At 73.9% G+C, this 57671-nt stretch carries 48 protein-coding genes and 1 tRNA gene (1 of these 49 cut by a window edge); 21 read left to right on the top strand and 28 right to left on the bottom strand.

Annotation, left to right across the window (positions count from 1 at the left end; all coding sequences use genetic code 11):
- The 4 genes from AS857_RS03555 to AS857_RS03540 form a co-directional block, all read left to right on the top strand.
- Positions 1–2616 carry the 3' portion of a condensation domain-containing protein gene (locus tag AS857_RS03555; protein WP_058041619.1) on the top strand. It extends 54 nt beyond the left edge of the window, so only the last 2616 of its 2670 coding nucleotides appear in the window; its start codon lies off the left edge, out of view; the stop codon is at positions 2614–2616.
- Between the two features lie 333 nt (positions 2617–2949).
- Positions 2950–3546, top strand: a complete 597-nt coding sequence (locus tag AS857_RS03550; protein WP_058041618.1) for a TetR/AcrR family transcriptional regulator — start codon at positions 2950–2952, stop codon at positions 3544–3546.
- A 120-nt stretch (positions 3547–3666) separates the two neighbouring features.
- The gene (locus tag AS857_RS03545) at positions 3667–4095 is read left to right on the top strand and encodes a hypothetical protein (protein WP_058041617.1); all 429 of its coding nucleotides are present in this window, start codon (positions 3667–3669) and stop codon (positions 4093–4095) included.
- Positions 4096–4183: 88 nt separating this feature from the next.
- Positions 4184–5524, top strand: coding sequence for a PP2C family protein-serine/threonine phosphatase (locus tag AS857_RS03540; RefSeq protein ID WP_245699569.1), 1341 nt, complete (start codon positions 4184–4186; stop codon positions 5522–5524).
- Positions 5525–5559: 35 nt separating this feature from the next.
- On the opposite strand, the gene AS857_RS03535 is transcribed toward AS857_RS03540, so the two are convergent.
- The 3 genes from AS857_RS03535 to AS857_RS03525 all read right to left on the bottom strand — a co-directional run bounded on the left by AS857_RS03535 (position 5560) and on the right by AS857_RS03525 (position 9977).
- Positions 5560–8955 (bottom strand): NACHT domain-containing protein, encoded by a 3396-nt coding sequence (locus AS857_RS03535; protein ID WP_245699568.1) that lies wholly within the window; start codon positions 8953–8955, stop codon positions 5560–5562.
- A gap of 16 nt (positions 8956–8971) precedes the next feature.
- Positions 8972–9769: an AfsR/SARP family transcriptional regulator gene (locus AS857_RS03530; RefSeq protein WP_063804150.1), complete on the bottom strand. Its 798-nt coding sequence runs from the start codon at positions 9767–9769 to the stop codon at positions 8972–8974.
- Between the two features lie 134 nt (positions 9770–9903).
- Positions 9904–9977: transfer RNA gene (locus AS857_RS03525), tRNA-Lys, on the bottom strand.
- Positions 9978–10147: 170 nt separating this feature from the next.
- On the opposite strand from AS857_RS03525, the gene AS857_RS03520 reads away from it, so the two are divergent.
- The 4 genes from AS857_RS03520 (at position 10148) to AS857_RS03505 (ending at position 12604) form a co-directional block, all read left to right on the top strand.
- Positions 10148–10570, top strand: a complete 423-nt coding sequence (locus tag AS857_RS03520; RefSeq protein ID WP_058041615.1) for a DUF7144 family membrane protein — start codon at positions 10148–10150, stop codon at positions 10568–10570.
- A gap of 120 nt (positions 10571–10690) precedes the next feature.
- Entirely contained in the window at positions 10691–11035 is a 345-nt protein-coding gene (locus AS857_RS03515; protein ID WP_144440707.1) for a hypothetical protein, read from the top strand.
- 153 nt (positions 11036–11188) lie between these two features.
- Positions 11189–11506 (top strand): hypothetical protein, encoded by a 318-nt coding sequence (locus tag AS857_RS03510; protein ID WP_058041613.1) that lies wholly within the window; start codon positions 11189–11191, stop codon positions 11504–11506.
- 132 nt (positions 11507–11638) lie between these two features.
- Complete coding sequence (locus AS857_RS03505; protein WP_245699567.1) at positions 11639–12604, top strand: MurR/RpiR family transcriptional regulator; 966 nt, start codon at positions 11639–11641, stop codon at positions 12602–12604.
- 312 nt (positions 12605–12916) lie between these two features.
- Here AS857_RS03505 and AS857_RS03500 read toward each other — a convergent pair whose 3' ends face one another.
- Positions 12917–13924 carry an Lrp/AsnC family transcriptional regulator gene (locus AS857_RS03500; protein ID WP_058041611.1) on the bottom strand — a complete coding sequence of 336 codons (1008 nt, stop codon included), beginning with the start codon at positions 13922–13924 and terminating at the stop codon, positions 12917–12919.
- A 126-nt stretch (positions 13925–14050) separates the two neighbouring features.
- Here AS857_RS03500 and AS857_RS03495 point away from each other — a divergent pair, with 126 nt between their 5' ends.
- From AS857_RS03495 to AS857_RS03485, 3 genes are all read left to right on the top strand, one after another.
- The gene (locus AS857_RS03495; RefSeq protein WP_058041610.1) at positions 14051–15595 is read left to right on the top strand and encodes an MFS transporter; all 1545 of its coding nucleotides are present in this window, start codon (positions 14051–14053) and stop codon (positions 15593–15595) included.
- Between the two features lie 74 nt (positions 15596–15669).
- A complete protein-coding gene (locus AS857_RS03490) occupies positions 15670–17007 on the top strand; it encodes a phosphatidylserine decarboxylase family protein (RefSeq protein ID WP_216823937.1) in 1338 nt (445 codons plus the stop codon).
- A 288-nt stretch (positions 17008–17295) separates the two neighbouring features.
- Positions 17296–18483 carry a hypothetical protein gene (locus AS857_RS03485; protein ID WP_058041609.1) on the top strand — a complete coding sequence of 396 codons (1188 nt, stop codon included), beginning with the start codon at positions 17296–17298 and terminating at the stop codon, positions 18481–18483.
- Here the strand turns inward: AS857_RS03485 and AS857_RS03480 are convergent.
- The gene (locus tag AS857_RS03480) at positions 18473–19159 is read right to left on the bottom strand and encodes an esterase/lipase family protein (protein ID WP_058041608.1); all 687 of its coding nucleotides are present in this window, start codon (positions 19157–19159) and stop codon (positions 18473–18475) included. The two genes, AS857_RS03485 and AS857_RS03480, sit on opposite strands and share 11 nt — an antisense overlap.
- Positions 19160–19321: 162 nt before the next feature.
- Between AS857_RS03480 and AS857_RS03475 the strand changes: the two genes are divergently transcribed.
- Positions 19322–21067, top strand: a complete 1746-nt coding sequence (locus AS857_RS03475; RefSeq protein ID WP_058041607.1) for a helix-turn-helix domain-containing protein — start codon at positions 19322–19324, stop codon at positions 21065–21067.
- Positions 21068–21085: 18 nt separating this feature from the next.
- Here the strand turns inward: AS857_RS03475 and AS857_RS03470 are convergent, their stop codons facing one another.
- Positions 21086–22369, bottom strand: a complete 1284-nt coding sequence (locus AS857_RS03470) for an alpha/beta hydrolase family protein (protein WP_058041606.1) — start codon at positions 22367–22369, stop codon at positions 21086–21088.
- 160 nt (positions 22370–22529) lie between these two features.
- Between AS857_RS03470 and AS857_RS03465 the strand changes: the two genes are divergently transcribed.
- Positions 22530–23516 carry a winged helix-turn-helix domain-containing protein gene (locus tag AS857_RS03465; protein WP_058041605.1) on the top strand — a complete coding sequence of 329 codons (987 nt, stop codon included), beginning with the start codon at positions 22530–22532 and terminating at the stop codon, positions 23514–23516.
- A gap of 75 nt (positions 23517–23591) precedes the next feature.
- On the opposite strand, the gene AS857_RS03460 is transcribed toward AS857_RS03465, so the two are convergent.
- Positions 23592–24881, bottom strand: coding sequence for an MFS transporter (locus AS857_RS03460; protein WP_058041604.1), 1290 nt, complete (start codon positions 24879–24881; stop codon positions 23592–23594).
- A gap of 170 nt (positions 24882–25051) precedes the next feature.
- Positions 25052–25621 (bottom strand): helix-turn-helix domain-containing protein, encoded by a 570-nt coding sequence (locus AS857_RS03455; RefSeq protein WP_058041603.1) that lies wholly within the window; start codon positions 25619–25621, stop codon positions 25052–25054.
- 117 nt (positions 25622–25738) lie between these two features.
- Here AS857_RS03455 and AS857_RS03450 point away from each other — a divergent pair, with 117 nt between their 5' ends.
- Both AS857_RS03450 and AS857_RS03445 read left to right on the top strand, forming a co-directional pair.
- Positions 25739–26587 (top strand): class I SAM-dependent methyltransferase, encoded by an 849-nt coding sequence (locus AS857_RS03450; RefSeq protein WP_058041602.1) that lies wholly within the window; start codon positions 25739–25741, stop codon positions 26585–26587.
- A gap of 140 nt (positions 26588–26727) precedes the next feature.
- On the top strand, positions 26728–27786 hold the full coding sequence (locus tag AS857_RS03445; protein ID WP_058041601.1) for a methyltransferase: 1059 nt from the start codon (positions 26728–26730) through the stop codon (positions 27784–27786).
- Here AS857_RS03445 and AS857_RS03440 read toward each other — a convergent pair.
- A complete protein-coding gene (locus AS857_RS03440; protein WP_058041600.1) occupies positions 27764–28573 on the bottom strand; it encodes an alpha/beta fold hydrolase in 810 nt (269 codons plus the stop codon). The two genes, AS857_RS03445 and AS857_RS03440, sit on opposite strands and share 23 nt — an antisense overlap.
- A 263-nt stretch (positions 28574–28836) precedes the next feature.
- Between AS857_RS03440 and AS857_RS03435 the strand changes: the two genes are divergently transcribed.
- The 3 genes from AS857_RS03435 (at position 28837) to AS857_RS03425 (ending at position 31948) form a co-directional block, all read left to right on the top strand.
- Complete coding sequence (locus AS857_RS03435) at positions 28837–29634, top strand: endonuclease/exonuclease/phosphatase family protein (protein ID WP_058041599.1); 798 nt, start codon at positions 28837–28839, stop codon at positions 29632–29634.
- Between the two features lie 178 nt (positions 29635–29812).
- Positions 29813–30517 carry a DUF4142 domain-containing protein gene (locus tag AS857_RS03430; RefSeq protein WP_079110033.1) on the top strand — a complete coding sequence of 235 codons (705 nt, stop codon included), beginning with the start codon at positions 29813–29815 and terminating at the stop codon, positions 30515–30517.
- Positions 30518–30523: 6 nt separating this feature from the next.
- Positions 30524–31948 (top strand): DUF1996 domain-containing protein, encoded by a 1425-nt coding sequence (locus AS857_RS03425; protein WP_058041597.1) that lies wholly within the window; start codon positions 30524–30526, stop codon positions 31946–31948.
- 196 nt (positions 31949–32144) lie between these two features.
- Here AS857_RS03425 and AS857_RS03420 read toward each other — a convergent pair whose 3' ends face one another.
- Complete coding sequence (locus AS857_RS03420; RefSeq protein ID WP_058041596.1) at positions 32145–33275, bottom strand: PucR family transcriptional regulator; 1131 nt, start codon at positions 33273–33275, stop codon at positions 32145–32147.
- A 346-nt stretch (positions 33276–33621) separates the two neighbouring features.
- On the opposite strand from AS857_RS03420, the gene AS857_RS03415 reads away from it, so the two are divergent.
- The 3 genes from AS857_RS03415 to AS857_RS03405 all read left to right on the top strand — a co-directional run bounded on the left by AS857_RS03415 (position 33622) and on the right by AS857_RS03405 (position 36941).
- On the top strand, positions 33622–34323 hold the full coding sequence (locus AS857_RS03415; RefSeq protein WP_245699566.1) for a hypothetical protein: 702 nt from the start codon (positions 33622–33624) through the stop codon (positions 34321–34323).
- Positions 34320–35822, top strand: a complete 1503-nt coding sequence (locus AS857_RS03410; RefSeq protein WP_420823905.1) for an NADH-ubiquinone oxidoreductase-F iron-sulfur binding region domain-containing protein — start codon at positions 34320–34322, stop codon at positions 35820–35822. The genes AS857_RS03415 and AS857_RS03410 overlap by 4 nt, the downstream gene beginning before the upstream one ends.
- 114 nt (positions 35823–35936) lie before the next feature.
- Positions 35937–36941, top strand: coding sequence for an SCO0930 family lipoprotein (locus tag AS857_RS03405; protein WP_058041594.1), 1005 nt, complete (start codon positions 35937–35939; stop codon positions 36939–36941).
- A gap of 59 nt (positions 36942–37000) precedes the next feature.
- Here AS857_RS03405 and AS857_RS39410 read toward each other — a convergent pair whose 3' ends face one another.
- The 18 genes from AS857_RS39410 to AS857_RS40940 form a co-directional block, all read right to left on the bottom strand.
- On the bottom strand, positions 37001–37180 hold the full coding sequence (locus AS857_RS39410; RefSeq protein ID WP_144440706.1) for a hypothetical protein: 180 nt from the start codon (positions 37178–37180) through the stop codon (positions 37001–37003).
- Between the two features lie 76 nt (positions 37181–37256).
- Positions 37257–37976 (bottom strand): hypothetical protein, encoded by a 720-nt coding sequence (locus AS857_RS03400; protein ID WP_058041593.1) that lies wholly within the window; start codon positions 37974–37976, stop codon positions 37257–37259.
- Positions 37973–38557: an RNA polymerase sigma factor gene (locus tag AS857_RS03395; RefSeq protein WP_058041592.1), complete on the bottom strand. Its 585-nt coding sequence runs from the start codon at positions 38555–38557 to the stop codon at positions 37973–37975. The genes AS857_RS03400 and AS857_RS03395 overlap by 4 nt, the downstream gene beginning before the upstream one ends.
- A 260-nt stretch (positions 38558–38817) precedes the next feature.
- Entirely contained in the window at positions 38818–39903 is a 1086-nt protein-coding gene (locus AS857_RS03390) for a polyprenyl synthetase family protein (RefSeq protein ID WP_058041591.1), read from the bottom strand.
- A gap of 177 nt (positions 39904–40080) precedes the next feature.
- The gene (locus tag AS857_RS03385) at positions 40081–41322 is read right to left on the bottom strand and encodes an ATP-grasp domain-containing protein (RefSeq protein WP_058041590.1); all 1242 of its coding nucleotides are present in this window, start codon (positions 41320–41322) and stop codon (positions 40081–40083) included.
- Between the two features lie 3 nt (positions 41323–41325).
- The gene (locus AS857_RS03380; protein ID WP_058041589.1) at positions 41326–41823 is read right to left on the bottom strand and encodes a flavin reductase family protein; all 498 of its coding nucleotides are present in this window, start codon (positions 41821–41823) and stop codon (positions 41326–41328) included.
- Positions 41820–43178, bottom strand: a complete 1359-nt coding sequence (locus AS857_RS03375; protein ID WP_338058241.1) for an LLM class flavin-dependent oxidoreductase — start codon at positions 43176–43178, stop codon at positions 41820–41822. Before AS857_RS03375 ends, AS857_RS03380 begins: the two co-directional genes overlap by 4 nt.
- A 96-nt stretch (positions 43179–43274) precedes the next feature.
- Entirely contained in the window at positions 43275–44234 is a 960-nt protein-coding gene (locus tag AS857_RS03370; protein ID WP_058041588.1) for a D-2-hydroxyacid dehydrogenase family protein, read from the bottom strand.
- 1 nt (position 44235) lies between these two features.
- Positions 44236–45324 carry a mandelate racemase/muconate lactonizing enzyme family protein gene (locus AS857_RS03365; RefSeq protein ID WP_058041587.1) on the bottom strand — a complete coding sequence of 363 codons (1089 nt, stop codon included), beginning with the start codon at positions 45322–45324 and terminating at the stop codon, positions 44236–44238.
- On the bottom strand, positions 45321–46721 hold the full coding sequence (locus AS857_RS03360; RefSeq protein WP_058041586.1) for a DUF6025 family protein: 1401 nt from the start codon (positions 46719–46721) through the stop codon (positions 45321–45323). Before AS857_RS03360 ends, AS857_RS03365 begins: the two co-directional genes overlap by 4 nt.
- Positions 46718–49297, bottom strand: a complete 2580-nt coding sequence (gene acnA / locus AS857_RS03355; RefSeq protein ID WP_058041585.1) for an aconitate hydratase AcnA — start codon at positions 49295–49297, stop codon at positions 46718–46720. Before acnA ends, AS857_RS03360 begins: the two co-directional genes overlap by 4 nt.
- The gene (locus AS857_RS03350; RefSeq protein ID WP_058041584.1) at positions 49294–50568 is read right to left on the bottom strand and encodes an MFS transporter; all 1275 of its coding nucleotides are present in this window, start codon (positions 50566–50568) and stop codon (positions 49294–49296) included. The genes acnA and AS857_RS03350 overlap by 4 nt, the downstream gene beginning before the upstream one ends.
- Entirely contained in the window at positions 50556–51746 is a 1191-nt protein-coding gene (locus AS857_RS03345; RefSeq protein ID WP_058041583.1) for an ATP-grasp domain-containing protein, read from the bottom strand. The genes AS857_RS03350 and AS857_RS03345 overlap by 13 nt, the downstream gene beginning before the upstream one ends.
- Positions 51743–53179 carry a citrate/2-methylcitrate synthase gene (locus tag AS857_RS03340; protein WP_058042076.1) on the bottom strand — a complete coding sequence of 479 codons (1437 nt, stop codon included), beginning with the start codon at positions 53177–53179 and terminating at the stop codon, positions 51743–51745. Before AS857_RS03340 ends, AS857_RS03345 begins: the two co-directional genes overlap by 4 nt.
- A gap of 59 nt (positions 53180–53238) precedes the next feature.
- The gene (locus tag AS857_RS03335) at positions 53239–54813 is read right to left on the bottom strand and encodes an amino acid adenylation domain-containing protein (protein ID WP_063804149.1); all 1575 of its coding nucleotides are present in this window, start codon (positions 54811–54813) and stop codon (positions 53239–53241) included.
- A gap of 523 nt (positions 54814–55336) precedes the next feature.
- Complete coding sequence (locus AS857_RS03330) at positions 55337–55543, bottom strand: hypothetical protein (RefSeq protein ID WP_216823936.1); 207 nt, start codon at positions 55541–55543, stop codon at positions 55337–55339.
- Between the two features lie 65 nt (positions 55544–55608).
- Positions 55609–56766 carry an HTTM domain-containing protein gene (locus AS857_RS03325; RefSeq protein WP_079110026.1) on the bottom strand — a complete coding sequence of 386 codons (1158 nt, stop codon included), beginning with the start codon at positions 56764–56766 and terminating at the stop codon, positions 55609–55611.
- Between the two features lie 62 nt (positions 56767–56828).
- Positions 56829–57371: a DUF5819 family protein gene (locus tag AS857_RS40940; protein ID WP_245699612.1), complete on the bottom strand. Its 543-nt coding sequence runs from the start codon at positions 57369–57371 to the stop codon at positions 56829–56831.
- Positions 57372–57671: the final 300 nt, after the last annotated feature.

The raw sequence follows: 57671 nt of genomic DNA, 5'->3' as shown, positions 1-57671 counted from the left end.
CGGCGCCGCAGCGCGGACGCCCGTGCGCGGCAGGAGCGCCCTGCGCCCGCACCGGCGGACGACGCCGGGGACGGCCGCGCGCCGCTGTCCCACGCGCAGCACCGGATGTGGCTCATGGAGCGCCTCGGCCAGGGCGGCGCCGTCTACAACGTGCCATTCGCGACCCGGGTGCGCGGTCCGTTCGACGCGGACGCCTTCGGCCGGGCCCTGACGGGCCTGGTGCGCCGTCACGAGGTGCTGCGCACCCGCTACGGGCAGGCCGGCGGCGAGCCGTACCAGGAGGTGACGGCGGCGCGGCAGGTGCCGGTGCGGACCGTGGACGCCGCCGGGGACGCCGCGCGGAGGCTCCTCGACACGGAGGCGGCCCGCCGGTTCGACCTGGCGGCCGGCCCGGTGCTGCGGGCCCTGCACGTCCGGCACGCTCCGGACGACCACACCGTCCTGCTGACGTTCCATCACATAGCCGTGGACGGCGGCTCCCTGGAGGTGATCGCCCGCGAGCTCGGCGAGCGCTACCGCGCGGAGCTGGAGGGGCGCGACGGGGAGCCGGAGCACCCCGCTCCGCGGTACGCGGACTTCGCCCGGCGGGAACGGGCCGGGTCGGACGCGCTCGACGCGGGCCTCGCGTACTGGGCGGAGCGGCTCGCGGACGCCCGCCCGGTGCTGCTCCCCCGGGCCGCGGCGGAGGCCGGCGGCCGGGGCGAGGCGCGCACCCTGTCCGCGGCGCTGGCGCCCGGGACCGTCGACGGCCTGCGGGCGGCGGGCCGCGCGCACCGCGCGACGCTGTTCACCGTCGTGCTCTCGGCGGCGTTCGCGGCACTGCTGGAGGCGACCGGCGAGGAGGACCTCGTCATCGGGTGCGCCAGCAGCCACCGGGACGCCGCCGGGGCCCGCGACCTGGTGGGCCTGTGCGTCAACACGCTCCCGATCCGGCCCCGCCTCGCCGGGGCCGGGGACGCCGGGGCGCTGCTGCCGCGGGTGAGGGACGCGCTGCTGGAAGCGCAGCGCCACCGCCACGTCCCGTTCGACCTCATGGTGGAGCGGCTCGGCGCGGCGGCCCGCGACAGCAGCGGCAACCCCCTGGTGGGCGTCACCGCGGACGTCCTGGGCCGGCCCGCGGCGCTGCACCTGGCCGGGGCGCGGTGCGAGCCGGTCGACATCGAGCTGGGCGGGGTCAAGTTCGGCCTCGGCCTCTACCTGGAAGAGGGCGCGGACGCCGCCGGAGCGCGCTGCCTGGTGCGCTTCGACCGCGGCCGGGTCGACGAGGGAGCGGCCCGGAAGCTGCTGGAGGGCTTCGCGGAGGTGCTGGACTCGCTGGCGGCGGGCCGGACTCGCCCGCTGTCGGCCGGCCCCCTCCCGGCTGCGACGAGCGCCGGGGCGCCGGAGACCCCGGAAGAACAGGAGACTCCGCAGGACCCGGAGAGTCCGCAGGGGCCGGGGCTCGGCGTCTCGGCGGAGGCCGTGGCTGCGGTCTTCGGCGAGCTGCTGGGCGAACGCCCCGGCCCCGACGGGGACTTCTTCCTCCTCGGCGGGCACTCCCTGCTCGCGGTACGGGTCGCCGAGCGCCTGCGCGAGCGGCTGCGGGTGCCGCTGACGGGGCTCGACGTCCTGGAGCAGCGCACCCCGCGCGCGCTGGGGGCGCTGCTGGACGAGCGGGCCCGCGCACGCCGCCGCCCCGCGGCCCACACCCCGGCGGCCCGCACCCCGTCCGCGCGGGCGGGCACGGTCCTGGTCACGGGCGGCACCGGCGGCGTCGGGGCGTTCGTCCTGCGCGAGCTGGCCGCCCGGGGGCGCCCGGTCCGGGCGCTCGTCCGGCCCGAGTCGGCGCACCTGGTGGCGGCCGACGGGGTCGAGGTGGCCGAGGGCGACCTCGCCGACGCGGACAGCCTGCGCGCGGCGGTCTCCGGCGGCGTGGACGCGGTCATCCACGCGGCCTGCACCTTCACTTCCCCGGAGGTGGACGTCGCGGCGATGCGGGTCCTGCTGGACGGCTGGCGGCGCGGCTCGTTCGTCTTCGTCAGCAGCGTGGACGCCTACGGGCGCCCGTCCGTGACGGACGTCGCCGAGGACACGCCGCCGGAGGAGCCGCTCACCGCGTACGGGCGGGCCAAGCTCGACTGCGAGCGGATGCTGTGGGAGGCCGCGGGCACGGCCGGTCGGGGCGGGGCGGGCGTGGTCCGCGCCCCGATCGTCTGGGGGCCGCACCCGAGGCTGCGCGACCAGCTGCGCTGGGGGGCGACGGGCACGCTCTTCCAGGCCGCCCGCGCCGGCCGGCCGGTGGTCCTGCCCGCGGCGGGCGCCGTGCCCCCCTCCGGCGACCCGTGGTCCGGCGTCCCCTGGATCCACGCCGCGGCCCTGGCGCGGACCCTGGTCACGTGCGCCGAGCGGCCTCCGCAGGGCACGGTGAACGCCATCGGCGGGCACGTCGGCTGGGGGGAGTTCGCCACCGAGCTCGTGCGACTGCTGGAGAGCCCCAGCGAGATCGTCCCCTCCCCCGACCCGGCCCCCGGGCTCCTGCACCGCCACCGCTACCGCGCCGAGGCCCTGGCCGAGGATCTGGTGGAACGCCCGGGCGAGGACTGGCGCTCGGCGATCGCGGCGATGCTGGCGCTCTGACGGCCCGGCCGTCCGGCACGCGAAAACCGTCGGGCCGCCAAGGCGATCACCTTGGCGGCCCGACGGTATTACGTGCACCCGCCGTGAAGAACGACCGAACCCGGCGGACGTCACGGCCCGGCCGCGAGATGACGCGGAATCCCGCAATCGTCATCGGGCTGCCCGGTGGTCTGCAGCACCGACGACCGGGCCCTCAGGGGACGTGGGCGCGGCCACCGCCGCCCGGCACCCGGCACCCGGCACCCGGCACCCGGCACCCGGCACGAGTAGCGGTACATCTGTACCATAATGGTTCTCCCATCACCTCGTGAGCGACCGGGAGGCACCGCGGCCATGGCCGAGCAGAACACCCCCAGGCGGCGGCGCGACCCCCAGCGGCGGATCGCCGAGATCGCCGCCGCCACCGAGCGGGTCATCGCCGAGCGCGGCATCGAGGGGCTGACCCACCGCGCCGTCGCCGAGGAGGCCGGCGTCCCCCTCGGGGCGACGACGTACCACTTCGCGACCAAGGACGACCTCATCGCCGCCGCCCTGCAGCGCTCCGTCGACCGCTTCGGCGCCTATCTCGAGGACTGGGTGGCCCAGCGCCCCGAGCTCACCCCCGAGCAGCTCACCGTGCTGCTCACCGACGCGCTCATGGGCTGCTTCGGCCCGGCCCGCGACACCCAGGTGATGGAGTTCGAGCTGTACATGGCCGCGCTGCGGCGCCCGGCCCTGCGCGAGGTCGCCGACCGGTACATGCAGCTGAGCATCGACGCCCTGCTCCCCTACACCGACCCGGTGACCGCCCACGCCGCGACCGTGGCCATGAACGGCATCACCCTGCGCGGCCTGGCCGGCACCCGGCCCCCCACCCGCACCGAGGTCGAGTCCGTCCTGCGCCGCATCCTCACCCCCAACCCCGCCCTGCCTTCTCCGGACATGGCCTGAAACCACCGCTCCGCACGAGGCGCGTCACGTAGCATCCGAGATCTCGCACGAGACACGAACAACTGTCGCAGCGTCCGGTACGGCCAGGGGCCCGCGGCAGTCCTGGGGGAAGGAACCTTCATGACGTCGTCCCGCTTCGCGCGCCGTCTCGCCGGCGCCGCGGCCGCTGCACTCGTGATCGGCGCGGGTGCGCTCGCCACCGCTCCGTCCGCTGCCGCCAAGGCCAACCTCCTGGAGATCGGCAAGGTGGCGCTCCACGAGCCCGGCCTGCAGGCGGACGTCACGTACTCCTGCGACACGGGCATGAACCACCAGCTGGTCGCCAACGCGGTCAAGCTGGGCACGACCGGTCACGACGAGTCCATCGCCGCCGGGACCGTCAAGGCCGACAAGCTCACCTGCGACTACGAGAGCCACACCGCCCGCGTGACGCTGCGCCCCGCCACGGGCTCGCATTTCGCCAAGGGCGACCAGGTGAAGGTCACGGTCTTCTACTTCGACGACGAGGGCTTCAGCTACGCCCGTCAGGAGTCCGTCACCAGGCTGTGAGCCCCGGGGGCGCCGGGGCGCGGCCGACACGGGACTGACATACGAGTATTGGCCACGCTCCGGACCCCGAGTCACTAGCCTGTGGCCGGTGGCAGCAAGCGAGACAGATCATGACGGCCGTCCCCCGCACAGCCCTGCCCGCCGGCGGCTGGACCTCGACGCGGACCTGGACCGGCTCGGGGAACAGCTGGCCGAGTTCGCCCGCGCCCAGGAGCGGATGCGCGGCTTATTGGAGGCCATACTCACGATCAGCGGTGAGCTGGAGCTCCCGGTCGTGCTCCGCCGCATCGTGGCGACGGCGATGGAGCTCGTCGGAGCGCGCTACGGCGCCCTCGGCGTGCTGGACGAGGAGGGCACCAAGCTCGCCGAGTTCATCCCCGTGGGCCTGCACGGCGAGGAGGAGGAGCGGCTCACCGGGGTGGCCCTCCCCCACGGCGAAGGTCTCCTCGGGCTGCTCATCACCGACCCCCGCCCCCTGCGCGTGGACGTCATCGCCGACCACCCGCAGGCCGCCCAGTTCCCGCCGGGCCACCCCCCGATGCGGTCGCTGCTCGGCGTCGCCATCACCGTGCGCGGCAAGGTCTACGGCAACCTCTACCTCACCGACCGGCAGGGCGGCGGCACCTTCGACGCCGACGACGAGTCCGTGGTGGTCGCGCTGGCGGGCGCCGCCGGCGTCGCCATCGAGAACGCCCGGCTCTACGGCCGCGTCCGGGCCGGCGCGGAGCAGTTCCAGCGGCTGCTGCTGCCGAGCCTGCCGGACCTGTCCCCGTTCGACGCCTGGGCCACGTACCAGCCGGCCGCGGACCCCGCCCTGCTCGGCGGCGACTGGTACGACGCGCTGGTGCTGCCCGACGACACCCGGGTGATGATCGTCGGGGACGTCCTCGGCCACGACGTCCGCGCCGCCGCCACCATGGCCCAGATCCGCAACATGCTGCGCGCTTTGGCCTTCGATTCGGACGCGCTGCCCAGCGAACTGCTCAGCCGCCTGGACCGTACGCTCGAGGCGGTCGCCGAGCCCACGATGGCGACGGCGTGCCTGGTGCGCATCGCACCCCGGGAGGGCGGGTGGTCCCTGGTCTGGAGCAGCGCGGGGCACCCCCCGCCCCTGGTGGTGACCGCGGACGGCAGCACGCGCTTCCTCGACGCCGAGCCGGACGTGCCCATCGGGGTGGACGCGAGCTTCGCCCGCCACGACCACCGGTACGTCCTGCCCGCCGGGGCCACCGTGCTGATGTTCACCGACGGCCTGGTGGAGCACCCGGGCCACGGGCTGGACGCCGGGCTGCGCACGATCGCCGAGGTCGCGGCGGCCCACGCGGGAGCGCCGCTCGACGTCCTCGGCCGGGCCGTGGCCGAGGCCCGCCCCAGCGACGGCCACGACGACCTGGCCCTGCTGGTGCTGCGGGCGCCGGAGCGGAGTTGAGGCACGGGGAGCAGCGCTGAGGCGCGGGCCGGGGGTCAGGAGGACGGGGTCCGTGACCGGTTCGCCATGTCCTCCCAGAACTTCCGCAGTTCGCTTGCCGTCATGCCCTGCCACCGCGCCCGCTTGCGCCGTACGTAGGACAAGGGGTTGAGATAGCTCCTCCAGCGGTAGCGGCGCAGGAGCGCCTGCTGCTGTCTGCAGAAGATCTCGCGCACCTCGGCCCGCGGCTGCGCGCCCATGGCGGGGTAGGGGCACAGTTCGAAGGGGCAGTCGCGCAGGCAGGTGCTGCCCGGCGGCGCGTCCCCGGCCGTGCCCACGGTCCGCCGCGGACGGAACGGGCGCCGGTCGTCGGTGAAGCACGGCGGCAGCACGGTGCGGTCCGCGCGTACCAGGCGCTCCTCCAGCTCGGCCGGCTGCTGGCCGTCCCGTTCGGTGAGGTTGCGCAGCAGGAAGACGTCGGCGAGGAGCTGCTGGGCGCGGGGGTGCAGGGTGCTCCACCCGGCCGACGGCGGAATCCAGAGGTTGTGCTTGCGGTAGGCGCCGGGGGCCACGGCGGAGGAGCCGACCTTGCTCGCGGCCCCGATCTCGTCGATCCACAGGAACCGCTCCGGGTGTCCGCTCTCCAGGGCGAGGACCGCGAGGTTGCCGGCTTCGGCGACGAAGGGGTGCAGCCGGTCGCCCCTGCGGGTGCGGTCGCCCGGGTGCAGGGCCCGCGGGTCCTGGTTGCTGCCCGCCAGGGACAGCCAGCGCTTGACCGCCTGGGTGGGATCGGCCCTCCTCGCTGCCGGACGGGCCGAGCCGGAACCGTCCTGCGGAGCACTTCCCGTACGGTCCGGGAGCTCCCAGAGGCACAGGGCGTGGACGAGGGTCATCTGCGCGTACCAGTAACGGGCGTGGGCCAGCATCTTCTCCGCCTGGGTGACGAGGAACGTCCGGGCCTCCTCGTTGGTCTGCGGATGCCGCTCCCTCCGGTTGGCTGCGCTCTTGAACCCCTGGGCGAGGGCGATCTCCAGGGAGAGCGTCAGGTCCGCCCCGTGCGAGCGGGTGTGCCGGGGCTCCAGGTGCGCGAGCCAGAGGCCGAGCCGCTCCTTCGCCTGCTCCCGGTGCTTCTCGGTCACCGAGCCGACCACCATGGGCACGAGCCAGGCCCTCATGACGAACCGTCGCCAGATCCGGAGCCGCTGTTCACCGGCTCCCTTGACCCGCCTCTCGTACTCCGCGTACTGCTCGTCGCCGGGCTGCAGCTTGAGGAAGGCCTCACGGTTCCGGTGTTCCACCTGCAGTTGCTCGCGGAACGCCGTCTCGTACTGCACCCAGGGGTCGTCCCGCCCCGGCTCACCCGTCTTGGGCAGGGGGAACATGGTGCGCAGGGTCTCGAAGGCCTTGTCTCCCCCGGCGCCCATCTCCTGCGCGACGGCGAGCTGGAGCGGGTAGGAGGGTTCGACGACGGCGATCTCGAAGAACCACTCGTAGGCCGGGGACCTGCCGTGAGCGGGGTCGTGCTCGTCGGCCTCCGCCGCACCGACCGCCCGCAGGACCTCCCCGAACCGGTGCACGAGCCGTTGCTTCGCTTCGTCGAGCGTCCTGCGGTCGTCCTCCGTGAAGGCGCCCCACCGCTTGCAGAGCGTCTCGGCGATGCGCGCGTGTTCGGCGGCTCCTGCGATCCGGTCGATTTCGAGGGCGGTGGCGTACATGTCGAGGGCCTTGGCGTCCTTGCGGGACTTCGCCGCTTCGAGGAGGTGGTGGACCACGCCGGTCTGGCCGGCCGCGTCGGCCGACCGGGAGTTCAGGGTCAGCCCGATGAGGAGTTCCCGGCCGGGGCCGGGCTCCTTGAGCGCTGCGGGCAGGAGGCCGTGCTCCCTGGCGTCGAGGTAGCGGGAGCCCAGGTACGCCTGGAGGATGCTGTGCTGGAAGCGGACCCTCTCCCCGCGCGTCTCGACCAGACCGAGCCGCTCCCCCTGGGTGGCGCACAGCGACAGGAGTGCGCGTTGCCGGGGCTCGTCGACCCCTTTGCAGCATTCCTCGCCGAGCCGCTGCAGGAGCCGCTCCTGGATCTCCGGTTCCTTCCTCAGATCGGCGAGCCGGACCTCCAGCCGATCGTGCAGCAGCCCGATCCCGGCCAGCGCGGAGATGACCTCGATGATCATCCTGCGCTGCTCGGGGTCCAGCGCCACTTCGCCGTGGATCCGCCCGGCGGTCAGCGCGCTCCGCCAGGCGTCCAGCAGGCGCTTCTGCAGGGTCGCCCGGTCGCCCTTGCGCGTGTCCAGTTCCGCCCAGCGCTTGGCGCCGGTCAGATGCTCCAGGAGGTGGTGCTCGCGCAGCTCGCGTGCGATCTGCAGGTACAACGGGGACTCCGCCACGGCCGCCGTTTCGACGATCCAGTCCATGCGGTGGCTGTCCAGGTCCGGGTGGCCCTCCTCCAGGTACTCCAGCGCCGCCTCCTCGCTCAGCGGCTCCAGGTCGACGGTCGCGGCCCGGGTGTGCTCCAGCGGCGCGTGGGGACGGGAAGCGATCACCAGCGGAAGCTTCTGCTCCTCCGCCCGCTCGATCGCCCGGCGGATGAGGACGTCCCGTTCCTTCTGGTCCTCGCCGCCGGAGAACGTCTCCTCCAGGCCGTCGGCGAGGATGACGGCCTTGTCGTCCATGCAGAGCTGGCGCCACACCCGGTCGCTGTGCCGCGCGGAGAGCACGTCGCGCTCCACCACTTCGCTGAAGCGCCTCATCGCCACCTCGCGGAAGTCGAGGCGCGACCCGTTCAGGTCGGCGTCCCGCAGCCTGATCGGGACGGGCACGGCGCCCTTCTCGGCCAGTATCCGGGTGAGCTGGACGAGGACCGACGTCTTCCCCGCGCCCACACCGCCCACGAGCAGGTACGGCCGCCGGGTGCGCCGGTCGCGCAGCCCCCGGGCGATGATCAGGCACATCTCCTTCCGCCCGACCACGTCCGCGACGACCGGGCCGGCCGTCGGCACGATGCTGCGCGGGTCCTTCCTGGCCGCCCGGGTCATGGGCCGGCGCACCGATGCGTAGGTCAGGACGAGGAAGCAGAAGGTGGCGAGGCCGAGGCTCAGGAACGGGGCCAGGAATCCGTAGACCACCGCACAGCCGTCGCCCCGGTCCCGGCACCACCTCTCCACCGGGGAGCGGTCACCGGCGACGAGGGCGAAGACACCGAAACCGACCCAGGCCAGGAGGAGGGGAACGGCCATGTAGGAGAGCCGCTGCAGGAGCGACCGCCTCATCCACCACCGCTGGGCCGGCGCCACCTTGCTGCGGGCGGCCAGCCGGACGCGCAGGGCGCGCTCGCAACGGCCGAGGGTGCCGGCGGCGTGGGACACGGAGCGCCGGGGCCGGACCAGGAACGGAGCCTTCCGGGGTACGACCTTGTCCTTGGGGTGCCTGATGACGTAGCCCATGGCGAGTGAGCGCATTCCGTAGCTTCGTCCATCATGGGCGCCGCGCCGTCACCGCGGCGTGACCGCGGCGTTGGTGCCCGTCGATGCCGGGCGCGGCCGGACGGAGACCGGCCACGAGGCCGAGCAGTTCCGGCGTCGGGTGCAGACCGAGTTCGCTCCGCAGGAGCGCCCGGTACTGCCGGAATTCGCGGAGCGCCTCGGACTGGTTGCCCTCGGCGAGATGGGCCGTGATCAGGGCCGCGCGGGCGCTCTCCCGCAGGGGGTCGGCGCGGACGGCCGCACCGGCGGCCGACACCGCGTGGGCGAAGTGCCGCGCCCTGACGAACCGGTGCGCGAGCGCTTCGAGAGCGTGCAGCCGCAGTTGCCGCCACTCCTCCGCTTCGCGCAGCGCCCACTCGTCGCACCAGCCGGGCAGCAGGTCCTGGGACAGGCCCTCGATCTCCCGGGTGCCGGGGTCCCGGGTGCCGGGGCACGGTGGTTCCGGTCCGTCCAGGACGGCCCTGGCGAGGGAGCGGAGTCCGTGGAGGTCGACCGCGACGCCTTCGGCGAGTGCGAGCTCCGCGGGGCCGACTTCGAGGACCCGGCGGCACCCCGCGCTGCGGAGGCGGTTGAGGGCCGAACGCAGGGCGGCGTGCGCACGCGCCTCGGACACGTCGGGCCACAGGTTCTCCGCGACGGCGCTCCGTGCCACGCCGCCGGGGCGGAGGGCCACATAGGCCAGCAGGCGCTCGGATCCCGCGGGGATGCGTACGAGGCCGTCGCCTGCGGCCAGACGGAATCCGCCGAGCAGGGCGATGCGGAGGGTCGCGCCTTCGTCTCGTGAGGGCACCCTTCCATCGTGGGCGGGCGCTCACCGGGTGTCGAATCGCGGGAATGTCACGGAAAGCGTCCCGGGAATCGCATTCCGTAATGCCGGAGGGTGAGGAAAAAGCCCCCGCCGAAGAATCGACGAGGGTTTCGCTGTGCGCCGCCAGGGACTCGAACCCCGGACCCGCTGATTAAGAGTCAGCTGCTCTAACCAACTGAGCTAGCGGCGCGCGACATGAATATTACATGACTTCCGCGGGCGTGCCGACCGGGCTGACCAGCGGGAACCCGGCGCCCGGCGGAAGCTCCCCCGCATGGACAGCGACGGCGCGAGGGGAAACCATGGAGGTGAGGGTCCGCCTGTCATACGGGCTGTCATACAGGCAAGGGAGGTAGTCCCATGTCATCCACCCTCCATCCGCGCTCCGAGGGTTCCCAGGCCGCTGCCAGCGGGCTGACCTTGTTCGCGGCCGTGATGATGCTGATCGCGGGCTTCGTCGATATCTTCCGGGGGATCATGGCCATCGTCCATGACAACGTCTTCGTCAGTACGCCGGACTACGTCTTCAAATTCAGTCTGGCGGGCTGGGGATGGATCCACCTGTTCCTCGGAATCGCGGCGCTCATGGTGGGCGTCGGCCTGTTCCGGGTGTCCCTGTGGGCCAGGATCCTCGGCGTGGTCGTCGCGTCGCTGCTGCTGATCGCCAATTTCCTGTCCATCCCGTACTACCCGCTGTGGTCGATCGTGGCCATCGCGCTGTGCGCCTTCGTCATCTGGGGGCTGTGCGTCGTCCGGCACGACGACGATGCTGCGGGCAACTGAACGGCGCTCCCGGCCGCGAGGCCGGGCCGCCCGGTGGCAGCACCTCCGCCGCGCGCCCGTTTCGTAACTGAGTACGACAGCGGATGCGCTCCGGTGGTGCTCCTGCCCAAGGTTGACCTCATGACGGATGCTCATGAGGGCCCTGCGGATGCCGGCGCGGAGAACCGGGCCCCGTACGTGACGGCCATGCTGGTGCTCACGCTGCTGTTCCTGACGCCCGGCATCGGGCTCTGGGTGCTGGAACTGCAGTCCGCCGGGCACCACGGGACGGGCACCGGATGCGCCCGGCTCGGCGCCGCGATCGTCGGGGCGCCCGCGGCGGGGGCGCTCCTCGGCGGCATGCTGGCCGCCGTCCGCCGCAGACACGGCGGGCCGCCGGCGGCGACGGGCGCCTTCCTCGGCGCGATCGGCCTGTGCGCCTACGGCGTCCGCATCTTCTCCGAGACGTTCCAGCTGCTGCCGTGACCCCGGGGAGGGGCCGGGCCGGACGAGCCGGTCAGGAATGCCGGAAGACGAGGTCGAGCACGCGTGTCGATCGGCGCCCGGCGTCGTTCACTCTCTGAAGACATTTCGTGCATTTCCTGTGCATTCCTCTGCAATCGAATGGAAGGATCAGTGATGCGCTTCATCCGCCCCGCGCTCGTCGCTCTCGCCGGATGCGCTCTCGCCCTGGCCCTGCCCACGGGATCGGCGGTCGCCGCCAAGGGCTGGTTCTCCTGGGCGGGACCCAAAGGCGCCCCGTTCTACATCCAGAACCCGCCGGACGGCCGGTGCCTGACGATGAGCGACGAGGCCCGCGGTGCGCACAACGGCACAGCGGTCCCGGTGGCTCTCTACGCCGACAAGACCTGCAAGAGGCCGGCGCTCCGCCTGTCGCCCGGCCGGGACGCCCCCCGCAACCTCCGCTTCGCCAGCGTGAAGTTCGGCTCCCGCTGACCGCCCTCCCCGCTCCCGGGCACCGCCATGGGTGCGCACGTACCCTCCCCGGCCGGACCTTGAGATCACCGCGGCCGCGGTGACGAGGCGTTCACTGCCGGCCCCCACGGCGCTTCAGCTATGTTGAGCGCCGTGGGACGAGAACGAGGCACACCGGGGCCATCAGGGCAGCAGGCGCGCGCTCAGGCGTCCGCGATCACACCGGGGAAGCCGGGCGGGCCGGGGCAGCGGCCGCGCGTCCCGGAGCCGCTGCCCGCGGACAAGGTCCGGGCCCTGTTCGGCGGTCACCGGCTGTCCCCCGGGCAGCGGCGCATCGCGCAGTACATGACCGACCACCTCACCGAGGCCGCGTTCCTGTCGATCACGGACCTCGCGGACCGCGTGGGCGTGAGCCAGCCGTCGGTGACCCGCTTCGCGGTCTCCGTGGGCTTCAGCGGGTATCCCGCGCTCCGGGAGGCGCTGCAGCCGATCGCCCTGAGCGCGGTCGCCGGCTCCCCCGGCGCGCGGGAGGAGGACCGCCGCAACGAACTGCAGGCGGCGGTCGACGCCGAGATCGCGAACCTGGAGAGCCTGCGCCGCGCGTTCACGGACACCGACCAGGTGCTCGAGATCGGCCGCGAGCTGGCCAGGTCGGTCCCGCTGACGATCCTCGGCCTGCGGATCTCCGTCTCACTGGCGGAGTACTTCGCGTACGCGGCGAAGCGGATCCACCCGGACGTGCGGCTGGTCTCGCGCGGGGGCAGCGTCGCCTACGACGCCCTTCTCCAGTCGCGCGAGGCGGGCGGCACCTGGGTGCTGGCGTTCGCCATGCCGCGGCACTCCAACGAGATGCTGGCGGCGATGCGGTCCGCCCGCAGCACGGGCCTGCGCGTCGCGCTGATCACGGACGCGAGCCTGGGGCCCCTGGTGGAGGAGGCCGACGTGGCGCTCACCGCCGGCACCGGCTCGCGCCTGGTCTTCGATTCGTACGCGGCGCCCGGGGTGCTGTCCGCGGCGATCCTCCAGGCCATGGCCGACGCCGATCCCGAGCGCACCCAGATGCGGCTGGAGAAGTACGAGCAGGCCGCGGAGCAGCACGACTTCTTCCTCGACGACTGACGGCTCGCCCGACGGCCGGAACCCCGGCACCCGATACCGGGACTTTCACACCCGGACCGGCCTCCCGTTCGAATGAAAATTTTCATACCCTTGCTTACTGGGCAGTAAATATATTTACTTCCTGTGGCACCCGGGCTTGCAGCGCTCACGACGGTGAGCGCCCGGGACGCCGACGTGGGCGAACACCAGGGACGAGACCCTCCTCATCGGCCCTGCGCGTTCCGTTTGGGTATGTCCGCTCCCCTCGGACACCCCCGGCGGCCCCGGTCTACCCCTGGGCCGGGACCGCCGGCAACATTCCCCGCACCCGCCTCACGGGGCGTCGAAGAGCCTGCTGCCGTCGCTCAGCAGCCCCGCCCTCTTCACCTGCCGGAGCACCGGGAGGACCTCCAGCCGGTGCACGGCCGTCAGCGCGCCGATGCCCTCGGTCATGTACCGGTACAGGTCGCGCTGATCGCGGCAGAGCACCGACGCGGCGAGGTTGGCCGCACCGGTGACCGCCGCGGCGAACGGCACCTGGGGGTGGCGGGCGAGCGCCCGGCCGACCGCCGCCAGCTCGCTCGGCGCGACCGTGGCGGAGATGCCGGCCTCGATCGCGTAGCCGAGGTGGACCGAGTGGACCTCGACGTCGAACGAGAGCGCGCCGCTCCCCCGCAGGTACTCGATGCGCCGCCGGACCGTCGACTCCGACCGGCCGGCCGCCCCCGCGAGCTCCGGGTAGCCCGCCCTGCCGTCCCGGGCGAGCACGGCCAGCATCGCGTAGTCGGCGTCGTCGAGCCGGACGACGTCCTCGCCCGCGCCCTCCCCGCCGGCCGGTGCGGGCTCCAGCGCCGCGATCTGCTCCCCGGTCAGCTCGTCCCGCCCGAAGCAGCGGTTCGCCCCGCCGGTGTACTCGTGCAGCATGGTCTGCGCCGTGACGCCGGTGACCTGCCGGGTGCGCGGCAGCTTGCGGAGCAGGAGCGCCTCGTGGTCCTCGCGCGTGCGCGAGCTGACGAGGCAGCCCACCTCGGTGCCGCCCGAGAAGATCTTGACCCATCCCGTGTCCGGGCGCCGCGCCAGCGCCTCGGCGATGTCGACGGCCGCCCCCGGGACGCACTGGATGCGCAGCCTCGATTCGTACAGGCCGACGCGCTCGCCCTCGGGCAGGCCGAGCACCCGCAGCAGGCCCGCGCCGCGCAGCCTGCGGTAGCGGCGGATCACCGTCTGGTCCGTGACGCCGAGGACGGCGGCGATGCGGCTGAAGGCGGCCCGGCCGTCGATCATCAGCGCCTGCACCAGCTGCCGGTCGAGGAGGTCGAACGTCTGCCCGTCGTTGGTCATACTTTCCATCATTCCACGGCTTCTCCATATCGGATTCCGTCACCGGACCGGCCCTGAGTTCTGAGAAAAAGCCAGCGGGTGCGACCTTCGGTCCTCGTAGGACAACACCCTCCGGAGGTATGGAAAATGCGTAAGTGGCTGCCGCTCGTGGCGGTGTGCCTGGGGACGTTCATGCTGCTCGTGGACGTGACCATCGTCGTCGTGGCGCTCCCCGACATGGCCGGGAGCCTGCGCACCTCGTTCGCGGACCTGCAGTGGGTGATGGACGTCTACGCGCTCGCGCTCGCCGCGCTGCTGCTGGGCGTCGGCTCCCTCGCCGACCGCATCGGCCACCGGCAGGTGTACGTGGCGGGCCTCGTGCTGTTCGCCCTCGCCTCGCTGGCCTGCGGCCTGGCGACCGGTCCGGAGGCCCTGATCGTCTTCCGCGGCGTCCAGGGCATCGGCGGCGCCGCGATGCTCGCGACGACGACGGCACTGATCGGCAGCATCTACCACGGCAGGGACCGGGGCGTGGCGTTCGGCGCCTGGGGCGCGGTCAGCGGAGCCGCCTCGGCGGCCGGGCCGGTCATGGGCGGTCTGCTGACTGAGCACCTGGACTGGCGCTGGATCTTCTTCGTGAACCTGCCCATCAGCGTGCTGGCCATCGCCATGACGCTGCGGTTCGTCGCCGCGGCGCCGCCCCGCCGGGGCCGCGGGGTGGACGTGCCCGGGCTGGTCGCCTTCACCGTGGCGGCGGGCGGTGCGACGTACGCGCTGATCAAGGGCAACGACTACGGCTGGACGTCGGCCGCGACCCTGGGCGTCTTCGGGCTCGCCGCGGCCGCACTGGTCGCGTTCCTGCTGATCGAGACGCGCCGCGAGCAGCCGCTGCTGGACCTGACGCTGTTCCGCCGGGCGTCCTTCTCCGGCCTCATGGCGGCCGCGGTCCTGCTGTCCGTCGCCGCGTTCTCGTACCTCGCCTACACCTCGCTGTGGCTGCAGTCCGTCCGCGGCATGGGGCCGGTCGCCGCAGGCCTGACCTGTCTGCCGATGAGTGCGGCCGCGTTCGTCGTCGCGTCGCTGGCCGGGCGCTTCCTGCACGACGTCTCGCCGCGCTGGACGATCGGCGGCGGGCTGCTGCTGATCGGTGCGGGCGCGTTCCTCCAGGCCACCGTGGACGCGGGCTCGACGTGGACCGCCCTCGTGCCGGGTCTCGCGGTGACCGGCATCGGCGTCGGGATCGCCACGCCCATGCTGGCGTCCGCGGCGATGGCCTCCGTGGCACCGGAGCGCGCCGGGATGGCCAGCGGCGCCGTCAACACCGCGCGCCAGCTGGGGAACGCCCTGGGCATCGCGGTCCTCGGCATCGTCTTCCACGCCGGGCTGGCGGGCGCGCTCCGCGACCACGGGGCCGGGGCCGTCGCCGACCCGGCCGCGACCGCCGACGCGCTGGCGGGGGGCCAGGCCGGAGCGGTCGTCGCCCAGGCCGGCCCCGCGCAGCGGGATGTGATCGGGCAGCTGGTGCACGAGGCCTTCGCGGCCGGCCTGCGGCAGACGTTCCTCGTCTCCGGGGTGCTGGGAATCCTGGGCGGGCTGGTCGCGCTCGCCCTCGTCCGCCGGTCCCAGAGCCCGGCTCCCGCCCGGCCGCAGCAGGCGCAGGCGGCGCCTCCCGTCCCGGCGGCCCACGGCTGATTCGGGCTCCTGCGGCGCCCGGAACGGCCCGCTACGGTCGGGCATTCGGCACACGCAACCGGCGTACGGAGCAGGTGACTTCGTACGCCGGTGCGGCGCCGTGCAACGGTCCGATCGACGAAGGGACGACCATGGTCAAGCCCGGCACAGCGGCAACGCTCGAAGCGCGGTACCAGAACTCGTTCGGCCGGGCGGCCGGATATCTGCCGCGCAACCGCAGGGCCGTGGACGCGTGGCTGACGCAGTTCGTCGCCAGGGCGCGGCAGCGGACGGCGGGCCACGTCCCCGTCGTCCAGGAGCTGGCGGAGCTGCTCGAACGGGACAAGCCCCTGCGGGACCTCGTGAACCTGATGATCGAGCAGGCGCAGCAGCTCGACCCGGAGCACCAGCACAAGCACGTCGGGAACATCGACGAGATGCTGAACTGTCTCGACGTGATCACGGTGACCGCCCCCGAGTACCGCCTGGACCCGAACGAGCGCGTCTTCTTCCCCCTGTCCGCCCTGTTCTGCTACATGATGGCGACGGACGCGGGCTGGGAGGCCTTCCGCAACGCGCCGTTCAACGACGCGCTCCTGAACGTCCTGACGGTGTGGTGCCACTTCCTGGACGGCCCGGAGAGCCGCTACGTCCTCAACGAGGGCCCCGACGGCTGGCTCTGCCAGGCCGCCTCCGAGCAGAACAAGCTGTACGAATTCGTCATCCCCGACCCCGGCGCCCTCTACGGCGGCTTCGCGTCCTTCAACGCGTTCTTCAACCGGCACATCAAGCCGGAGTTCCGCCCCAACGGGGCCAAGGAGGACCCGAAGGCCATCGTGTCGCCCAACGACGGGTCGGTGGTGCGGTACGTGTCGGACGTCCAGATGGATGCCGACATCTTCGACGTCAAGGGCCAGCCGTACTCGCTCCGGCGGATGCTCAACGGCTATGCGGAGACCGACCGGTTCGTCGGAGGAGACGTCTTCCAGTCCTTCCTCTCCGGCGCGGACTACCACCGCTGGCACGCCCCGGTCGACGGGATCGTCAAGCACGTCGAGCGCGTCCCCGGCCTGATGTTCAGCGAGCTGAGGACGGAGAAGGTGGACGACACCGCCGGCACGCTCTCCCAGGGCTACCAGGCGAACGTCAACACCCGCGGCCTGGTGGTCATCGAGAGCACCGTGCCCGGCATCGGCCAGGTCTGCGTGATCCCGGTCGGCATCACCGAGATCTCCTCGGTGAAGTTCAGCGTCGCCGTGGGCGACGAGGTCACGAGGGGCGACGAGCTCGGCTACTTCAGCTACGGCGGGTCGAGCATGTGCCTGGTCTTCGAGCCGGGCAAGGTCGACTTCACCGTGCCGGACAACACGATCGAGCACGCCGACGACGGCGCACCCATCTTCGTCAACGGGCGGATCGCCACCGCGAAGTGAGCCCGGGCGGCGCCCCCGCCGCAGAGGCAGGGGCGGCGGCGCAGGCCGAGGCTCGGGACGGTGGCCCGGCCGCCCGCGCGGCGGAGGGCGCGCCCGCCGCGCAGAGCATGGCGTAATACGCGCATTTCCCTTGCGGGGGTGCAGGAGGGCGCGACCTTCCGCACCCCCGCAAGGGCGTTTCCGGGCCCGTATGCGACGGGACCGGAGCAGCTGACTAGCATGCGCATGCCACACCCCACTCCGCCCCGGGAGTGCTCCCCCGCTCCTTCCCACCGACGAAAGCCCCGCATGCGCATCAAGCAGACCCTCGCCGCGGCCGCAGCGGCCCTCATCGCCCTCTCCGCGGTCACCGCGTGCGACGACAAGCCGGAACCCGGCCGGGGCGGTGGCACCACGCCCCCGGGACAGCCGGGCGCCCCCGCCCCGCAGGCGGCACCGCCGTCGGCCGGTTCGACGGCCGACGCCCAGAAGTTCCTCCGCCAGTACGCCTCCTGCGAGAACCTGGCGACGGGCGGCCCGGACGACGTGCGCCTGCGGTCGAGCAGCGTCAAGAGCGTGGGCGGGTCCGTGGCCGGGCTCGGGGTCTGCAGCGACCTGCGCGAGGACGGCGCGATCGGCATCTTCCTGACGCCGGACATGAAGAAGTTCCAGGAGGCCTACCACCGGCAGGTCATGGACAAGATCGCCGCCGGCGACCCGGCGTACGGCCTGTACAGCCGCGTCCTCGTCGGCAAGGACTTCGTGGCCGAGCCGACCTCGGCCACGACGACCCGGGCGCTCGCCAAGTCCGGCATGCGCGTCCTGACCTGCAACCCGACGTTCGGCGTGCCGGAGGGCCACAAGAAGGAGAAGGCCCTCGCCGACTCCTGCGTCCTGAGCGACTACGTGCACACGGCGGACGGCCCGGGCGGCGGGAGCCCGGAGCCCGGGGCCTCTCAGGGCGGGCAGCAGAAGCCCCCGGCGAACCCCGGCCTGCCGAGCGCCGGCAGCCTCGCCGAGCTGAGGAAGCTGATCGCGTCGAGCGTCGACTGCAAGCGCTTCTCCACGGATCCGGAGACCGTCGCCATCCGGTCCATCGACTACGAGCCCTTCATCGACGGCGACGCGGCCGCCTGGGGAGTCGGCGAGCGCGGACTGTGCGGGCAGCCCGGGGGCGCACAGCGCGCCCACGGGCTGGTCTGGCTCGACAAGGTCGACGACATGGTCGCCCTGCAGACGCGCGCCAAGGCCCTCCAGCTCAAGGAGATCCAGGAGAACGGCGGCCGGCCGAAGGCGACGAAGAGCATGCTGCTCCTCGGCGGGAACGTCGCCATCGAGACCAACGACCCCTCCTCCCGCTTCGGCCTGTACCAGCAGCAGTTCTTCCGCCTAGAGTGCCGGCCGGGCTTCACCACCCCGCAGGGCTACCGCTCCGAGAAGGCGGTGGTGGACGGCTGCGTCCTGACCAACTACGAGCCCGGCGGGATCACTCCTTGAGGTAGGAGGCCACCTGGGACAGCAGCCCCGCGTCGGTCAGGAACCCCAGGTGCGTCACGCACGGGAGCAGGGTGTTGACCGCGCCGTTCAGCACGGTGCTCGTGAAGGGGTTGATCACCCCGTCGCACGGCGAGTACCAGGTGCGGTAGCCGACGGCTCCGGGCGTCTCGTCACCGGAGGCCAGTCTGCCGAGGAAGGCCGAGCCGGGCGTCATCTCCCGGCAGGAGGCGGAGGCCAGGCTGCAGAGCCCGGCGGTGTACGTGCCGTGGTTGCTCCCCGCCAGCGACGCCATGTGCTTGATGTCCGCGGCGCCGCCCAGCTCCTTGGCGTACCAGAGGGAGACCAGGCCGCCCATGGAGTGGTTCACGATGTCGACCTTCTGCGCCCCGGTGTCCTTCTTCACCTTCGCGACGAAGCCCGCCAGCCCGCGGGCGCTCGCCTCGTTCGAGGCGAGGAAGTCGTAGGAGTACGAGAAGAGTTCGCCGTCCTTGTAGCCCGCACTGCGGAAGGCGGTGCGGGCCGGGTCCCAGATCACGGCGCCGCTGAGGTAGCCGTGGACGAACACGACGGGAGTGCGCGCGGGGGCGGCCTCGGCGCTGCCGGTGCCGACGGGCCCGGTCGTCAGGACGGCGGCCACGGCTGCCGTCAGGGCCAGGGCGCGGCTGAGCTTTCGCATACGGTCCTCCAGGGAGTGGACTGCCGAGCGGCTGCGGAGAGCATGCGTCCGCATCCCGGGGCCACGCATCGGCGAAATCGCCTACCCGGTGGTTTTACTTGCGGGTAACTTGCTGGCAACGCACCGCCTTTCCCGCCGCCCCCGGAACGACGAGGAGCAACCGTGCGCGACTCCCAGGCCGTACGCCCTCCTCGCTCCCGCCCCCGGCCGGCCGCCGGCAGAGCGGGCACCACGCGGCGCCTGCACGTACGGTGCTCGTCCGCCCTCCTGCGGGCCGCCGGGCGCACGGAGGAGGACGGCACGCGCGACCGGCTCCTCGTGGCGGCCGCGGACCACGCCCAGCTGGCCGGGCTCTCCCGGCGCGCCACGGTCCTGCGCACGCTGTCCGTACGGCAGAAGGCCGCCTCCGCCGCCCGCGGACAGCAGGAACTCGCCCGCGGCCTGCGCTCCTGGCGCACCGGCGAAGTGATCAACGCGCGCGAAGCCCTGCGCCTCGCCGCCGCGCTGTTCCGGCACGCGAACCGCACGGACGAGGAGCTCGCCGCCCTCCTCCACTCCGCGGAGGCGAGCTGGACCGCCGGCGACCGGACCGGATACGCGGGGGCCGCCGAGCGCATCGGCGGCCACACCGCGGCGCCCCCGGTCGTACGCGACTACTACCGGGGCATCGCCGCGGCCCTGCGCGGCGAGCACGCGCTGTCCGTCCCGCTGCTCCGCGCGGCGTCCGGCGGCGTGCCCGCGGCGGACGGCCGTACGCACACGCTCGTCCACGCCTGCCGCGCCGCCCTCATGCTGGGCGAGGTGTCGCACGCCCGGGACCTGGCCACCCGCGCCCTGACCCGGGCCGCAGCGCCGCAGCGGGCGACGCCGGAACTCCTCGGCCTCCTCGCGCTGGTGGAACTCGTCGCCGACAACCACGCCCGCGCCGCATCCCACGCCGGGCGGGGCCTGGAGGCCGCCCTCGCCGCCGGCCGGCCCAACGCCGCGGCGCAGCTGCGCAGCACGCTCGCCATGACCGCGGCGATCCGCGGGGACGCCGCCGCCTGCCGCGACCACGCCCGGTGGGCGCTCGGCACGGCGCAGGCCCACGGCCTGATGGTCCCCGCGCTGCTCGCGACGTGGAGCCTGGGCCGGCTGGACCTCGCGCACCAGCAGCCGCGGGAGGCCGTCGAGCGGCTGCGCCCCCTCGTCCTGGGCGAGTCGGGGGTGCACCACTTCGCCTGGCGCCTGCACGTCATCCCCTCCTTCGTGGAGGCCGTCGCCCTGGCCGTCGCCGAACTCCCCGCCCCGGCCCGCAAGCGCGCCTGCCGCCAGGCCCGGCTGATCCTGCGGACCCTGGAGGACTGGGCGGCGGTCACCGGCGACCAGCGGGCCCGGGCCGCGGCCCTGCACTGCCGGGCCGTGCTGTCGGCCACCGCCGCGCCGGCCACCGCGGACCCGTGCTTCGACCGGGCGCTGGCGCTGGTGGAGCGGGTGGGCTCCGAGTTCTCACAGGCCCGTACGAAGCTGGCGTTCGGCATGGCGCTGCGGCGCCTGCGCCGGCCGGCCGACGCCCGCGGGCACCTGCGCGGCGCCATGCTGCTGTTCGAGGCGTGCGGAGCCGACGTGTGGGCGGAGCGGGCCCGCGAGGAGATGCGGGCGGCCGGCCAGGCGGAGCCGGGCGGCGGCCCCCGCCCCCGCTGCCCGGCCGGCCTCACCCCGCAGCAGCTGCGGGTGGCGCGGCACGTGGCCGAAGGCCGCACCAACCGCGAGGTGGCCGCCCTCCTCGCGCTGAGCCACCGGACCGTCGACCACCACCTGCGCAACGTCTTCGCGGCGCTCGGGGTCCGCTCCCGGGTGGAACTGGTCCACGCGCTGGCCTCGTTCGGCGGCGGCCCGCCGTCCGCCGTGCGGCACTCGGCGCCGTGACCCCCGGGCAGTACCCGCTCAGCGCACCGGCAGGTGGCGGGCGAAGAACGAGAGCACGTGGCGGCGTACGGCCGGCACCGACCGCGCGGGATCGGCCGGGCCGGTCAGCGAGGCCCGGCCGGCCGCCGTCATCAGCCCGGCGGCCTGCAACTGGGGCGCCAGAGCGGCGTAGTCGGTGAACACCCCGTGCGCGGCGCCGTCGAGCTGCCGGCGCTGGGCGCGCCCTCCCGAGCGGGCGAGCACCGCCCGCCAGGAAGGCTCCAGCTCCTGCCTGCCCGGGAAGCCGTCCGTGCCCAGCAGGAGCAGCGGCCGGTCCGACCCGTGCCGGGCGACCGGGTACGGCTCGCCCGCCCGGCCGGGCGCCTCCGGCGCCCGGTCCAGGTAGCCCTCCAGGTTGACCGCGGCGCCGATGCGCCGGTCCTCGTACATCGTCTCCGCGGCCGTGGTGCCGCCTGCCGAGTGCCCGTAGACGCCGACCCTCCGCAGGTCCAGGGCCCGGCCGAGGTGTTCCGGCAGGGCGCGCCCGGCCGCGTCCGGGTTCCGTCCGGCCGCGAGCGCCTGCAGCCGGTCCAGGACGAAGCGGGTGTCCGCGATACGGGTGTCGATCAGGGTGCGGAAGAAGTCCGGGCGCTTCCTGGGGTCGTCCCTCAGCATCGTCGGGCGGACCGTGTCCCGTCCGGTCATGGCGCACGGGAACTCCACCTCACTCGCATCGCCGGGGTGGTCGACGGTCACCACCACGTAGCCGTGGCTCGCCAGTTCCTCGGCGAGCGTGGTGCCCATGGTGCGCGGATCGCCGCCGCCGGGGCTGTACAGCAGCACCGGCCGCCGGCGCGAGGCCTGCGCGGGGGCGCCCGTGTGCGAGTGGGTCGTGGTGGCCGACCAGTCGGCGCCGGCATGCGGCAGCTCCGGGTGGACTCTGTGCCCGTCCAGCCCGAAGGACCCGGCGGCGCCTGCGCTCATCTGCCGGGCGACCGGGAAGCCGCGGACGGTGCGGGCCGGGTAGAAGACGGTGGCCATCACCTCCCGGACGGGGATCCCCGGCTCCCACGGGTCGGGCCGCGAGCGGTCGACGAGGTACAGCGTGGTGACCCCGGTACGGTACGGGCCCGTCGGCGCCGGCAGCCGCAGGGTGATGCCGGCCCCGGACCCGGCCCCGGACCGCGCCTGCGCGACGGCTCCGCCGGGGCCGCCGACTCCGCCGGGGCCTCCCGGGAGCAGCAGGGCGGCGGCCAGGACGGCCGACCTGGTGACGGCCCGCCGGCTCACCCCGGCTTGTTCACGAGCTTTGTAGTGACGCATGACTCTCCCCTGGTGCCCACTGTGACGCCGGCCCTTGTGGCGCCCGGCGGCCCCCTGCGTGAATGGCGGGGGCACGCCTGCATGCTGGCGCCCGGCGGGGATCGCGGTCGATCGTTCAGGCCCTGCCCGAAACGATGGCGCTGCGGCGCCGGGGAGAGTAGTGATCCGGATCCATTTCACGGCCGCCGACTTCGCGCGGGTCCGGTTCGCGCCCCGCCCGGCCCCGATGCAGGAGCTCAACGCGGCGTTCATGATGGCGTTCCGCCGCGACGACCAACTGCTCTTCGGCCGCTGGCGACAGCGGCTGCTGCGTTCCCTGCCGGCCTCCGTCGAACCGCTGGCGGACCTCGTCCCCGCGGGAGCGGCGCCGGGCTTCCTCGACGTGTTCAGCGACACGCTCGAGGACGCGCTCGACAGCGTGCTCGCCGCGCGCCCGGAGCTGGTCCGCTCCGAGATCGAGCGCGTGTACGCCGGGCACGCCGCCCCCGTGCCGCCGTGGATCCACGAGCTGCACCGGGGTGACGCCGGTGCCCGGCAGCTGATCCGCCACGCCCAGCACACGGCCTTCGAGACGGTCCTGCGCCCCGTGTGGCCACTGGTCCAGGACCTGCACCGGGCCGAGTTCGCCCGGCACGCCCTGGCCGTGGCCGAGCACGGCACCGGCGCCGCGCTCACCGGCCTCGTCCCCGGCACCCGGCTGCGCGGGGACGTCTGGGAGATCGAGGCTCCCGGCGAGCAGGAGGTACGGCTGCGCGGGCGCGGCCTCCTGCTCCTGCCCACGTTCCACTGGAACGGCCGTCCTGTTCTCGCCGACCTGCCCGGCGGCCCCCTGGGCCTGACCTATCCGGCCGGCCCCGGCCTGCCCCTCGCACCGGACGGAGCAGGGGCGACGGGCGGGGCGGGAAGCGCGGACGACGCCCTGGCCGGGGTGCTCGGGCGGACCCGGACCGACATCCTGCTCGCGCTCGTGCAGGAGCACACCACCAGCGGCCTCGCCCGGCGCTTGGGCGTCAGCAACGCCACCGCCTCCGCCCACGCCGCCGCACTGCGCGACGCGGGGCTGATCGCGACGGTCCGGGCCGGACGGGCGGTGCTGCACCGGCGCACGGCGCTCGGGAGCCTGCTGGCAGGCCGGTTCTCCGGCTGAGCCGGGTCCGTGGACGGGTTCGTCCTACGGCCGAGTCCGTCCCACGGCTGACTTCGTCCTACGGCCGGGTTCGTTCTACGGCTGCGGGGAACGCGCGTCGTAGCGCGCGAAGTTGCGCCACTGCGTGGCGATGAACGCGATCGCCGCCAGGCAGGCGAGGCCGCCGCCGACGACGGCCCAGGAGGGTGAGGCGAGGTCCGCGGCGGAGCCTGCGAGGAAGTCCCCCAGCCGGGGCCCGCCCGCGACCACGACGATGAAGACGCCCTGGAGGCGGCCGCGCATGTCGTCCGGGGTGGCCGCCTGGAGCATGGTGGTGCGGAAGACCGCCGATATGCTGTCGGCGCATCCGGCCAGGGCGAGGAAGAGCAGGCCGAGCCAGAGGTTGCGGGTCAGGCCGAAGACGGTGACGGCCGTTCCCCAGCCCGCGACGGAGAGCAGCACGGCGAGTCCGTGCCGGTGTATCCGGCCGAGCCAGCCGGAGAACAGCCCGCCCAGCACCGCTCCCACGGCGGGCGCGGCGACGAGCAGGCCGACCGTCTTCGTGTCACCGCCGTACCAGAGTCCCGCTATGGCCGGGAAGAGCGCCCGGGGCTGGGCCAGCACCATGGCGGCCAGGTCGGCGAGGAACGTGATGCGCAGGTTGGGGCGGGTGACGAGGAAGCGCAGGCCGCCTCGTACGGAGGCGCGCCTCTGTGTCCGCCGGCCGGTGGCGGCACCGGCCGCACCAGCCGTCCCGACCGCGCCGGCCGCCCCCGTGGCCACCGCCGGCTCGGGACGCATCGACGGCAGGCGCCACATCGCGTACAGGGAGGCGGAGAACGCGGCCACGTCGATCAGGTAGGCGGCCTGGAAGCCCCAGAGTCCGACGACGGCGCCGCCGAGCATGGGGCCGCCCATGAGGCCGAGGTTGGTCGTCAGGGAGGACAGGGCGTTGGCGGCGGGGAGCTGTTCCCGGGGCAGGAGCTTGGGGATCATCGAGCTGCGGGCCGGGGTGCTCATCGCGAAGCAGACCGACTGCAGGGCGACGACCGTGTACAGGAGCCACACCTGCCGGAGTCCGAGCAGCGCGGCGGCCGCCAGGACGACGGACAGCAGCGCCGCGCCGGACGCGCTGACCAGGCCGAGGGCCCGCCGGTCGACGGTGTCGGCGACGGCTCCGCCGTACAGGCCCGCCACGACCAGCGGGACCAGGGAGCACAGGCCGACCAGGCCCACCGAGAACGTGGAGCCGGTGATCGCGTAGACCTGCAGGGAGACGGCGAGCGCCGTCATCTGCTGGCCCATCCAGGACACGGTGTTCCCGCACCACAGCCGGCGGAAGTCCGCGGAGCGGCGCAGGGGTGTGACGTCGGCGAAGAAGCGCACGGGGAGGTCTCCAAGGGGTACGGGATGTCGGGGCGGCCCGCGGCATCGCCGCCGGGCGGGCGGCGGCGGACGGCGGCGGACGTCACGGCCGGAACGCAGGCATCACGGCCCGGAGTCTGGTGGCGGGTGCTTGAGGAGACGTCCAGCCCGGGCCGCGCCCCGCGCCGGTGTCAGCCCTGGCCGGAGGGCTTGGCGCGGACGTGCATGCGCTCGCCCTGGGGCCCGAACAGGCTGAGGACCTCCACCGGCGCGTCCCCGGTGCTGCCGAACCAGTGCGGCACCCGGGTGTCGAACTCGGCGGCCTCGCCCACCTGGAGGACGATGTCGTGCTCGGCGAGGACCAGCCGCAGCCTGCCGCCGAGCACGTACAGCCACTCGTAGCCCTCGTGCGTGCGGAGGTCGGGGCGGCTGCGCGAGGTGCCCATGACCATCTTGAACGCCTGCAGCCCGCCCGGCTGCTGGGTCAGCGGCACCACCGTGGAGTCCCCGCGCCGGACCGGCTTCAGCCGCACGCGCGGATCACCTACGGGCGGCGCGCCCACCAGCTCGTCGAGGGGGACCTGGTGGGCGTGCGCGATGGGCAGCAGCAGCTCCAGGCTCGGCTTGCGCTGCCCGGACTCCAGCCGGGACAGCGTGCTGACCGAGATGCCGGTCGCCTCCGACAGGGCCGCGAGAGTGCACTGACGCTGCCGGCGGATGCTCTTGAGACGGGGGCCGACGGCGGCGAGCACTTCTTCCATGCCTCTATTGCAGAAACAGCAACAAGGTTTGTCAAGGATCGCCATCCGGCCGCACAGTCTGCGCCAGAGGGACGAGCCGGCGGCGGAGCCGGCCGACGAGCCGAGGGAGCACATCCGGTGAACGACTTCGACTGGGCCGCACTGGCCGACATGCTGGAGCTCGAGGGCGAGGCTCACAGCCCCTACGTGCAGCAGGCCGTCGAGGAGTTGCGGCATCTGACCGGCGGCGCGCCGCGGCGCATCCTCGACATCGGCAGCGGCCCGGGCGTCGCGGCCTGCCGCTTGGCGCAGGCGTTCCCGCAGGCCGAGGTCGTCGCCGTGGACGGGTCGCCGGAGCTGCTGGCCCGCGCCGAGGAGCGGGCGGGCCGGCTCGGGGTCCGGCTGCGGACCCGGGCGGCCGGGTTCCCGGAGGGGATCGACGGCCTGGGGACGGCCGATCTGGTGTGGACTGCGCAGGTGGTGCACCACGTCGGCGATCAGCAGGACGCCCTGGACCGGCTCGCCGGGCTGCTCGCCCCCGGCGGCGTGCTGGCCGTCGTCGAGGGCGAGATGCGGGCTCGCTCGCTGCCGCGCGACCTCGGCTTCGGGCGGCCCGGCCTGCAGGCCCGGCTGGACGTGGCGATGGCGGAACGGTACAGCCGGATGCGGGAGGAACTGCCCGGGTCCGTCGCCGTGGTCGAGGACTGGCCCGGCATGCTGCGGGCCGCGGGGCTCGCGCAGGTGCGCAGCAAGACCTTCCTCGTGGACCGTCCCGCACCGCTCGACGAGCGGACGCGGCAGTCCGTGCGGCAGTCCCTGGAGCGGCAGCGCAGGATGTGCACCGAGCTCCTGGACGACGGGGACGCGGCGACGCTGGACCGGCTGCTCGACCCGGCCGACCCGGCGGGCATCGACCGGCGTGCGGACCTGTTCCTGCTGACCGCGAAGACGGTGCACTTCGGCCTGCGCCCGGAGGGCGGCAACTGACGGAGCATTGCCGATCGCCCGGCATTCAACTTAGGGTTACCTAAGTCGAATGCCGGGCGACCGCCGTCCCGCGCCACCGGCCCCGGCATGCCGCACGATCATTGACGGGTGCCGCAAGGCGCCATGACGGGAGGGCCGCGATGACCACGACAGGAAGCGACGACGGGCAGGCACCGGCCGAATGGCACGTGCGCAACACCGTGGCGCAGCTGGTCTTCGGCCACATGGCCACGCAGACGCTGGGCACCGCCGTACGGCTGGGCGTCTTCGAACGCATCGGCGGCGGCGAGTGCACGGCCGCCGGGCTCGCCACCGCGCTGGAAACCCAGCCGCAAGCCACGCTCCGGCTGCTGCGGGCGCTGGCCGGCCTGCAGCTGCTCACCGAGACGGCGCCCGGCACCTTCGCCACCACGGCGGCCGGCGACCTGCTGCGCCCGGACGTACCCGGCGCGATGACCGCCCTGGCCCGGATGTTCACCGACCCCTCGCTGCAGCGCGGCTGGGACCTGCTGGACGAAGGCGTCCGGACGGGGGCGCCGACCTTCGACACCGCCTTCGGCACGGACTTCTTCGGCTACCTGCGGGAGCGGCCAGAGCTGTCCGCCGAGTTCAACACGGCCATGAGCCAGGCCACGCAGCTCGCCGCCGAGGCCGTCCCGGGGCACTACGACTTCGGCCGCTTCGGCACCGTGGTGGACGTGGGCGGCGGCGACGGAACCCTGCTCGCCTCGGTCCTCCGCGCGCACCCCCGGCCGCGCGGCATCCTCTACGACACCTCCGAAGGCCTCGCCCAGGCACCCGCGCGGCTCGCGCGCGACGGCCTCACCGACCGGGTCTCCCTGGAGACCGGCGACTTCTTCGCCTCGGCCCCTGCCGGCGGTGACCTCTACCTGCTCAAGAGCGTGATCCACGACTGGAACGACGAGCAGTGCGCGACCATCCTGCGCCACATCCGGAAGGTCGTCCCGGACAGCGGCGCCCTCCTGATCGTCGAGCCGGTGCTGCCGCCCACCGTGCCCGCCGGGAACACCGACCTGACCTACCTCAGCGACCTCAACATGCTGGTCACGGTGGGCGGCCGGGAACGCACCGCCGAGGACTTCGCCGCCCTGTGCGCCCAGGGAGGCTTCCGTCTCGACTCCATCACCCCCTTGCCGCGCCCGAACGCCTTCCACCTCATCGAGGCGGTACCGGCCTGACCTCTCCCCCCTCGTGCTCCGCGAGGAAGTCCAGGACGAGCGGGCCCGCCGTGGCGCGGAACTCCTCGAAATAGGCGTGCCGCGCCCCGGGGATCAGGTGCAGCCGGGCACCCGGGATGCGGTCCGCGAGGAGGTGCGCGTTGGCCGTGGGGTTGAGGAGGTCGTCGCCGCCGTGCACCACCAGGGTGGGCGCGGAGACGCCGGGCAGCGCGTCCCACGCGTCGTGCCGGTTGCTGGCCGCCAGGTGCCCGCGCCGGGCGTGGGCCGGCATGGCGGGGTCGCCGAGCGTGGGCGAAGGGCCGGGGTGGGCCGCGAGCCAGGCCGGGGTGTACATCAGTTCGCGCAGGGCCTGCACGGCCGCGGGCCCCGGCCCGGCCAACGACCTGCGCACGTCGTTGCCCCGCTCGACGGCGTACGGGCCGCCCGGTGACGTACAGCCGAGCACCAGCGCGCGGACCCGCTCCGGGTGACGGACGGCCAGCACCTGGGCGACCCGCCCGCCCATGGACGTGCCGTACACGTGGGCCCGGTCGGCGCCGAGGTCGTCCAGCACCGCGATCACGTCCTGCGCGAACCCCTCGATGCTGTAGGGCTCGTCGGGCTTGTCACTCTCCCCCGTGCCCCGGTAGTCGAGGGTGACGGTGCGGTGGGCGGCGTGGAAGTCGTCCCGGACGCCGTCCCACCAGTGATGACTGCAGGCCTGTCCCGCCAGCAGGACCAGCGGGGAGCCCTCTCCCCCGGCCTGATAGGCGATGCGGACCCCGTCCGCGCTCCCGGCGTACGGCACAGCGCACATCCCTTCGCTTACGCCCCGACTCGGCCCGGAACGGCCCGGCACGTCGAAGCCGGTGCTCTCCTCCGCGACATCCTCCTCGTGACACCCGGTCACCCGGCCTTTCAGTGACCCGGATCACGGGAACGCACGGCACGGGGGACGGCACCGGGAGTACGGCACGGGCCACGGCAGAAGGCCGCTTCGCTTCTTGCCTCTCTCCCGTCCGGCCGGGACGATCTCCTGGACCTTCCGGACCTTCCCGACCAGGAGGCACCATGTCCGCTCCCGCTCCGCCGCCCCCGCTGCGCGTGATGTCGTTCAATCTGCGGTACGCCTCCGAGACCGGCCCCCACCCCTGGTCGGAGCGGCGCCCGGTGATGCGGCGGCTGCTGCGGCACGAGAGGCCGCACGTGCTGGGGACCCAGGAGGGCCTGTACCGCCAGCTGCGCGACATCGCCGAGGACCTCGGGCCCCGTTACGCGTGGACCGGGCTGGGCCGGCTCGGCGGGAGCCGCGACGAGTTCGGCGCGGTCTTCCACGACACGCTCCGGCTGGCGCCCGAGAAGTTCGACCACTTCTGGCTCTCCGGCACGCCCGCCCTGATCGGCTCGGCCACCTGGGGAAACACCGTCGTGCGCATGGCGACGGTGGTCCGGTTCGCCGACCTGCACACCGGCGGCGGCCTCCACGTCCTCAACACCCACCTCGACCACCTTCACCAGTACGCGCGGGAGCGCAGCGCAGCCCTGATCGGCGAGCGGCTCCGGGCCCTCGACCCCGCCCTCCCCCGCATCGTCACCGGCGACTTCAACGTCCCGGCCCACGGCAACCCGGTCTACGACGCGCTGCTCGGCGACGGTTCCCTGACCGACACCTGGGACACCGCCGCCGAGCGCGGCCCGCAGTACGCGACGTTCCACGGCTACCGGCCCCTGGTCCCGGACGGGGACCGCATCGACTGGATCCTGGCCTCCCCGTCGGTGCGCACCCTGCGGGCCGGCATCAACACCTACTCCGAGGACGGCCGCTTCCCCAGCGACCACCTCCCGGTGCAGGCCCTCGTCGAGCTGTGAGCCGCGGCGCGCCTCAGGTGAGAACCGGGGCCGCCCTCCCTGCGCGCGCGGAACGGTAGCAGCGCGCGGGGGACGGGAGCGGGGGTTTGTCAGAGGGAGCGAAGGCTTGTCCGTCGTGCTCTCCGCGGGGTTAGCGTCCGTGGGCATTCCGAGCAGACGAGCGAGTGAAGAAGGTGCCATGCGACCCGTGCGTTCCTTGCGGTCCGTACGTTCCCTGAGGTCCGTCGGCTCCCTGCAGGCGCGCCGGCCCATGTCGTGGCGGACCCTCGGCACCGGGCTCGTCGTCTTCTCGCTGGCCGCGACCCTGCTGGCGCTGCTGGTGCCGGTGTACCTCTTCGGCAGTGCCGGCCCGGCGGCGGCCGGCGCCCGCACCGCGTGGACCGACGACGGGGAGGGGACCCGGCAGACGCCGTCCGGGCCGCTGACGGCGCTGGACCGGGACTTCGTCCGGCGGGTGCGGCTGGCCGGGCTCTGGGAGAAGCCCGCGGGGAAGCTCGCCCAGGAGCGCGGGACGACGGACTCCGTCCACATGGCCGGGGAGCATCTGGTCGACGGGCACACCGAGCTCGACCAGCGTTCCGTCGACACGGCCCGCTCGCTGGGCGTGAGCCTGCCGGAGCGCCCGAGCGCCGAGCAGCAGGGGTGGCTGGACCAGTTGCAGGACTCCCGCGGCGCCACGTTCGACCGGGTGTTCGCCAACCTCGTGCGCGCCGCCCACGGCAAGGTCTTCGGCCTGGTGGCCCTCGTGCGCGACCGCACCGCCAACACCGCGGTGCGGGCCCTGGCGACCCGCGCCAACACCGTCGTCCTCGACCACATCACCGTCCTCGAGAACACCGGACTCGTCGACTTCCCCCACACAGGCGACAACGAAAAGAAGTGACCCCACATGATGCGACAGGCCCACAAACGCTCGAAGTTGCGGACCCGGGCGGTGGTGGCGGCCGCGGCGCTGCTGCTCGGCGGAGGCGGTACGGCGATCGTGGCCGACTACGCCTCGGCCGGTGCCTCCCGTGACGCCTCAGGCCGCGACGGCGGCCGCTCCTCCGACGCCGCGGGGACGCAGGCCGCGGGCGCGGCGACGACGACCATCTCCTGCCCCGACGTCGGCGACCGGCTGCAGGACGTGCCCGCGCCGGCCCGCACCGAGGTCTCCAAGGGGCTGTCCCAGCTCGACGCCCAGGTGGCCCAGGCCTACGGGCGGATGACGGCGTCGGAGCCCGAGGCCGTCCTCGGCGATCTGCAGCGCAAGCGCACGGAGACCATCGGCAGGATCTCCGACTCCCTCCGCGCGGCGGGCGCGGCGGACACGGGCGGCACCTCGCCGAGCGAGCTCACCGGCCTCAGCGGCTGCCGGACCAGCAAGGTCAGCACGGCCGCGGCCGACGACTCCTCCCGTCCCCTGAGCTCCCGGCTCGGCAGCGGGGGCATGCAGGGAGGCCCGTCCCGCGCCGACTTCGCCGACATCAGGAACGCCCCGGCCACGAAGGGCACGCCCGCCGCCGCCCGCGGAGGGTCGACCGGCACGTTCACCACCGTGTGCGGTCGCAATGAGAATGGTCACTTCAACCCCGACAATGTCATCGTGACGCCGGGGGTGCGCAACGGCGCCCACCACATGCACGATTACGTGGGTAATAAATCCACCGACGCCTTTTCCACCGATGCGAGCCTCGCCGCGGCGGGGACCACCTGCACCAACGGGGACAAGTCGACGCACTACTGGCCGGTGCTGCGCGTCCTGGACGGAAAAGCCGCTCCGGATGCCCGGGCACCGGGCGGCGGGCACGACGGGAACATGGGAACCATCCTGCGGCCCGCGTCCGTGTCCCTGCAGTTCCGGGGCAGCCCGGTGACGAAGGTGACCGCGATGCCGCGATTCCTCCGCATCATCACCGGCGACGCCAAAGCGCTCACCAACGGCACGGCCAACGCGAATGCCTCGTGGAGTTGCGTGGGCTTCGAGAACCGGCAGCTGAAGGACAAATACCCGGTCTGCCCGAACGGAGCGGACGTCGTACGCACCTTCGCCTTCCAGAACTGCTGGGACGGGCGCAGCACGGACAGCGCCAACCACCGCACCCACGTGGCGTTCGCCCGTGCGGACGGCTCGTGCCCGCGCGGCTTCCGCGCCATCCCGCAGCTGGTGCAGCGGATCACCTACGACGTTCCGGCGGGCGTCCCGTTCGCCGTGGACAGCTTCCCCGAGCAGCTGCACAAGCCCGTCACCGACCACGGCGACTTCATCAACGTGATGCCGGACGCCCTGATGTCCAGGGCGGCGAACTGCATCAACACCGGCCGCACCTGCTGAGGACGCCCCGGCCCTCCACTCCCACCGCTCTGTCCGCGCCCACCGATCCCACCGATCCCACCGATCCCACCGGACCCCCGGCGCCGGGTGCGCCTCACCCCCCACTGCCACCCGGAGCCGGGAAGGCGGCGGCCCCGAACTGCCGGATTCGGGGCCGCTGCGCCATGTCCGGGCCGCCCGGCGGAGCGCGCAGGGCTCACAGGCCGTTGACCCGGGCCCGCCCTGCGGAGCCCAGCGGCTGCACGGCCGCGCCCACCGCCCGTGCGGTGCCGTGGGCCCGCGAGCGCAGCAGCCGGGCCCGGGCCAGCAGCCGCCGGCTGCGCAGCGCGAGCTCCAGTTCGAAGCGGCTGTGCGGCTCGCGCATCGCGGGACCGAAGAGCTTCTCGATCTGGCGCAGGCGGTAGCGCACGGTCTGCGGGTGCACCTTGAGCGTGCGGGCCGCCTCCGGTGCCCCGCCGCTCTCCAGCCAGGCCAGCAGCGTCACTTCCAGGCGTTCGCTCTGCCTCGGGGTGAGGTCGTCCAGGGGCCGCAGCCACCGTACGGACAGGGCCCGGGCCAGGGATTCGTCCTGCAGCACGATCAGGTCGGAGAGGTGGTCGTCGACGAACGTGACGCGTCCGCCCGGACCGTTCACCGTTCCCGCGAGGCCCAGCAGCCGCCGTGCCCAGCGCAGCGACGCCGCGGCTTCGGTGACCGGCACGGAGTGACCCACGGCGGCGGGCCGGCCGCCCAGCGCCGCCTCCAGGGCGGCGTCCAGCGCGGGCCGGGCCCGCGGCCCCGGGTCGGGGATCAGCAGGCACAGGTCGGCATCGACCGTGCCCGGCAGTCCCTGGCCCAAGGCCGCGGCCAGCTGGGACGTCAGCTGCGGGGACGGCTGCGGTACGAGGTGGGGCGCGGGCGACGGCACGTCGTTGGGGGTGGCGAGGACGACCGCCCGCACCCGGCGGGGCAGCGGCCAGCCGGCCTGGCCAGCGAGCTCGGTCAGCACGTCGGAGGGGATGCACCGGTCGTCGGCGAGCGCGGCGAAGAGGGCCTGGCGCGCCCGGGTGCCGGGCATGGCGGTGACGACGCGGGCGGGTTTTCGCCTCGGCTGCGGTATGCGCCCCGCGGCGGCCTCGGGCCCCAGCCCCAGCGTCTGCAGCAGCGCCTGCTCGACGGCGGTCCGCGTCGCTTCCGGGCCGATGCGCTGTGCGACCGCCGAGAACGCCGGTGTACTGCGCTGGAGTTCCTCGGCCAGCCGGGCGGCGACCGCGGGGACTTCCCTTCTCACGGCCCGGGACCACTCACCGCGCGGCCGCGACCAGATGCGGTTCAGGATTTCGCACATCGTCCTACCTCCGGACTTCCGTTCCGGGCGCGAGGGACGGGAAACCGGAAAATGCGGGCCGGGCCCCTCTCGCCTGAGTGGGCATCATCAGCAGTCGGCGGCCGTCAGGGGGACAGCCGTACGGGAATTTGTCACAGCGCGATAAACCTTATGAAGATCCTGCGGAGATGGACGATGCTTCTGCACATTCGGCCGCCGGGCTTCCCGTGGCCGACCGGTCACACCGTGTGAATTCAACAAGGGCCCTCCCGGCGGATATCGCCGAAGCGAGGGATTTCCGGATTTCTCAGGAACACGGGCGGTCGCCGGAAGCTCCGGAGACCGCCCGGCGGAGACCCGTATGCACATGTCGCGAATGCAAACTCTTCCTCGACCCCGGGCCACGAGGGCGCGGGCCCGGCCGCAGCTGCGGCCCTCGGCCCGCCCCGCCCTTCCGGCGGCGATCCTGCTTCTCCTTGCCGTCGCCGCCCGGGCCGGAGTGGCCGAACGGACGCAGGAGTTCCTCGACTTCGGCGCGGGGGTCCTCGCGCTCGTCTCGCTCACCTCCACCGTGCTGTGGGGGCTGGCCGCAACCGACCGGCGGCTGCTGGGCTCGGCCCACCGACTCCTCGCCCAGGGCGTGCACCGCGGGCTGGCCGTGGCCGGGCTCGGCTTTCTCGCCCTGCACATCTGGGTGAAGGTTGCCGAGGACCGTACCAGTACCGCGGCCGCGGCCGTTCCGTTCACCGACAACACGCAACCACTGCTCATCGGCCTGGGCACGATGGCGGGTTACCTGTTCGTCGCCGTCGCGGTCACCGGGGCGTTCCGCAGCGCGTTCAGCAGCGTCGGCAGCTCGCGCCAGTGGCGGGCCCTGCACATGGCGGCCTACCCCGCCTGGGGCGCGGCCCTGGTGCACGGACTGCACGCGGGCCGTCCCGCCGCCGGCTGGGCCACCGCGGCGTACGCACTGTGCCTGGCGGGAGTGGCGGGCGCCCTGGCCCTGCGCATGCGCTCGCGGCTGCGCGAGGAACGCCCGGGCCGCGGGGGCCGCGGAGGCACATTGTGAACCGGACCGTGCCCGCACTGGCCACCGTCGGACCGCCGAGGCTGCTGGCGGGCCTGGACGAGACGGCGTGGATGGACCGGGACGCCCACCTGGCCGTGCACGGCCCCGCCCCCGGCCTGGACGTCGGCGAACTCGCCGGGCTCGCCGAGGAGATCGGCCTGCGCGGCCGGGGCGGCGCGGGCTTCCTGTTCGCCCGCAAGCTGCGCGCGGTCGCCACGGCCCTGCACCGCAAGGGCTCTTCCGCCGCCGTCGTCGTCAACGGCAGCGAGGGCGAACCGGGCTGCCTCAAGGACACCGCCCTGCTGCTCTACGCCCCGCACCTGGTCCTCGACGGCGCCGTGCTCGCGGCGAAGGCGCTCGGCGCCCAGCGCGTGGCCGTCGGCGTGACCCGTCCCGACGTCGAGCGGTCGGTGAACCGCGCCATCGCCGAACGCGGCTCCTCCGAGCCCCGGGCGGACGTGACCCTGCTGCCCGAACGCTTCGTCACCGGCGAGAGCTCCGCGCTCGTCCGCGGCATCGACGGCGGCCCCGCGCTGCCGTCCGGCCGCAGGATCCGCACCAGCGAGAGCGGCCTCGGCGGCTCCCCCACCCTGCTCTCCAACACCGAGACCTTCGCCCAGCTCGCCGTCGCGGCACGGCTCGGGGCCGCGGGCTACGGCGCGTGCGGGCTGCCCACCGAGCCCGGCACCGTCATGCTGACCGTCGCCGGCACCCACGTGGTCGAGACCCCGACCGGCGTGCCCCTGACGTACATCCTCGACCTGTGCCGGACGGCGCCGGGCCAGGGCGTCCTGGTCGGCGGCTACCACGGCGGCTGGCTGCCGGCGCAGGCCGCCCGCTCGGCCACCGTCTCGCGCGACTCGCTCGCCGCGGCCGGCGGCGTCCTCGGCGCCGGAGCCGTACTGCCGCTGCCGGAGACGACCTGCCCCGTGGGCGAAGTGGTCCGGACGGCCCGGTGGCTGGCGGCCCAGTCGGCCGGCCAGTGCGGGCCCTGCGCCCTCGGTCTGCCCTCCCTCACGGACGCCCTGGCCGACGCGGCGGACGGCGGCGGGCAGCGCGCCCTGGACGCGGCCCGCGCGCGGATGGCCGCGGTGGAGCGGCGCGGCGCCTGCGCCCACCCCGACGGCACCGCCCGGTTCGTGGCCTCCGCGCTCACGGTGTTCACCGACGAGTTCGCCGCCCACGCCCTCGGGCACGGCTGCGCCCGCCCGACGCTCGGCGCCCTGCCGCTGCCCGAGGGGCCTGCCGTGCACACGTCCGTGTCACCGGCCCGTGCCGACGGCTCCGCCCGGCCGCCCGCCGAGCAGCTGCTCGTGGACTGGACGCTGTGCCGGGGGCACGGGTTGTGCGCGGACCTGCTGCCCGGGCTGCTGCGGCTCGGCGCGGACGGCTACCCCGAACGGGCCGTGATGCCCCTCCCGGCGCGGATGCGCGGCCGGGCCCTGCGGGCGGTGCGGCGCTGCCCCGCCCTCGCCCTGCGCATCGCGGCCGCCGGCTGAGCGCTTTCTGTCACCGGATGACAAATTTCCGGTCCCGTTGAGCGGACGAAGGACCCGCTCCGTATCCCCCCTGCAACGGCGGTTCACCGCCGGAACACGAGCAAAGGACGGTTCATGAACAAGCTGCGTCACGCCTCTCTCGCAGGAGCGGCGATCACGGTCATGATGCTCACGGCGGCCTGCGGCGGCGGTGACTCGTCCACGAAGGACGACTACGGCAAGGCCCCGGCCGGGAGCTCCTCCAAGATCGGCGAGGGGTACGGGGCCGGCGGCTACGGCTCGGGCGGCTCCTCGCAAACGCAGGCGAAGAACGCCCCGGCCAAGGAGATGACGGTGCGTGAGGCCCCGGGGATCGGCTCCGTCGTCGCCGACAGCGCGGGCATGACCCTCTACCGCTTCGACAAGGACACGGCGCAGCCGCCCGCCTCCACGTGCGACGGCGACTGCGCGAAGGCCTGGCCGCCCGTGCCCGCAGGCGATGCGACCGCGGCGTCCGGGATCGGGGCGAAGGTCGGGGAGGTGCAGCGCGCCGACGGGACCAAGCAGCTCACGCTCGCGGGCTGGCCCGTCTACCGCTACGCCAAGGACACCGCGCCCGGCGACACCAAGGGCCAGGGAGTGGGCGGCACGTGGAGCGCGTTCGCGCCGGACGGCAAGAAGGCGGGCGCGAAGCAGGAGGAGAAGGAAGGGGAGAAGGAAGGCGAGAAGGGCCAGGAGAAGGAGGGGGAGAAGCAAGGGGAGAAGCCCGCTGCCGCGGGCGTGTCCGTCGCCGACAACCCCGCCCTCGGCAAGATCCTCGTGGACGGCCAGGGCCGGACCCTGTACCGGTTCGCCAAGGACAGCGCCTGGCCGATGAAGTTCGCGTGCACCGGCACCTGCCTGGAGACCTGGAAGCCCGCCAAGCCCGTCGAGAAGAGCGCGGTGCGCGGGGTGCCGGAGAAGCTGATCACCACCGTCACCCGCCCGGACGGCACCGAGCAGCTGGCGGTCGACTGCTGGCCGGTCTACTGGTTCACGGGCGACAAGAAACCCGGCGACACGGCGGGGCAGGGCAAGCAGGGCCTGTGGTTCGCCGTGAACGACCAGGGCAAGAAGGTCACTTCGGCCCCTGCGGCCTGACGCGGGGACAGGCCGGCCCCGGGCCGGCCTGTCCGGCCGGCGCAGTCCGGCCCCGCGTGTCAGCGCCGCAGCCACGGTCCGAGGACCTCGGCCGCGGCGGGCAGGGTGCCGCTCAGGAGGGCGCCGACGATCTGGACGCGGTGGGCGCGGGCGAAGCGGCGCACGCCGGTGTGCTTCCGCGGCGCCGGGAACCGGCGTCGCCGGGGCCGGAGCGGTCGGGGGATGCGTGGTCGGGGCATGGTGATCCTTCGGTCCGGGGTGGGCATGGCGGTGCCCTGCGGCCCGCACGGGTCCGCAGGGCACGGGCGGCGGCGTTCAGCAGCGGTGGCAGAGGAGTTCGTCGCGTTCGGCCGGGGAGGCGTCGTCCAGGTAGCCCTCGGGGATGGGCACCTGCCCGTGTCCCGAGCCGGTGTTGACCTCGCGGATGTGTTCGCTGACGGCCGTCGGCCACGAGGCGGTGGCGGGGGCCCCGGCGTCGGGCCCCTCCCAGTCCTCGTCGCACAGGAATCCGCCGGCGTTCAGCTCGCGGTAGCAGTGGACGGCCTCGCCGGGCCGGTCGCGCAGCAGCCCCTCCAGGAAGAGGCAGTAGGCGCTGGTGGCGTCGTCGGCGCCGGCGGCGTACCGCCACCAGAACCGCGCCCCCGCCTCACAGCCGTTGAGGTAGAGCAGGCAGCCCAGGCCGCGGGCGCCCACGGGGTCGGTCGGGCGCTCGGCCTCCGCGAACTCCACCAGCCGCTCGGCCGCGCCGGGCGCCTGGGCGACCTGGCTGCACAGCTCCTTCAGATCGCGGCGCAGGCGCCGCTTGAGCTTCCACAACGAGGCGAGGGCCTCGTCGTCGACGGACTGCAGGAGCAGGTCGGCCAGTTCCGGGGAGGTGGGAACCAGCCAGTCGTGGGCCGGGCTGCGGGAGGCGAGGGCGCGGCGCCGCTCCACCTGCTCGATCCGGGCCCGCAGCAGGCGGTCGTCCTCGGCGCGCTGCTCGCTGCTGTAAGCGGGGGTCCGGATCTGCGTCCCGCGCAGGATGTCGTCGATCATCCGTGGTGGCCTTTCTCGTGAGCGGGCGGTTCGCCGGCGGGCGCGTCGAGGAGCGCGGCCAGGGCACTGCGGCCGGCGGCCAGGTGGGAGCGGACGGTGGAGGCGGCAAGGCCCGTGATGTCGGCGATCTCCTCGGGGGTGTAGCCGAGGAAGTAGTGCAGGGTGATGCAGCGGTTCTGCCGCTCGGAGAGCCGGGCCACGGCCCGGTGCACCTCCATGCGCGCGGTGATCTGGTCGACCTCCTCGCTGGGGATGCCGGCGATGGGCTTGACCGTGGGCTCGAAGGCGAGGCCGACCGGAACGCAGGGACGCCGGTCGCGTTTTCGTAGTATGTCGGCCACGACATCGCGGAGGATCTTGAAGGCGAAGGCGTCGGTGCTGGCGCTGGCCAGCGCGTCGTCCCAGTGCAGGTACAGCTTGAAGAAGGCCTCGTTCGCCGCCTCACGGGCGTCCTCCATCGAATACAGCTTGACGTAGGACCAGTTCACATAGGCGCCCCGTTTGCGCAGGACGAAGGACTCGTACACCACCGAGTGCTGATCCTTGGCGGCCGTGCCCAGCACGGCGTGCCGGGCGCTCACGCCGGACCCCGCACGTGGTGCTGTTCTGTGCGCCGTGCGAGGGTCGCCCCCCTGCGGCGTCCGGGCGGCGTCGTGCCGTCGAACATCACGTTTCCCTAGTCTCTTTTCCGAAGCGGTCCAGGCCTGCTGCCCCCCGACGACCCGGGAGAGCATCACGCGCTCTCACTTCTGATGCCGTCCCGGAGGCCCCGTGCGTCCAGTCCGTCGCATAAAAACCTTGACGGAACGTAACTTCGCCCGTGCGAACGGTGTTCGGACCGTCATGCGGTCCGGGCGGCGGCGCCCCGGGCCAGCCGGCGCAGGGCGCCGAGCGCGGCGGGCGGGAAGGACTCGTGGTCGAGGGCTTCCTCGGCCTGCTCGCAGCGGGACTGGATGAGCCGTTCGACCGTGGCGTGGGCGCCGGTCTCGGCGAAGACGGCACGGATCCGGTCGGCGCCCGTCTCGTCCAGGTCCGGGTTGCCGAGCAGGGCGTGCAGGGCCCGCCGCTGGGCGCGGTCGGCGCGTTCCAGGGCCAGGGCGACGAGCGTGGTGTGCTTGCCGTCGCGCAGGTCGTCCAGCCGGGGCTTGCCGGTGACGGCCGGGTCGCCGTAGACGCCGAGGAGGTCGTCGCGGAGCTGGAAGGCGTCGCCGAGCGGCAGGGCGTACTCGCTCAGCCGCGCGCGGAAGGCCGGGCCCGCGCCGGCCATGGCGGCGCCGATGTGGAGCGGGCGTTCGACCGTGTACCTGGCGGTCTTGCAGCGGACGATGGCCAGCGCGTGCGCGGTGCTCGCGGTGGGGCGGCCGGTGGCCAGCAGGTCGAGGCACTGGCCGTACATCACTTCGGTGCGCATCGCGTCGACGACGCGCAGGACGTCGGCGAGGCGGCCGGCGCGCAGTCCGGCGGTGTGCAGGAGCTCGTCGGACCAGACGAGGGCGACGTCGCCGATCAGGAGGGCGGCGTTACTGCCGAGCCGGTCGGCGGCGGCCGCGCTGCGGCCGGCCCGGTGGCGGTCGGCGAAGGCGCGGTGCAGGGTGGGCCGCCCGCGGCGGGTGGCGGAGTCGTCCATGAGGTCGTCGTGGACGAGGGCGAAGGCGTGGAACATCTCCAGGGAGGCCGCCACCCGCAGCGTCGGGGCGGGGGTGCCGTGGCCGCCGGCCGCGTGCCAGCCGATGACGCACAGCAGGGGGCGCAGCCGTTTGCCGCCCGAGAAGAGGAAGTCGCCGAGGAATTCGGTGACCACGGCCGGGTGGCCGTCCGCGGCGGCGGCGCGGGCCTTGCCTTCCAGGAATACGGACAGGACGGCGTCGACCTGACTGCGGACTGCGGGCAGGTCGAGCGGCGCGGTCGCGATATCAAGGGTCGACATGAGGCGGTCCCCTCCGCTGTCGCGTCCCAGCGCAAATGTACAACCGGAAGGGCCCGTTTCATCAGGGCGTCCGGGAGTGAACGGAGCGCTCCGGGGCGCGGACCGGCGCCGTCGGGCGCAGGTGCGCCACCGGCGCCGGAAGCCGCCGCGGCCCCGGGGGGCCGCGGCGGACCGCCGCTACGTCCAGCGTGCGTTCAGCGTCCACCACTGCGTGGCGTCGTTCAGCCGTCTGCCGGCCTCGGCCGCGGTGTCCGCGGTGACCAGGACGCCCGCAGCGGACTCGCCCAGGTACGTCATCCCCTCGCTCCTCGTCCCCGCAGCGAGGTGAAGGGTCAGCTCGACGCCCGGCACGGGGCAGGGGCCGGCCGGAGGGGCGAAGACGCCCTTGCCGGCCGGGAAGATGGCCCAGGCGGCCGCCGGGGCGGGAGCCGTGGGCTGTTCGGTGAGCGTGAGCGGCATGCCGCACTGGGCGCGCAGGCCCTCCTTGGCCAGGTGGACGCCGAAGGCCCGCTCGTAGGCGTCGGCGACGAGCACGCCCCCGGCGCGGCAGGCGATCTCGCAGAGCACGGGCCGTCCGTCGTCGCCGATCCACGCCTCAAGATGGAAGGCGGTGGTCTGCTCCGGTCGGGGCAGGGCGGCGATGACGGCGGCCGTGAACTCCATGAGGACGGGGGTGCGTTCGTCGTCCGGTGCGAGCAGCACGCTGCTGAGGCCGGTCGCGTCTTTCAGGTGCTCCGCCACGCCGCTGCTGTACTGGGAGGGCCAGCAGTGCACCACGGCGCCGTCCCGCATGATGCCGTCGACGTGGAAGAAGGGTGCGCGGACGAAGGCCTCCGCCATCCACCGGCCCGGCAGGAACGGTTCCTCGGAGCCCGCGGCCGTGCCGGCGGAGTCGAGAAAGGCGTCCAGGTCCTCCGCGGCGTGCAACATGGCGACGCCCTCGGCGCCCGCGCCGAAGCGCGGCTTGACGACGAGCGGGTAGCCGTGGGCGTCGATGAAGTCCAGCAGGTCCATCGCGTCGTCGACGGGCGCGAAGGCGGGCACCGTCAGACCGGCGTCCCGGGCGAGCCGCTTCATGACGGCCTTGTCCCGGTAGGCGAGCGCGGAGGCGGTGTGCTGGCCGGGCAGGCCGAGCCGCTCGCGCAGCCGGGCGGCCCGGATGACGTCGTCCTCGCTGGTGCTGGCGACGAGGCCGACCCCGAAGGAGCGGGCGGCCGTCTCCGCCGCCCGGTCGGCCGCCCAGGAGTCGTAGGAGTCGACGAGTGCGTGGCCGAGGAAGTGCTGCTCGACGACGTCTTCGGCGCCCTCGACGGCGGTGCGCGGCGTCACCAGCACGACGTTGCCGGCCGTTGCGCCGAGCCACTCCTGCAGGGGGCGCTTGCCGAGGGAACGGCGGGAGAAGAGGAGGATTTTGTGCACGGGTCAGATCCTTGCGGGTGTGGTGGAGCCGACGGCGCGCAGGGCGCCGTGCAGGTGGACCAGGCCGTCGGCGGGCTCGCCGCGCTCGGCGTGCTCGACGGCGGCCACGACCAGGTGGTGGTCGCCGGCCCGGACCACCTCGCGGCGCGAGCAGACGAGCCGCGCCGGGCAGCCCTCCAGCAGCGGTACGCCGTGGGGGCCGGTGCTCCAGCGCGTGGGCGGCGCGAACCGGTCGGCGCCCTTGGCGGCGAACCGTTCCGCCAGCTCGGTCTGACCGGCCCCCAGCGTCTGGATGCCGAACCAGTGCGCGTCCTTCATGCGCGCCCACGTCGACGAGGAGTCGGCCAGGGCGAAGGAGACCAGGGCGGGTTCGGCGCTCAGCGAGGTGAAGGAGGTGATGGTCACCCCGACGGGCCCGGCCGGGGTGGCCGCCGTGAGGACGGCCACGCCCGAGGCGTGGGCCCGGAGCACCGAGCGCAGGGTGGTGGCGTCGACGGTCACGACCCGCTCCCGGTGGGTGCGAAGGCGGGGCGCTGCAGCCCGAGGTGGTCGCGCAGCGTGGTGCCCTCGTACTCGGTGCGGAACAGCCCGCGGCGCTGCAGCTCGGGGACGACGAGGTCCACGATGTCGTCGAGGCCGTCCGGGAGGTAGCCGGGCATGACGTTGAAGCCGTCGGCGCCGCCCTCGGTGAACCAGGATTCGAGCTCGTCGGCGATGGTCTCCGGCGTGCCGAGCAGGAAGCGGTGGCCGCGGCCGCCGGCGACGGAGAGGAACAGCTCCCGGATGGTCAGGCCCTGGCTGCGGGCCTGCTCGTAGACGAGCTGCTGCCGGCTGGTGCTGCCCTCGGTGGGCGGGAGTTCGGGCAGCGGGCCGTCCAGCGGGAGGTGGGAGATGTCGACGTCGCCGAGGAGGCCGGTGAGCAGGCCGAGCCCGACGACGGGATCGACGAGGTCCTGCAGGACGGCGTACTTGTCCTCGGCCTCGGCCTGCGTGCGGCCGGCCACGATGAAGACGCCGGGGAGGACCTTGACGTCGTCGGGGTTGCGGCCGTGGCCGGCCACCCGGTCCTTGACGTCCTTGTAGAAGACCTGGGCCTGGCCGAGGGTCTGCTGCGCGGTGAAGACGACCTCGGCCCACCGGGCCGCGAAGTCCATGCCGTCGCCCGAGGAGCCGGCCTGCACGATGACGGGCCGGCCCTGCGGGGAGCGGGCGAGGTTGAGGGGGCCGCGCACCTGGAAGTGCTCGCCCTTGTGGCCGAGGACGTGCAGCTTCGCGGGGTCGAAGTAGCGGCCGGACTCCTTGTCGTAGAGGAACGCGTCGTCCTCCCAGGAGTCCCACAGGCCGGTGACGACCTCCATGAACTCCCGCGCCCGGTGGTAGCGCGCGGCGTGCGCGGGCTGCCGGTCCAGGTTGAAGTTCTGCGCCTCGGCGTCCGTCACCGAGGTGACGACGTTCCAGCCCGCGCGCCCGGCGCTGAGGTGGTCGAGGGAGGAGAACTTCCGCGCGACGTTGAAGGGCTCGTTGTACGTGGTGGACGCGGTCGCCGTGAGGCCGATGTGCGTGGTGTGCACGGCGAGGGCCGACAGCAGCGTGAGCGGCTCGAAGTGGACCATGCGGCCCTGGCGGCTGAGCTCGTCGGCGTCCCTGTAGTGCGTGCGGACGCCCGCGCCGTCGGAGAGGAAGACCATGTCGAACTTGCCGCGCTCGGCGGTCTGCACCAGGGAGCGGTAGTAGGCGAAGTCGAGGCCCCCGTCCGGGCGGGCGTTGGGGTGCCGCCAGGCGGCGACGTGGTGTCCGGGCGCCGGGAGGAAGGCACCGAGTTTCATCGTGCGACGAGCCGTGCTGATGATGCTCACAGAAGTGCTCCGGTGGGACGGGTGGGGCAAGGGAAAGAGGTGGGACGGGTGGCCGGCCGGCGCGAGGCGGCCGGCCGGGGCCGGGCGGGTTCCGCCTCAGCCGAGGCGGCGGACGGGCGAGCCCGCCAGGAACGCCTGGATGTCCTCGACGGCGTGGCCGTAGTAGGTCGCGTAGTTGCTGCGGGAGACGTAGCCGAGGTGCGGGGTCGCGAGCAGGCGGGGCGCGCTGCGCATCGGGTGGTCCTCCGGCAGCGGCTCGACGTCGAAGACGTCGACGCCGGCGCCGGCGATGGTCCCGCCGTGCAGCGCCGCGAGGAGCGCGTCCTGGTCGACGATGGCGGCCCGCGAGGTGTTGATCAGATAGCTGGTGGGCCGCATCAGGCCGAGCTCCGCGGCGCCCAGCAGGCCCCGCGTGCGGTCGCTCAGCGCCAGGTGGACCGAGACGAAGTCGCTGGTCTCCAGGAGCTCCTCCTTGGAGGCCGCGAGGCCGGTGCCCACCTCGTCGGTGCGCTCCTTGGTGAGGTTCTGGCTCCAGGCCACCACCTCCATGCCGAAGGCGAGGCCCACCTGGGCGACCCGGCTGCCGATCTTCCCCAGCCCGAGCAGGCCGAGGCGGCGGCCGTGCAGGTCGGCGCCGACGGTGGACTGCCAGGGGCCGCCGAGGCGCAGCGCGGTGGCCTCGGGGACGATGCCGCGGGCGAGGCCGAGGAGCAGGGCCCAGGTCAGCTCGACGGGCGGGGTGGAGGAGCTGGCGGTGCCGCACACGGTGACGCCGTGCTGCTCGGCGGCGGCGTGGTCGATGACGGAGTTGCGCATGCCGGAGGCGACGAGCAGCTTCAGCCGGGGCAGCCGGGCGAACAGGGACGCCGGGAAGGGGACGCGCTCGCGGAGGGTGACGACGATGTCGAAGTCCGCGAGGGCGGCGGCGAGTCCGTCCTCGGTGGCGAAGTGCTCGGGGAAGGAAACGACGTCGACGTCGTCGGCGACGGGCGACCAGTCGGCGACGGTGGTCGCGACGGACTGGAAGTCGTCGAGGACGGCGCAGCGGAGTTTCATGTCAGCTCTCTTCATCGGTGGTGTCTGTTGCGGTCACGCCGAGGCCGGGGCCGTCGGGCATCAGGAGCGTCCCCTCGTCGATCCGCAGGCCGCGGAAGGGGTCGTCGGTCAGGTCGACGTGGCCGTCCAGGTCGAGGTGGTCGGCCAGGGGGGCGAGCTGGGCCATGGCGGTGACACCGAGTGCGCTCTCGGTCTTGCAGCCGAGCATCACCTTCAGCCCGGCCCGCCGGGCGAGGGTGGCGGTTTCGTGGGCGCGCCGCAGGCCGCCGCACTTGGTCAGCTTGATGTTGACGGCGGAGACGCTGCCGCGCAGCCGCAGGACGTCCTCGGGGCCCGTGCAGTCCTCGTCGGCGACGACGGGCAGGGGGGCGTTCTCGTGGACGTAGCGCAGGCGGTCGGCCGGGCCGGGCGGTACGGGCTGTTCGAGGAGTTCCACGCCGTGCCGGTCGAGTTCGCGGGCGACCTCGACGGCGCGCTCGGGCGTCCAGGAGCCGTTGCCGTCGACCCAGATGCGCCCGTCGTAGACCTCGCGCAGGACCCCGGCCCGGCTGCCGTCGTCCTCGGGGGTGAGCTTGAGCTTGAGGACGGGCCAGTGGGCCAGGGCCCGGCCGCGGCGGATCAGTTCCTCGTCCGAGCCGGCGCCGATGGACAGGGCCGTCGGGGCGAGGGGCTGCCCGGCGAGTCCGAGCAGGGCGTGCAGCGGGAGTCCGGCCCGTTTGCCGAGCAGGTCGTGGAGGGCCATGTCGACGGCGGCGACCACGGCCGGGCGGATCCCCGCCGCGTGCAGCCGGCCGAGGGTGCGGGCGAGGGCGAGCGGGGAGGCGTCGGTGAGCAGCGGCAGGCAGGCGTCGAGCTCGCCGGGTCGGGTCGCGAGGGCGGTGCCGTATCCGGTCAGGCCCTCCCAGTGCAGCACGAGCACCTGCTGGTGCACGTGGGTGGTCAGGCCGGTGTTGCTGGAGAACGGCTCGGCGAGCGTGGCGCGGAGGGTGTGGTGCTCGGCCTTCACGGGTCCGCCGACGGGTCCGTTCACGGGCCCGCTCGTGCTGCGGCTCGCGCTGCGGCCGGTGCTGCGGCCGGTGCTGCGGCTCATGCGTTGATCACCTCCTCGAAGGCCCCCACGACCGCCGAGGCCTGGCGGAAGGTGAGGTCCCGGAAGCCTTCGGGCTCGACGGGGACGGACGGCTCGCGCAGAACCCCGTCGTGCGGGACGCCGCTGCCGTCGCGGAACCTGCCGCGCAGGTACGCGGAGAAGCCCTCGCCGTGCTCCTGCAGCCAGCCGGTCGCGGTGTCGTAGGCGGCATCGGGCCGGGCTGCGCCGACGGTGCGCAGGAGCGCGGCCATCAGCTCCGCGTCGCGCGGGTCCGTGCCGGCCGGGCAGAGCATGAAGACGGGCGCCGGCAGCAGCACCACGCACAGGGGCCGGGCCTCGGGGAAGGAGCGGACGAGGGTGGAGGCGATGGCGCGCATCCCGCGGACCGTGGCCTTGCGGGTGAAGTAGCCGCCGCGGCGGGGCGGGCAGCCGGCCATGGCCCGCGCGCCCCAGTGCAGGTGGGTGACGAACGGGTCCTCGTCGTGGCCCGCGGGCCCGTCGGGGAGGTGGGTGCCGAAGAGCCCGGTCAGGACGCTGGTCAGCAGGTGGGACACCACGGGCAGGACGGGCGGCAGCGCGCCCAGCCGGTCCTGGAAGTCCTGCGGGCCGGTCAGGGCGCGGAAGGGCTCCAGGGCCGCTTCCGCGAGGGCGCGGGCCGAGCCGTAGCGGTGGCCTGCGAGCAGGAAGCCGCGGCCGTCGGCCCGGATCTCGCAGCGGGAGACCTCTCCGTCGAGCCGGACGGCGTGGCTGATCAGCTCGCCGAAGGCGCGCCGCGGGCCCGGGCCCGCGGCCGCCTCCTCCAGCAGGAGGGTCAGCATGCTCGTGAACGCCTCGGCGTTCGCGACGATCGAGGAGGCCTCCAGCTCGAAGCGGTACCCGGCGATGGTGTGCATGCGGCGCCAGTGCAGGTCCACCAGCGGGACGAGGCTTCCCTCGTGCTCGGTGCTGACGAGCGGGCAGAACAGCGGGCGGCTGCGGTCGCGGCGCACGAACGCCCGGCCGTCCCAGCTGAAGAGCGGCAGGACGCGCCGCCCGCCCCGGTCGACGACGGACCCGGGAAGGTAGACGGCGTCGCCGCCGGCCGGGGTGTCGCCGTCCGGTTCGGTCTCGGTCTGCGTGAAGCCGTAGATCAGCGGATAGCCGTGCCCCTGCCCGCAGATGGCGGTGTTGAAGTCCATCGGCCCGGAGCGCCCGAGGGCGATGTCCTCCCAGTTGCCGAGGTGCCCGGTGCGCGGGGGCAGCAGGGCGTCGTCCTTGTGGATCAGGTCCAGGACGGTGCCGACGGGCACGTCGCGCGTGCCGAGGTGGACGGGGGCGAAGGACTGCGTCCGGCCGGCGAGCGCCTCGGCCCCGGCGGCGTCGAGCAGGTCCAGCCCGGCGAGGATGTCCCGGCTCATGCTTCTCCCCCGCCGTCCTCCTGCCCGGCGGCCTCCAGCCGGCCGAGCAGGTGGGGGAGGGTGCCGCCCGCGAGGAGCACGTCCCACTCCCCCGTCGAGTGGACCTCGGCGCGGGCCGTGAAGGCGGTGCCGCCGGCCACGACGCGCACCGTGCCGGTGTCGCGCAGGTGCTCCAGGCCCTCCAGCGCGAACTCCTCGTGGCCGGTGAGACCGAGCGCGGCCCAGCTCTTCCCGTCCGGGAGGAGCAGCGGCAGGATGCCCATGGCGCAGAGGTTGGCCCGGTGGATGCGTTCGAAGCTCTCGGCGAGGACGGCCCGTACGCCCAGCAGCCAGGGGCCCTTGGCCGCCCAGTCGCGGGAGGAGCCCTTGCCGTAGTTCTTCCCGGCGAGCACGACCAGCGGGGTGCCGGCGGCCTCGTAGCGGCGGGCCGCCTCGTGGACGGGCAGCCGTTCGCCGCTCGGGATGTGGAGGGTGGTGCCGCCGCTGCCGCCGGGCCCGGTCAGGGCGTTGTGCAGCCGCGGGTTGGAGAAGGTGCCCCGGGCCATGACCTCGTGGTTGCCGCGGCGGGAGCCGTAGGAGTTGAAGTCCGTCACGCCCCGCTCGCGCAGGTGGATGCCGGCGGGCGAGTCCTCCGGTATGGCGCCGACCGGGGAGATGTGGTCGGTGCTGACGTCGTCGCCGAGGGCGAGCAGGGCGCGGGCGGCGCGCACGGGTGCGCCGGCGGGGCGGGTGGCGCCCACGAAGGCGGGGAGCCGGATGTAGGTGGAGTCCTCGTCCCAGGGGAAGACCGGGCCGTCGGGTGCGGTGATGGCGTCCCAGCCGGGGTCGTCCCCCTCGGCGGCGGCGAACAGCTCGGGGGTGAGGAACTCCTCTTCCAGCGCGGCCAGTTCGGCGCCGGTGGGCCAGATGTCGGCCAGCAGGACGGGCTCGCCGTCGCTTCCGGTGCCCAGCGGTTCGCTCTCCAGGTCCGTGCGGACGGTGCCGGCGAGGGCGAGGGCGACGACCAGCGCGGGCGAGGCGAGGTAGCCCGCGCGGACCTGGCCGTGGACGCGTGCCTCGAAGTTGCGGTTGCCGCTGAGGACCGCGGCGACGTTCAGGCCGTGCGCGTCGACGGTCTCCCCGACGCCGTCGTTGAGGGGCCCGCTGCCGCCGTTGCAGGTCATGCACCCGTAGCCGGCGACGTGGAAGCCCAGCTTCTCCAGGTGGGGCAGCAGCCCGGCGTCCTCCAGGTAGCGGGTGACGGCGCGGGAGCCGGGCGACAGGCTCGTCTTCACCCGGTCCGGGACGGACAGGCCGCGCTCGACGGCGCGCCGGGCCAGGAGGCCGGCGGCCAGCATGGCCTTCGGGTTGGACGTGCTGGTGCAGGAGGTGATGGAGGCGATGACGATGTCGCCGTCGCTCAGGCCGTTCGCGGTGCGCACCGGCCCGCCGTGGAACCGGGCGAAGGAGCCGGGCAGTTCGGGGATGGCGATGCGCTGGTCGGGCTGGCTCGGTCCGGCGAGGCTCGGCCGCACGGCACCGAGGTCGAAGTCGACGACGCGGCCGAAGCACGGCTCGGGGCCGCGGCCGCCCTCCTCCCTCAGCAGGTGCTGGTGGCGGCAGTACGCCTCGGCCAGGCGGACGTCCTCGTCGCGGCGGCCCGTCTGCCGCAGGTAGCGCAGGGTCTCGGCGTCGACGGGGAAGTACGCCGCCATCGCGCCGTACTCCGGGGCCATGTTGGCGACGGTGCACCGGTCGGCGGCGGACAGCGCGTCGATGCCGGGGCCGGTGAACTCCACCAGCAGGCCGCGCACGTTCTCCTCGCGCAGCCGCTGCGTGAGGGTCAGCACCACGTCGGTGGGCGAGACGCCGGGCCGGACCGTGCCGGTGAGGCGGACGCCCACGATCGCGGGGATGCGGATCGGCTGGGCGAGGCCCAGCATCAGGGCCTCGGCCTCCAGGCCGCCGACGCCCCAGCCCAGCACTCCCAGCCCGTTGACCATGGTGGTGTGGCTGTCGGTGCCTATGACGGTGTCCGGGAACAGCAGGCCGTCGGCGCCGGTGGCGACGACCGTGGCGAGCTGCTCCAGGTTCACCTGGTGCACGATGCCGCGGCCCGGCGGGATCACCCGCACGCCGTCGAAGGCGCTCCGGGCCCACTTCAGGAACGCGTAGCGCTCGGCGTTGCGGGCGTGTTCGAGCGCCTCGTTGCGGGCCTGCGCGTCCGGGCGGCCCGCCCAGTCGGCCTGCACCGAGTGGTCGACGACCACGTCGACCGGCAGCACCGGGTTGACCCGCTCGGGCCGGTCCACGCGGCTGCGCAGCGCCGCCAGGTCGACCAGCAGCGGGATGCCGGTGTAGTCCTGCACGAGGATGCGGGCGGGCGGGAAGGCCATCTCCAGGCCTGCCTCCTCGCCCGCGGCCAGCCGTCCCGCGAGGAGGGCCGCCTTCCCGGGCTCGCCCGCGCGCAGCAGCGCCTCCAGCAGGATGCGTCCGCTGTACGGCACGGCCGCGAGGTCCACGCCGTGCTCGGCGGCGAACCGCGGCAGGCTGTACAGCTGCGCGTCGCGTCCCGCGAGCTGCTCCCGGGTGATCACGTGGCAGTCACTTCCTTCTCGTCCCCCGACGTCTCGTTACGTGTCGTGCCGTCCTGCCGTGCCGCGCCGTCCTCGCCGGGCGTCTCCCGGTCCCCCGCGACGGCCCCCGCCAGCAGCACGTACGCCGCGACGACGACCGCACCGGCCAGCAGGGCGAAGGCCAGTGACCGCTGCTCCAGGCGGGAGACGACCGGCACCAGGGCAGCCGAGACTCCCGCCGTGACGAGGTTGCGGGCGGTGCCGATCCGGCCGCGCACGGCCTTGCCCGCCCGGAGCTGCAGGGCGGTGGTCACCGTCGTCCAGGAGACGGTGTTGCACGCGCCCAGGACGAGCGCCAGGCCGATCACGACGGGGCCGCCCGGCCCGGCCGCGAGGGCCGCGAAGCACAGTGCCTGCCCCGCGAGCCCGGCCCGTACCGCGCCCTTCGGCCCCAGCCTCGCTTCGAGGGGGCCGAGGGCGGGCGCGGCGCAGATCGCGCCGACGGCGAAGGCGCAGTCCATGGCCGACAGCCAGTAGGCGCTGCCGCCGAAGTGCCGTGCGACCAGGGCGAACAGCAGCAGGTTGAACAGCACCACGGCGATGTTGTCCGCGGTGCCCAGCAGGAGGTGGCGGGCGAAGCCCCGCTCCGTGCGCAGCAGTGCGACGACCGGGCCCCAGCCCGCCGAGGCCCCCTTGCCCTCCGCGGGCTCCGCCTCGGGCCGCGGCATCCGCGCGGCGGCGATGGCCAGGCCCGACAGGAGGAAGCCGGCACCGGTGACCAGGAAGCACGCCGAGGCGCCCCAGCCCTGGATGATCACTCCGGCCACGGCGGCCCCGAGCAGCGCCCCGCCCTGCTGGGCGATGTTCGAGTAGGCGTTGAAGGTGCCCAGCGCCGCGCCGGGCACGGCGGCCGGCGCCATCGAGAACATGGCGCCCCGGTAGAAGGGCTGCCCCGCCTTGATGCACAGGGACATCGCCATGATCCAGCCCAGGGGGCTCGGCCCGGAGAGCATGACGCACCCGATGGCGATGAGCGCCGTCCCCCGGGCGAGCTCGATCGCGGTGCAGATGCGCCGCGGGTCGCCGCGGTCCACCCACGGGCCCGCCACCAGGGGAACCGTGAAGGTGAGGAGCTGTTCGACGATCAGGACGATGCCGAAGGCGGCGATCGAGCCGGTCTCGTCGTAGAGCAGCTTCCCGGCGGCCAGGGTCTGCATGCCGCCGCCGAGGCTGGTGGCCAGGGTGCCGCCGAGCAGCCAGGCGCCGGGCCGGCCCAGCTTCACCCCGCGCATGCCACCACGAACCTCAGCTTCCCGGCCGCCGCCCGGCTGCGCTCCACGGCTTCCTCGCCGGTCGCGCCGGTGGCGATGACGCAGGCGGCCCTGCCCTGGCTGGTGAGCGTCCTCGCGAGCACCGCGCCCGGCTCCTGGAGCTGTTCGACGGTGACGACGCCGGGCAGCGCGGCGGCCTCCTGCGTGCCCTCCGTGCGCTCCAGGACGCCGGCGGCGGAGGGCGTGACGAAGGTGATCGCGGCCGCGCGGAACGCCTCGGTGAACAGGTCGGGCACGACCGTCTCCCCCGCCACCTGCCGGATCCAGGCGGTGTCGAGGTCGATGCCCAGGGCGAGTTCGGCCAGTTCGACGATGTGGTCACCGCCGAGCCGCAGGTGGGTCTCGACGACGCGCAGCCCGCCGGCCGTGGCGATGACTTCGGTGTGCGTGGGCCCGTCCGTCACGCCGAGGGCGTCGAGCACCCGCGGGACGTACGCGTCGACGGCGGCCCGCAGCGCGTCGTCCACGGGCGCGGGCACGCAGTGGCCGGTCTCCACCCGGGTGGCCTCGTCGGTGAACTTCTGGGTCACGCAGACGACGCGGTGCTCCCCCTTCTCGGAGAGCGCCTCGACGCTGTACTCCTCGCCGTCGAGGAAGCCCTCGGCGAGCATCCGGTACCCCTCGGGCAGCCGGGCGGGGACGTCCGCGGCCGAGCGGACGACGGTGACGGCCGCGCTGCCGCTGCCGTCGACCGGCTTGACCACCAGCGGATAGCCGTGCTCGGCCGCGAAGGCCGTGACGTCGTCGCGCCCGCCGATCTCGCGCGCAGGGGTGGGGTCGACCCCGGCCTGCCGGAGCGCGTCGCGCATCAGGTGCTTGTGGCGGGTGGCGCGGACGGTCTCCAGCGCGTGGTACGGCAGGCCGAGCGCGCCGGCGATCACGGCGGCGAACTCCTGCGTCTCCTCGTTGAACCCGCCGATGGCGTCCACGGGGTCGTGCTCGTGCACCATGCGGGCGGCGGCGACCCACTCGGCCACCCCGGCCGTGTCGGGCAGCGCGACGATCCGCTCGTACATCGACAGGTCCCGCTGGGTGCGCACCCGGGACAGCTCGGCGACGACGCTCAGGCGCAGGCCGAGGCGGTGGGCCTTGGCGTGCATCTGCCGGGAGCGGCCGATGCACAGCAGGTGGCGGCTCATGCGGCGCCTCCCGCGTAGCTGCGCGAGCGGGGGCCGTCGTAGGCCAGCAGGGGGCGGATGAGCACGTTGTTGGCGTGCTGTTCGAGCACCTGGGCGACCCAGCCGGCGGTGCGGCCGACGACGAAGAGGGGCACGGCCAGGTCGTCGGGCAGGCCGAGCAGCCGGTAGGCGAGTCCCGCGTACAGGTCCACGTTGGGGGCGACGCCGCGCCGGGCGTACGGGCCCATCGCGGCGGCGACCGCGTCGAGGATGTCCAGGCCCCGGGTGTCCCCGCGCTCCGCGCTCAGCTCGGCGACGGTGGCGCGCAGGTGGCGCACCCGCGGGTCCTCGGTGCGGTAGACGCGGTGGCCGAAGCCCATGACGGGCTCGCCGCGGCCGTGCAGCTCCTGCACGTAGGCGCCGGCGTTCTCGGGGCTGCCGACGTCGTCGATGAGGCGTACGACGCGCTCGGCCGCACCGCCGTGCACCGAGCCCCCGAACGTCGCCACGGCGGCGGTGAGGGCGGCGGTCATCCCGGCGCGGGAGCCGGTGGCCACGCGCGCGGCGAACGCGGAGGCGTTGGAGCTGTGGTCGGCGTGGACGATCAGCCCCTTGTTCATGAAGCGGACCGCCGCGGGGGTGGGCTCCGCGCCCAGGAGCACCGTCAGGAACGCCTCGACGGCGGGCACGTCCTCGGCCGGCAGGACCGGCTCGCGGCCCTCCCGGACGGCGTGGTGGGCCGCGACCAGCATGGGGATCCGGGCCAGCAGCGTGATCCCCGCGTCGAGCGCCTCCCCGTACGTCTCGTCCGCCGCGGCGTCGCGCCGGGGCCCGTAGGCGGCGAGGGCGGGCAGGCAGGTGAGCAGCGCGTCCATGGGGTGGGCGTGGGCGAGCGAGCGGACGAGGGAGAGCACCTCGGGCGGCAGGGCGCGGCGGGCTTGCAGCTCCTTCTCGAACGCTGCGCGGGCGTGCGCGTCGGGCAGTTCGCCGTGGACGAGGAGGTGGGCCACCTCGGTGTACGAGGCGTGCTCGGCCAGGTCGTGGATGCTGTATCCGCGGTACTCCAGGACGCCCTCGGCACCGTCGATGCGGGTGATGGTGGTGTAATCGAAGCTGACGCCTTCGAGCCCGCGGCGGACGGCCTTGTCGGGCTGCGGTGCCGTTGCCGCCGCCGGTGCGGCGGGCTTCTCCTCCGCCGCGGGCGCCGGGCCCGCGCCCTCGGCGGAGGAGGGGCCCGCGTGCTCGGCGGCGAAGGCGCGGATCGCGGCCACCGTCCGCAACTCCAGGGTGAGTTCGTCGTCGACGGGGGTGCCATACGCGTTCTCCAGGGCCATCATCAGCGTCACGTGCCCCAGGGAGTCCCACTCCCGAATGGACTGGTACTCCAGGTCGGCGGTGATCCTGCCTTCGTCGATCCTGAGGGTGTGCGCGATCAGCTGGTCGACGCTGTTCATGTTCTTCTCCACGGAGCGGTCTTCGAGGCGTGTCGTGCAGCCGGGCGTGCGGCTGCCGCTCATCGGGCTGCGACGAGGGTGTCCAACCAGGAGCGCAGGGCGTTGCGGTCGACCTTGCCGTTGCCGTTGACCGGCATCTCGTCGACGGCGTGCACGGACTTCGGCACCATGTAGGCGGGCAGCAGCGCGGCGACGGAGTCGGCGAGCGCCTCCGGGTCGTCCGCGCCGGAGACGACGGCGGCGATGACGTCCTCACCGGGCCGGTGGATGCAGACGGCCTCGGCGCAGCCGGCGCGGCGCAACGCCGCCTCGATCTCGCCGAGTTCGATGCGGTAGCCGCCGACCTTGACCTGCTGGTCGTTGCGGCCCAGGTAGACGTAGTCGCCGCCGTCCTGAACGCGCACGAGGTCGCCGGTGCGGTAGTAGGTCCTGCCGTCGCGCTCGAGGAACCGTTCCGCCGTGAGGTCCGGGTCCTGCCAGTAGCCGGGCGCGGTCTGCGGGCCGGCCACGCACAGCTCGCCGGTGCCGCCCTCGGCGACCGGCTCCAGCGCCTCGTCCACAACGAGCGGCGCAAGTCCCGGGAAGGGGCGCCCGATCGGGACGTTGTCGTGGACGCACGCGGCCGGGCTCGTCCGCGGGTCCCAGCGGTAGGCCGTGCAGGCGATGGTCAGTTCGGTGGGGCCGTACAGGTTCTCCACGGCCGAGGCGGGGGCGGCGGCCTGCCAGGCCTCCGCGGTGGCGCGCGGCAGCGCCTCGCCGCAGAACAGGCTCCAGCGCAGGCCCGGCATCCGCCCCGGCGTCAGCGACCCGCGCTTGCGCAGGACGGCGGCCACGGAGGGCACCGAGAACCAGACGGTGACCTCGTTGCGCTCCAGGTAGCGGAAGGGGGCGAGGATCTCGATGGAGTCCATGGCGCAGACCCGGGCGCCGTGTTCCCAGGCCATGAAGAGGTCGAAGACCGACAGGTCGAAGGTCTGGTCGAAGGTCTGGCTGAACCGGTCCTCGGGAGTGATGCCGTAGCGGGCCTGGGCCGCGGCGAGGAACGACCGCGCGTTGCCGTGGGTGACCGGCACGCCCTTGGGGGCACCGGTGCTGCCGGAGGTGAAAAGCAGGTAGGCGGGGTCGTGTTCCCCGGCCTGCACGGCGGTCGCGAGCGGCTCGGCGCCGGCGAGGTCCGCCGCGGTGAGCACGGCCGGGACGCCGGCGGCGGCGAGCTGCTCCCGGTCGCCCGCGTCGCCGTGCGGCAGCAGCACCGCCGGCGGCCGGGCGATCCCCCGTAACACCTCGGCGAGTTGAGGCAGCGAGCCCTGGTCCACGATCAGCGCGTCGAGGCCGGCGCGCTCCACCATGGAGCGGGTGCGCTTGACGGGAAAGCGCCGGTTGAGCGGCACGAAGGCGGCACCGGAGAAGAGCGCCGCCAGCGTGCCGAGGTAGGAGGTCTCGCTGCGGTGGGCGAAGACGCCCACCCGGCGGGGACTTCCGCCGGTGACGTCGAGGATGCGGGCCGCCCAGGTCAGTGCCGTACCGGCGGCCTCCGCGTAGGTGACGTCGCGCTTGCCGAGGGCCAGCGCGATCCCGTCGGGCCGGCTCCGGGCGTGATCGAGAACCCCCGCGCCCAAATGGTGATACGCCATGTCAACACTCATGCCCTTCCCCCAAAGGCCTGGTTTTCGATCATCCTCGTCATAGCGGGTGATCGAGGTCAATGGACCTTGGGCGGCGGGCTCAAGTGATCCGGGACACAAGGGATATGGAGGATTTCGATCCGGATGATCGCACGATCGACTGCACGGTTGAGAAGCCGTCCCGCGTCTACGGTGCGTGACGGGACTTGAGATCTGATCGAGGCCCCGGCCGGCCGGGGCCGGCCCGGCCCAGCTGCGCCGGTCGAGCCGGCGCCCAAGGCCCGCCCTGGACCGTCCGCCTCGCCCCCCGCGCCCCTGTGACCGGACGTCTGCTCCCGGCCTCAGAGGCGCTCATCCTGTCGGTGGCCGCGACGGTCACTTCCGGCGCGCAGGCCCAGGAGCCGCGGTCATGCGGCGACGGCCCCTGGGCCTGCCGGCTGGTCGGCCGGGGCACGGGTCAGCGGTTCCAGCTTGACCGGGGTGATGGCGGTCTGGCCTTGCGGACGCTCAGCCGCTGAACAGGCCGCCGCCGTCAGAGCAGGCCGCCGAGCAGGCCACCCTCGCCGCCGCCGAGCAGGCCGCCGAGCAGGCCACTGTCGCCGCCACCCCCGCCGCCGAGCTGGCTGAGCAGGCCGAGCAGGTCGCCGTCTGCGGCGGCAGCGGAGCTGGCCGCCATGCCCAAGCCGACGCAGACGACGGCGATCACGAAGGCGAGGCGGCGCGCGATACGGGATTTCATCATGTGCTCCTTGTCCGGAAGGGGTGATGAAGGAATTCCCTCTGCTCCACCTGGGGTAATCGGCGTCAGGCCTTCCTTCGCGGTGGTGTCAGGGCGCCCGGGGGGCGCGGGGAGGACACCGGTGCAGCATCGGCGTGCGCTTCGCGCACGTAGGCCGACGCACGCTCGCGCTGGGTGCGCAGGCGGCCTCCGAGGCGCCTGAGCGGCCCGGTGGGCAGCCAGATGGCATCCGCGGCCAGAACGGCCAGCGAGAAGTACCACAACGCCATCAGCAAGGCGATGCCGCAGTGCTCGAAGAAAGTGGCAATCAGTGCCCAGTTCTTGGTGCGGGGGTGGAGCAGCGCGAACGGGAACGACACCTGCAGCACCACCGTGCCCCAGGTCAGTGCCGCCACCAGCACGCTGCTGGAGCAGATCAGCGCGGTCAAGGACGGCCACGGCGACGTCGTCACGTGCAGCGCGTAGTAGACGGCGGTTCCCTGGCGCCAGGTGGCCTCGGCGAGCTTCGACATCCCGGCCGTGTAATACAGCACGACGACCTGGCACATCATCACCACGACCACAGCGTTGTGCACGGCGTTCGCCAGCGCCTCCAGCCCCCGCGCGCCGCCTGCGTCCGGCCTGCGGCGCACCCACCACGCCCACGCCTGGCCGGCCCACACCAGCCACAGCGCGATCTGCAGCCGGAGCCGGCCCGCTCCCGGACCGGCCGCACCAGCTGCCAGCAGCCCGCCCAGCACCACCCACAGCACGACGCCCGCCACCCCCGGGGACTTCCTTCCCCGGCCCGCCAGGTACGCGTCCAGCGACCACGCACGGCCACTGCGGACCGCCACCAGATACAGAGCGGTCAGCCGCACGGCCGTATCCGCGCCGTAGCCGAGAGGCCAAGCGTAGTTCTGCAGCGACAGCACCCCGAGGAGGAAGAACACCGCAGCGGTGCGGGTGTGCCAGCCGAGCAGCAGCTGCACCGCTGCGGCAGCCGCCACGAGATGGACGCACAGGCTGAAACCGGGACCCGGGGTCAGCGAGAGCAGACTGAAGGAATGCAGGCTGCGGATGACCTCGCCGGCCATCGGCCACGCCCACGGCCCGTCCGGCCCGTAGATCCCTTCGCGCACCGGCCACTCGCAAACCAGCGACACCAGCCACGCCGCCGCGACCCCGATCCGCACCACGGCCACCTGCCGACTGCGCCGGGGCGCCCGGACCAACCAGTCCATACCCTGACGGAACCGGACAGCGCGCCGGTGCACGGCGGCAGGAATCCCCGCCCACGCCGGGCTCACCACCGCTGCCCCTTCACCACTCGATCAGCGGGACGCACCCGCAGCCAGGCCGTCGTCTTCAGCACGACCTGCCGGGCACCCCGGGCACCCGGCCGGGGCCGCTGCCATGGAGGAGGATCAGAACGCTCCTGCGTCAGCCGCGCCTGCACCTGCACCACTGGGCCGCCCAGCGGCAGGCCCGCCAGCCGCTGGGTGGCCACCCGGCACAGATACCGCTGCGCCAGCTGCTCCTCCCGGCTCCCGTGCTGCGCCGAGCTCACCGTGACCAGGAGGGCCTCCAGCTCGGTCAGCTCGGCATGTCTGGCCACCAGACGCCCCCGGGCGGCCCGAGCCTCACGCGCCGTCAGATCGACCCACGGGGAGGTCCGCAGCCCAGCCCCTGCAGCCACCCGCACCCGCACAGCGAGACCCCTCCGACGTTCCAGATCGTGAGCGAACAGCTGCCAGCGCTGCGTGAACTCCGGTGACAGCCACCGGACCGTCACCGTGTGCACCGCCGGCGCGGACCGTGCCGGGACCGCCAGATGGCCGACGGTCATCAGCCCGTGCACACCAGCGACCAGCACCACCACCGCACACACCGCACGGCCCACCCACCCAGCTGACGGGGACAGGCCCGCAAAGCCCGCGTCTGCCCGCTCACTTCCCCCGCCGACGTCCCGCTCGGCCCCACCCTGTGCCACCGCACCCACCACCCGACCGTCCGTGCCGCACCGTTCCCCCAGGCCAACGACCCTCACCCCATCGGAGCAACGGAAGCGCCACTGACCAGCACGGGTAACTCACAGCAAAGATGCGGGACGGCTTCTGACCACGCGTGAACGCTCGGGCCGGGGCAG

This window comes from Streptomyces roseifaciens (assembly GCF_001445655.1).
Classification (GTDB): Bacteria; Actinomycetota; Actinomycetes; order Streptomycetales; family Streptomycetaceae; genus Streptomyces; species Streptomyces aureoversilis.
The sequence above is the reverse complement of the archived record's forward strand: the minus strand, read 5'-3'. Positions and strand labels throughout refer to the sequence as shown.

Coding starts and splice junctions, on each gene's coding strand:
- AS857_RS03520 (WP_058041615.1), top strand. CDS start 10,148: ATGTCATCCACCCTCCATCCGCGCTCCGAGGGTTCCCAGGCCGCTGCC.
- AS857_RS03435 (WP_058041599.1), top strand. CDS start 28,837: ATGTCCGCTCCCGCTCCGCCGCCCCCGCTGCGCGTGATGTCGTTCAAT.
- AS857_RS03425 (WP_058041597.1), top strand. CDS start 30,524: ATGATGCGACAGGCCCACAAACGCTCGAAGTTGCGGACCCGGGCGGTG.
- AS857_RS03420 (WP_058041596.1), bottom strand. CDS start 33,275: ATGTGCGAAATCCTGAACCGCATCTGGTCGCGGCCGCGCGGTGAGTGG.
- AS857_RS39410 (WP_144440706.1), bottom strand. CDS start 37,180: ATGCCCCGACCACGCATCCCCCGACCGCTCCGGCCCCGGCGACGCCGG.
- AS857_RS03445 (WP_058041601.1), top strand. CDS start 26,728: ATGACCACGACAGGAAGCGACGACGGGCAGGCACCGGCCGAATGGCAC.
- AS857_RS03405 (WP_058041594.1), top strand. CDS start 35,937: ATGAACAAGCTGCGTCACGCCTCTCTCGCAGGAGCGGCGATCACGGTC.
- AS857_RS03510 (WP_058041613.1), top strand. CDS start 11,189: ATGCGCTTCATCCGCCCCGCGCTCGTCGCTCTCGCCGGATGCGCTCTC.
- AS857_RS03485 (WP_058041609.1), top strand. CDS start 17,296: ATGCGCATCAAGCAGACCCTCGCCGCGGCCGCAGCGGCCCTCATCGCC.
- AS857_RS03360 (WP_058041586.1), bottom strand. CDS start 46,721: ATGAGCCGGGACATCCTCGCCGGGCTGGACCTGCTCGACGCCGCCGGG.
- AS857_RS03330 (WP_216823936.1), bottom strand. CDS start 55,543: ATGAAATCCCGTATCGCGCGCCGCCTCGCCTTCGTGATCGCCGTCGTC.
- AS857_RS03495 (WP_058041610.1), top strand. CDS start 14,051: ATGCGTAAGTGGCTGCCGCTCGTGGCGGTGTGCCTGGGGACGTTCATG.
- AS857_RS03345 (WP_058041583.1), bottom strand. CDS start 51,746: ATGAGCCGCCACCTGCTGTGCATCGGCCGCTCCCGGCAGATGCACGCC.
- AS857_RS03350 (WP_058041584.1), bottom strand. CDS start 50,568: ATGCGCGGGGTGAAGCTGGGCCGGCCCGGCGCCTGGCTGCTCGGCGGC.
- AS857_RS03535 (WP_245699568.1), bottom strand. CDS start 8,955: ATGCGCTCACTCGCCATGGGCTACGTCATCAGGCACCCCAAGGACAAG.
- AS857_RS03470 (WP_058041606.1), bottom strand. CDS start 22,369: ATGCGTCACTACAAAGCTCGTGAACAAGCCGGGGTGAGCCGGCGGGCC.
- AS857_RS03335 (WP_063804149.1), bottom strand. CDS start 54,813: ATGGCGTATCACCATTTGGGCGCGGGGGTTCTCGATCACGCCCGGAGC.
- AS857_RS03515 (WP_144440707.1), top strand. CDS start 10,691: ATGACGGATGCTCATGAGGGCCCTGCGGATGCCGGCGCGGAGAACCGG.
- AS857_RS40940 (WP_245699612.1), bottom strand. CDS start 57,371: ATGACCGTCGGCCATCTGGCGGTCCCGGCACGGTCCGCGCCGGCGGTG.
- AS857_RS03365 (WP_058041587.1), bottom strand. CDS start 45,324: ATGAGCCGCAGCACCGGCCGCAGCACCGGCCGCAGCGCGAGCCGCAGC.
- AS857_RS03325 (WP_079110026.1), bottom strand. CDS start 56,766: ATGGACTGGTTGGTCCGGGCGCCCCGGCGCAGTCGGCAGGTGGCCGTG.
- AS857_RS03415 (WP_245699566.1), top strand. CDS start 33,622: ATGTCGCGAATGCAAACTCTTCCTCGACCCCGGGCCACGAGGGCGCGG.
- AS857_RS03550 (WP_058041618.1), top strand. CDS start 2,950: ATGGCCGAGCAGAACACCCCCAGGCGGCGGCGCGACCCCCAGCGGCGG.
- AS857_RS03455 (WP_058041603.1), bottom strand. CDS start 25,621: ATGGAAGAAGTGCTCGCCGCCGTCGGCCCCCGTCTCAAGAGCATCCGC.
- AS857_RS03340 (WP_058042076.1), bottom strand. CDS start 53,179: ATGAACAGCGTCGACCAGCTGATCGCGCACACCCTCAGGATCGACGAA.
- AS857_RS03430 (WP_079110033.1), top strand. CDS start 29,813: ATGCGACCCGTGCGTTCCTTGCGGTCCGTACGTTCCCTGAGGTCCGTC.
- AS857_RS03480 (WP_058041608.1), bottom strand. CDS start 19,159: ATGCGAAAGCTCAGCCGCGCCCTGGCCCTGACGGCAGCCGTGGCCGCC.
- AS857_RS03390 (WP_058041591.1), bottom strand. CDS start 39,903: ATGTCGACCCTTGATATCGCGACCGCGCCGCTCGACCTGCCCGCAGTC.
- AS857_RS03500 (WP_058041611.1), bottom strand. CDS start 13,924: ATGACCAACGACGGGCAGACGTTCGACCTCCTCGACCGGCAGCTGGTG.
- AS857_RS03400 (WP_058041593.1), bottom strand. CDS start 37,976: ATGATCGACGACATCCTGCGCGGGACGCAGATCCGGACCCCCGCTTAC.
- AS857_RS03370 (WP_058041588.1), bottom strand. CDS start 44,234: ATGAAACTCCGCTGCGCCGTCCTCGACGACTTCCAGTCCGTCGCGACC.
- AS857_RS03545 (WP_058041617.1), top strand. CDS start 3,667: ATGACGTCGTCCCGCTTCGCGCGCCGTCTCGCCGGCGCCGCGGCCGCT.